Source organism: Billgrantia saliphila, assembly GCF_002930105.1.
Classification (GTDB): domain Bacteria; phylum Pseudomonadota; class Gammaproteobacteria; order Pseudomonadales; family Halomonadaceae; genus Halomonas; species Halomonas saliphila.
Map to the genome: position 1 here is coordinate 1 of NZ_PJRN01000001.1, position 54454 is coordinate 54454.

Annotated in this window: 56 protein-coding genes, 1 tRNA gene and 1 pseudogene; 32 read left to right on the forward strand and 26 right to left on the reverse strand. The window is 62.8% G+C overall.

All coding sequences use genetic code 11. The annotated features are described in order from the left end of the window. Window positions 1-246 precede the first annotated feature (246 nt). Complete coding sequence (gene rlmM, locus CYJ07_RS00005; protein WP_104201626.1) at window positions 247-1332, forward strand: 23S rRNA (cytidine(2498)-2'-O)-methyltransferase RlmM; 1086 nt, start codon at window positions 247-249, stop codon at window positions 1330-1332. Window positions 1333-1349: 17 nt separating this feature from the next. Here rlmM and CYJ07_RS00010 read toward each other — a convergent pair whose 3' ends face one another. Next, window positions 1350-1637, reverse strand: coding sequence for an antibiotic biosynthesis monooxygenase family protein (locus CYJ07_RS00010; RefSeq protein WP_104201627.1), 288 nt, complete (start codon window positions 1635-1637; stop codon window positions 1350-1352). Window positions 1638-1665: 28 nt separating this feature from the next. Here CYJ07_RS00010 and tusA point away from each other — a divergent pair, with 28 nt between their 5' ends. Next, entirely contained in the window at window positions 1666-1917 is a 252-nt protein-coding gene (gene tusA, locus CYJ07_RS00015) for a sulfurtransferase TusA (RefSeq protein ID WP_104201628.1), read from the forward strand. 24 nt (window positions 1918-1941) lie between these two features. Here tusA and CYJ07_RS00020 read toward each other — a convergent pair whose 3' ends face one another. From CYJ07_RS00020 to CYJ07_RS00030, 3 genes are all read right to left on the reverse strand, one after another. Continuing rightward, the gene (locus CYJ07_RS00020; protein ID WP_104201629.1) at window positions 1942-2646 is read right to left on the reverse strand and encodes a hypothetical protein; all 705 of its coding nucleotides are present in this window, start codon (window positions 2644-2646) and stop codon (window positions 1942-1944) included. 127 nt (window positions 2647-2773) lie between these two features. Next, complete coding sequence (locus CYJ07_RS00025; RefSeq protein WP_104201630.1) at window positions 2774-3826, reverse strand: DUF3080 family protein; 1053 nt, start codon at window positions 3824-3826, stop codon at window positions 2774-2776. Next, window positions 3798-5246: an MATE family efflux transporter gene (locus tag CYJ07_RS00030; RefSeq protein WP_104201631.1), complete on the reverse strand. Its 1449-nt coding sequence runs from the start codon at window positions 5244-5246 to the stop codon at window positions 3798-3800. Before CYJ07_RS00030 ends, CYJ07_RS00025 begins: the two co-directional genes overlap by 29 nt. A gap of 128 nt (window positions 5247-5374) precedes the next feature. On the opposite strand from CYJ07_RS00030, the gene CYJ07_RS00035 reads away from it, so the two are divergent. Continuing rightward, on the forward strand, window positions 5375-5965 hold the full coding sequence (locus CYJ07_RS00035; protein ID WP_104201632.1) for an elongation factor P hydroxylase: 591 nt from the start codon (window positions 5375-5377) through the stop codon (window positions 5963-5965). Here CYJ07_RS00035 and CYJ07_RS00040 read toward each other — a convergent pair. Continuing rightward, window positions 5923-6774, reverse strand: a complete 852-nt coding sequence (locus tag CYJ07_RS00040) for a LysR family transcriptional regulator (RefSeq protein ID WP_104201633.1) — start codon at window positions 6772-6774, stop codon at window positions 5923-5925. The genes CYJ07_RS00035 and CYJ07_RS00040 overlap by 43 nt on opposite strands. Window positions 6775-6872: 98 nt before the next feature. On the opposite strand from CYJ07_RS00040, the gene CYJ07_RS00045 reads away from it, so the two are divergent. Together CYJ07_RS00045 and CYJ07_RS00050 are read left to right on the forward strand one after the other, a co-directional pair. Beyond that, window positions 6873-9101: a thiamine pyrophosphate-dependent enzyme gene (locus CYJ07_RS00045; protein WP_231489488.1), complete on the forward strand. Its 2229-nt coding sequence runs from the start codon at window positions 6873-6875 to the stop codon at window positions 9099-9101. Beyond that, window positions 9098-10192 carry an ACP S-malonyltransferase gene (locus tag CYJ07_RS00050; protein WP_104201635.1) on the forward strand — a complete coding sequence of 365 codons (1095 nt, stop codon included), beginning with the start codon at window positions 9098-9100 and terminating at the stop codon, window positions 10190-10192. The genes CYJ07_RS00045 and CYJ07_RS00050 overlap by 4 nt, the downstream gene beginning before the upstream one ends. A 35-nt stretch (window positions 10193-10227) precedes the next feature. Here CYJ07_RS00050 and CYJ07_RS00055 read toward each other — a convergent pair whose 3' ends face one another. After that, window positions 10228-10704, reverse strand: a complete 477-nt coding sequence (locus tag CYJ07_RS00055; protein WP_104201636.1) for a hypothetical protein — start codon at window positions 10702-10704, stop codon at window positions 10228-10230. 1 nt (window position 10705) lies between these two features. Further along, window positions 10706-11602 carry a TatD family hydrolase gene (locus CYJ07_RS00060; RefSeq protein WP_231489489.1) on the reverse strand — a complete coding sequence of 299 codons (897 nt, stop codon included), beginning with the start codon at window positions 11600-11602 and terminating at the stop codon, window positions 10706-10708. 100 nt (window positions 11603-11702) lie between these two features. On the opposite strand from CYJ07_RS00060, the gene CYJ07_RS00065 reads away from it, so the two are divergent. Then, window positions 11703-13625, forward strand: coding sequence for an ATP-binding cassette domain-containing protein (locus CYJ07_RS00065; protein WP_104201638.1), 1923 nt, complete (start codon window positions 11703-11705; stop codon window positions 13623-13625). Between the two features lie 96 nt (window positions 13626-13721). Here CYJ07_RS00065 and CYJ07_RS00070 read toward each other — a convergent pair whose 3' ends face one another. After that, window positions 13722-14177 carry a universal stress protein gene (locus CYJ07_RS00070; RefSeq protein WP_104201639.1) on the reverse strand — a complete coding sequence of 152 codons (456 nt, stop codon included), beginning with the start codon at window positions 14175-14177 and terminating at the stop codon, window positions 13722-13724. A 101-nt stretch (window positions 14178-14278) separates the two neighbouring features. On the opposite strand from CYJ07_RS00070, the gene CYJ07_RS00075 reads away from it, so the two are divergent. Next, a complete protein-coding gene (locus CYJ07_RS00075; RefSeq protein WP_104201640.1) occupies window positions 14279-14833 on the forward strand; it encodes a preprotein translocase subunit YajC in 555 nt (184 codons plus the stop codon). 7 nt (window positions 14834-14840) lie between these two features. On the opposite strand, the gene slyA is transcribed toward CYJ07_RS00075, so the two are convergent. Then, window positions 14841-15284, reverse strand: a complete 444-nt coding sequence (slyA, locus tag CYJ07_RS00080; RefSeq protein WP_104201641.1) for a transcriptional regulator SlyA — start codon at window positions 15282-15284, stop codon at window positions 14841-14843. Between the two features lie 353 nt (window positions 15285-15637). Here slyA and fadB point away from each other — a divergent pair, with 353 nt between their 5' ends. Continuing rightward, a complete protein-coding gene (fadB, locus tag CYJ07_RS00085) occupies window positions 15638-17815 on the forward strand; it encodes a fatty acid oxidation complex subunit alpha FadB (protein ID WP_104201642.1) in 2178 nt (725 codons plus the stop codon). Between the two features lie 28 nt (window positions 17816-17843). Continuing rightward, window positions 17844-19022, forward strand: coding sequence for an acetyl-CoA C-acyltransferase FadA (gene fadA / locus CYJ07_RS00090; protein ID WP_104201643.1), 1179 nt, complete (start codon window positions 17844-17846; stop codon window positions 19020-19022). 146 nt (window positions 19023-19168) lie between these two features. Here fadA and CYJ07_RS00095 read toward each other — a convergent pair whose 3' ends face one another. Further along, window positions 19169-19630: a flavodoxin family protein gene (locus CYJ07_RS00095; protein ID WP_104201644.1), complete on the reverse strand. Its 462-nt coding sequence runs from the start codon at window positions 19628-19630 to the stop codon at window positions 19169-19171. 82 nt (window positions 19631-19712) lie between these two features. Between CYJ07_RS00095 and CYJ07_RS00100 the strand changes: the two genes are divergently transcribed. The 3 genes from CYJ07_RS00100 (at window position 19713) to thpD (ending at window position 21989) form a co-directional block, all read left to right on the forward strand. Then, window positions 19713-20189 carry a YbhB/YbcL family Raf kinase inhibitor-like protein gene (locus CYJ07_RS00100; RefSeq protein ID WP_104201645.1) on the forward strand — a complete coding sequence of 159 codons (477 nt, stop codon included), beginning with the start codon at window positions 19713-19715 and terminating at the stop codon, window positions 20187-20189. 31 nt (window positions 20190-20220) lie between these two features. Continuing rightward, complete coding sequence (locus CYJ07_RS00105) at window positions 20221-20937, forward strand: hypothetical protein (protein WP_104201646.1); 717 nt, start codon at window positions 20221-20223, stop codon at window positions 20935-20937. Between the two features lie 143 nt (window positions 20938-21080). Beyond that, a complete protein-coding gene (thpD, locus tag CYJ07_RS00110; protein WP_104201647.1) occupies window positions 21081-21989 on the forward strand; it encodes an ectoine hydroxylase in 909 nt (302 codons plus the stop codon). A 106-nt stretch (window positions 21990-22095) separates the two neighbouring features. Here thpD and CYJ07_RS00115 read toward each other — a convergent pair whose 3' ends face one another. Together CYJ07_RS00115 and CYJ07_RS00120 are read right to left on the reverse strand one after the other, a co-directional pair. Beyond that, window positions 22096-22866, reverse strand: coding sequence for a class I SAM-dependent methyltransferase (locus CYJ07_RS00115; protein ID WP_104201648.1), 771 nt, complete (start codon window positions 22864-22866; stop codon window positions 22096-22098). Between the two features lie 94 nt (window positions 22867-22960). Then, window positions 22961-23905 (reverse strand): 2-dehydropantoate 2-reductase, encoded by a 945-nt coding sequence (locus CYJ07_RS00120; protein WP_104201649.1) that lies wholly within the window; start codon window positions 23903-23905, stop codon window positions 22961-22963. A gap of 253 nt (window positions 23906-24158) precedes the next feature. On the opposite strand from CYJ07_RS00120, the gene CYJ07_RS00125 reads away from it, so the two are divergent. Next, window positions 24159-25061, forward strand: a complete 903-nt coding sequence (locus CYJ07_RS00125; protein ID WP_104201650.1) for a ribose-phosphate diphosphokinase — start codon at window positions 24159-24161, stop codon at window positions 25059-25061. 126 nt (window positions 25062-25187) lie between these two features. Beyond that, window positions 25188-25727 (forward strand): hypothetical protein, encoded by a 540-nt coding sequence (locus CYJ07_RS00130; protein WP_104201651.1) that lies wholly within the window; start codon window positions 25188-25190, stop codon window positions 25725-25727. Between the two features lie 53 nt (window positions 25728-25780). Here CYJ07_RS00130 and CYJ07_RS00135 read toward each other — a convergent pair whose 3' ends face one another. After that, complete coding sequence (locus tag CYJ07_RS00135) at window positions 25781-26173, reverse strand: helix-turn-helix domain-containing protein (protein WP_104201652.1); 393 nt, start codon at window positions 26171-26173, stop codon at window positions 25781-25783. A 264-nt stretch (window positions 26174-26437) separates the two neighbouring features. Between CYJ07_RS00135 and CYJ07_RS00140 the strand changes: the two genes are divergently transcribed. Then, the gene (locus tag CYJ07_RS00140; protein WP_104201653.1) at window positions 26438-26875 is read left to right on the forward strand and encodes a nucleoside deaminase; all 438 of its coding nucleotides are present in this window, start codon (window positions 26438-26440) and stop codon (window positions 26873-26875) included. Window positions 26876-26911: 36 nt separating this feature from the next. Here the strand turns inward: CYJ07_RS00140 and CYJ07_RS00145 are convergent, their stop codons facing one another. Together CYJ07_RS00145 and CYJ07_RS00150 are read right to left on the reverse strand one after the other, a co-directional pair. Beyond that, on the reverse strand, window positions 26912-27817 hold the full coding sequence (locus CYJ07_RS00145) for a complex I NDUFA9 subunit family protein (RefSeq protein WP_104201654.1): 906 nt from the start codon (window positions 27815-27817) through the stop codon (window positions 26912-26914). 27 nt (window positions 27818-27844) lie between these two features. Further along, window positions 27845-28327 carry an Lrp/AsnC family transcriptional regulator gene (locus CYJ07_RS00150; protein WP_104201655.1) on the reverse strand — a complete coding sequence of 161 codons (483 nt, stop codon included), beginning with the start codon at window positions 28325-28327 and terminating at the stop codon, window positions 27845-27847. Between the two features lie 294 nt (window positions 28328-28621). Between CYJ07_RS00150 and CYJ07_RS00155 the strand changes: the two genes are divergently transcribed. From CYJ07_RS00155 to CYJ07_RS00190, 8 genes are all read left to right on the forward strand, one after another. Continuing rightward, window positions 28622-30352, forward strand: coding sequence for a putative bifunctional diguanylate cyclase/phosphodiesterase (locus CYJ07_RS00155; protein ID WP_197038210.1), 1731 nt, complete (start codon window positions 28622-28624; stop codon window positions 30350-30352). A gap of 265 nt (window positions 30353-30617) precedes the next feature. Then, window positions 30618-31082 carry an SUF system Fe-S cluster assembly regulator gene (locus CYJ07_RS00160; protein WP_104201657.1) on the forward strand — a complete coding sequence of 155 codons (465 nt, stop codon included), beginning with the start codon at window positions 30618-30620 and terminating at the stop codon, window positions 31080-31082. 70 nt (window positions 31083-31152) lie between these two features. Next, window positions 31153-32595 (forward strand): Fe-S cluster assembly protein SufB, encoded by a 1443-nt coding sequence (gene sufB / locus CYJ07_RS00165; RefSeq protein ID WP_104201658.1) that lies wholly within the window; start codon window positions 31153-31155, stop codon window positions 32593-32595. Window positions 32596-32783: 188 nt separating this feature from the next. Further along, on the forward strand, window positions 32784-33536 hold the full coding sequence (gene sufC, locus CYJ07_RS00170) for a Fe-S cluster assembly ATPase SufC (RefSeq protein WP_104202007.1): 753 nt from the start codon (window positions 32784-32786) through the stop codon (window positions 33534-33536). After that, window positions 33533-34912, forward strand: coding sequence for a Fe-S cluster assembly protein SufD (gene sufD / locus CYJ07_RS00175; protein ID WP_104201659.1), 1380 nt, complete (start codon window positions 33533-33535; stop codon window positions 34910-34912). The genes sufC and sufD overlap by 4 nt, the downstream gene beginning before the upstream one ends. Before the next feature lie 14 nt (window positions 34913-34926). Then, window positions 34927-36186 (forward strand): aminotransferase class V-fold PLP-dependent enzyme, encoded by a 1260-nt coding sequence (locus CYJ07_RS00180; RefSeq protein WP_104201660.1) that lies wholly within the window; start codon window positions 34927-34929, stop codon window positions 36184-36186. Between the two features lie 2 nt (window positions 36187-36188). Next, window positions 36189-36761, forward strand: a complete 573-nt coding sequence (gene sufT / locus CYJ07_RS00185; RefSeq protein ID WP_104201661.1) for a putative Fe-S cluster assembly protein SufT — start codon at window positions 36189-36191, stop codon at window positions 36759-36761. 159 nt (window positions 36762-36920) lie between these two features. Continuing rightward, window positions 36921-37640, forward strand: coding sequence for a SanA/YdcF family protein (locus CYJ07_RS00190; protein ID WP_104201662.1), 720 nt, complete (start codon window positions 36921-36923; stop codon window positions 37638-37640). A 15-nt stretch (window positions 37641-37655) separates the two neighbouring features. Here CYJ07_RS00190 and CYJ07_RS00195 read toward each other — a convergent pair whose 3' ends face one another. The 4 genes from CYJ07_RS00195 to CYJ07_RS00210 all read right to left on the reverse strand — a co-directional run bounded on the left by CYJ07_RS00195 (window position 37656) and on the right by CYJ07_RS00210 (window position 40655). After that, window positions 37656-38099 (reverse strand): hypothetical protein, encoded by a 444-nt coding sequence (locus tag CYJ07_RS00195; RefSeq protein ID WP_104201663.1) that lies wholly within the window; start codon window positions 38097-38099, stop codon window positions 37656-37658. Between the two features lie 110 nt (window positions 38100-38209). Beyond that, on the reverse strand, window positions 38210-39124 hold the full coding sequence (gene rimK, locus CYJ07_RS00200) for a 30S ribosomal protein S6--L-glutamate ligase (protein WP_104201664.1): 915 nt from the start codon (window positions 39122-39124) through the stop codon (window positions 38210-38212). A 30-nt stretch (window positions 39125-39154) separates the two neighbouring features. Then, complete coding sequence (locus CYJ07_RS00205) at window positions 39155-39592, reverse strand: ATP-dependent zinc protease family protein (RefSeq protein WP_104201665.1); 438 nt, start codon at window positions 39590-39592, stop codon at window positions 39155-39157. A gap of 25 nt (window positions 39593-39617) precedes the next feature. After that, window positions 39618-40655 (reverse strand): DUF3549 family protein, encoded by a 1038-nt coding sequence (locus CYJ07_RS00210; RefSeq protein WP_104201666.1) that lies wholly within the window; start codon window positions 40653-40655, stop codon window positions 39618-39620. A gap of 317 nt (window positions 40656-40972) precedes the next feature. On the opposite strand from CYJ07_RS00210, the gene CYJ07_RS00215 reads away from it, so the two are divergent. The 5 genes from CYJ07_RS00215 to CYJ07_RS00235 all read left to right on the forward strand — a co-directional run bounded on the left by CYJ07_RS00215 (window position 40973) and on the right by CYJ07_RS00235 (window position 44108). Then, window positions 40973-41731: an amino acid ABC transporter substrate-binding protein gene (locus CYJ07_RS00215; RefSeq protein ID WP_104201667.1), complete on the forward strand. Its 759-nt coding sequence runs from the start codon at window positions 40973-40975 to the stop codon at window positions 41729-41731. A 15-nt stretch (window positions 41732-41746) separates the two neighbouring features. Continuing rightward, complete coding sequence (locus CYJ07_RS00220; protein WP_104201668.1) at window positions 41747-42421, forward strand: amino acid ABC transporter permease; 675 nt, start codon at window positions 41747-41749, stop codon at window positions 42419-42421. Further along, complete coding sequence (locus CYJ07_RS00225) at window positions 42418-43176, forward strand: amino acid ABC transporter ATP-binding protein (RefSeq protein WP_104201669.1); 759 nt, start codon at window positions 42418-42420, stop codon at window positions 43174-43176. The genes CYJ07_RS00220 and CYJ07_RS00225 overlap by 4 nt, the downstream gene beginning before the upstream one ends. 75 nt (window positions 43177-43251) lie before the next feature. Then, on the forward strand, window positions 43252-43584 hold the full coding sequence (locus CYJ07_RS00230; RefSeq protein ID WP_104201670.1) for a YqcC family protein: 333 nt from the start codon (window positions 43252-43254) through the stop codon (window positions 43582-43584). A 23-nt stretch (window positions 43585-43607) separates the two neighbouring features. Beyond that, complete coding sequence (locus CYJ07_RS00235; RefSeq protein ID WP_104201671.1) at window positions 43608-44108, forward strand: gamma-glutamylcyclotransferase family protein; 501 nt, start codon at window positions 43608-43610, stop codon at window positions 44106-44108. Window positions 44109-44287: 179 nt separating this feature from the next. Here the strand turns inward: CYJ07_RS00235 and CYJ07_RS00240 are convergent, their stop codons facing one another. Further along, complete coding sequence (locus tag CYJ07_RS00240) at window positions 44288-44890, reverse strand: OmpW/AlkL family protein (RefSeq protein ID WP_104201672.1); 603 nt, start codon at window positions 44888-44890, stop codon at window positions 44288-44290. 351 nt (window positions 44891-45241) lie between these two features. Here CYJ07_RS00240 and CYJ07_RS00245 point away from each other — a divergent pair, with 351 nt between their 5' ends. Beyond that, window positions 45242-45538, forward strand: coding sequence for a hypothetical protein (locus CYJ07_RS00245; RefSeq protein ID WP_104201673.1), 297 nt, complete (start codon window positions 45242-45244; stop codon window positions 45536-45538). Window positions 45539-45613: 75 nt separating this feature from the next. Here the strand turns inward: CYJ07_RS00245 and putP are convergent, their stop codons facing one another. From putP to CYJ07_RS00270, 5 genes are all read right to left on the reverse strand, one after another. Beyond that, window positions 45614-47092, reverse strand: a complete 1479-nt coding sequence (gene putP / locus CYJ07_RS00250; protein ID WP_104201674.1) for a sodium/proline symporter PutP — start codon at window positions 47090-47092, stop codon at window positions 45614-45616. Between the two features lie 42 nt (window positions 47093-47134). Beyond that, entirely contained in the window at window positions 47135-50326 is a 3192-nt protein-coding gene (putA, locus tag CYJ07_RS00255; protein ID WP_104202008.1) for a bifunctional proline dehydrogenase/L-glutamate gamma-semialdehyde dehydrogenase PutA, read from the reverse strand. A gap of 191 nt (window positions 50327-50517) precedes the next feature. Further along, complete coding sequence (locus CYJ07_RS00260) at window positions 50518-51306, reverse strand: AraC family transcriptional regulator (protein WP_104201675.1); 789 nt, start codon at window positions 51304-51306, stop codon at window positions 50518-50520. A 55-nt stretch (window positions 51307-51361) separates the two neighbouring features. Continuing rightward, window positions 51362-51742: a hypothetical protein gene (locus tag CYJ07_RS00265; protein ID WP_104201676.1), complete on the reverse strand. Its 381-nt coding sequence runs from the start codon at window positions 51740-51742 to the stop codon at window positions 51362-51364. Between the two features lie 62 nt (window positions 51743-51804). Further along, window positions 51805-51878, reverse strand: a tRNA-Gly gene (locus CYJ07_RS00270). Between the two features lie 166 nt (window positions 51879-52044). Here CYJ07_RS00270 and CYJ07_RS20225 point away from each other — a divergent pair. Further along, on the forward strand, window positions 52045-52245 hold the full coding sequence (locus CYJ07_RS20225; RefSeq protein ID WP_156085454.1) for a hypothetical protein: 201 nt from the start codon (window positions 52045-52047) through the stop codon (window positions 52243-52245). 67 nt (window positions 52246-52312) lie between these two features. On the opposite strand, the gene CYJ07_RS00275 is transcribed toward CYJ07_RS20225, so the two are convergent. Further along, window positions 52313-52723, reverse strand: a complete 411-nt coding sequence (locus CYJ07_RS00275) for a CBS domain-containing protein (protein ID WP_104201677.1) — start codon at window positions 52721-52723, stop codon at window positions 52313-52315. Window positions 52724-52945: 222 nt separating this feature from the next. Here CYJ07_RS00275 and CYJ07_RS00280 point away from each other — a divergent pair, with 222 nt between their 5' ends. Further along, window positions 52946-53485, forward strand: coding sequence for a YqaE/Pmp3 family membrane protein (locus CYJ07_RS00280; protein ID WP_104201678.1), 540 nt, complete (start codon window positions 52946-52948; stop codon window positions 53483-53485). A gap of 493 nt (window positions 53486-53978) precedes the next feature. Continuing rightward, window positions 53979-54419: pseudogene (locus CYJ07_RS00285) on the forward strand (FGGY-family carbohydrate kinase); the annotation flags it as partial. Window positions 54420-54454: the final 35 nt, after the last annotated feature.

The window sequence follows — 54454 nt, forward strand, 5'->3', positions numbered from 1 at the left end:
TTCGCCGTTTTAGGGCCTCCAGGGAGCATCGCGGAGCGCCGCCCGTCGAAGGCCGGCCAACGGCCCCGGCCCTTCCTCCAAGAAAGCCCCGTGTTCGAAGGAACGCGGGGCTTTTCTTTGCCGGGACCATGCGTTTCAGTAGTTGCGGCATCAAGGGTGAGCCTCGGAGCCACCGTGCCTGCCGACAGCCGTTGTCCGGCCTGGTAACATTCGCGGGCATCCAACATCTGGCATAAAGAGGTTTGAATGTCCCGCTTGGCGAAGCATATTACGCCCGACCAACTGCTCTTCTACTGCCGTCCCGGGTTCGAGCACGATGCCTCTGCGGAGGTGGCGGCCTACGTTGACCAGCTGGGTTGGCAGGGCAATGCGGAGTTCACGCCTCAAGGGGGGTATGTGCGCCTCGTCGTGGATGATGAGCGGCCGGCCAATGAGCTTCACCGCGAACTTGATTTCAAGCGGCTCGTCTTTGCTCGGCAGAGCCTGGTAGCGCTGCCGCCATTGAAACTGTCCCGAGATGACAGGCTATCCCCCATCGTGGAGCAGATAGTCGCGAGTGGCTGGAGCTTCGATGCGATCTGGCATGAAACGCCCGATACCAACGAGGGCAAGGCGTTGGCAGGTCTGATCAAGGCGCTGACGCGTCCCCTCGAGTCGACGCTGCGCAAGCGTGACGCCCTGCGCCGCAAGGCCGGCGGCCGTCGTCTGCATCTGTTCTGGACGGATGGTGACCGGGTGCAGCTTGGCATGAGTTTCCCCGGCAACCGCAGCGAGCTCCCTGGAGGCATCAGACGCCTACGCTCTCCCCAGGCGGCACCCAGCCGTTCGACGTTGAAGCTGGAGGAGGCCTGGCACGAGTTCGTGCCGCGGGACGAATGGGATGCTCGGCTGGCGGAAGGGATGCAAGCCGCCGATCTGGGTGCGGCTCCGGGTGGCTGGACTTGGCAACTGGTCCAGCGCGGCATGCATGTCTTCGCCATCGACAATGGCCCGATGGAACGAAGCCTGATGGCATCGGGCATGGTCGATCACTTGCGTGAGGACGGCTTTGTCTGGGAGCCGCCGTATCGCCTGGACTGGCTGGTTTGCGACATCGTGGACAAACCGGCGCGTGTGACGGCAATGGTTCAGCGCTGGCTGACGCGGCGCTGGTGTCGAGAAGCGGTCTTCAATCTCAAGCTACCGATGAGGCGCCGCTGGGAGGAGGTACAGCGTTGCCTCAATGGCCTCGAAACGGCGTTGCTTGAAGCCGGCGTTCGGAGCGAACTGCATTGCCGCCACCTCTACCACGATCGCGAAGAGGTCACGGTGCACGTGCGGCTGCTCGATTAAGGGCAGTCGAAGGGTATTCAGTAAGAGGGTTCGTAGATGCGAATCGACTCTTCCTCGGTCAGCAGAGGGAGGATGCGCTGCATGACACGGGCACGTTCCTCGCTGGTGTACCATTCGTTCCATGCGCTCAGATCACGCCACTTCACGATCATCAGGCGGCGGTCGCTATGGCCCAGTTCGGCGAGAGTCTCGCCGCCGAAAAAGCCCCTGGCGCCGAGGGACCAGCGCATCGCTTCGCGTGCCGCCTCCTCGTATTCCTCCTCCAGGCCAGGCATGATACGACGTTCGATAATGATCTTGATCATCTAGCAGCTTCCTACGCCGAGGTCATCGATGACGAATAGCGCCGACTCGCTGCCCGACTTTCAGGCCGAACTGGACACTCGCGGCCTCTATTGTCCGGAGCCCATCATGCTCATGCATAACAAAGTGCGTGACATGAGCGCCGGCGAAATCCTCAAAGTGGTGGCGACCGATCCGGCCACCACTCGCGACGTGCCCAAGTTTTGCAGCTTCCTGGGGCACGAGTTGCTATCCCAGCAGGAGTCGGACGGACAATATCTCTACTTTATCCGTTTAGGCTGATGTAATGCCAGTCGACCTGAAATGTCAGTCGCTGGACCCATCGGGAACGACCATCAAGGCCAGCGCTTCCAGGGTGCAAGGGTCCTGCTCGCGAATGCGATTGGCAATGCTGCGCTGGAAGAAATAGACCACGCGATGGCGGCTACGGCCAGGGTAGAGACAAGGATCACCAGGAAGAATCGGTGTCGACTCGACGAGCGCTTCATCCGCCAGAAGGGCCTCGATGTTGCCGTCGCTGTAGAGGCGCCAGCCGAAGACCTGCTTCAACTGCCAAGGGCAATCTTCGTCGTCGATGCACAGGGCGTGGGTGCCCTGGGTGTCGGGGATCTGCTGGATAAGGGTGATTTCCCGCGTCTCCTCGTAATCGAAGTAGGCGGCGGCATGCTCAAGCTCGCAGGCCTTGTGAGGGGGCGCGACATCGAGCAGTTCCTCAGTCTCGGGGTCACGATAGCCGACGAAGCAGCCATGTTCGGAGTCGTCCAGCCGATGGCAGGCGGTTAGCGCCTCCATCCACGGAACCAGGCCAACCACTTCGCCATCCTCGCGCAGCCCCCAGGCGAGGATGGGCATGCCGTAGAGGGAGTCGGGGTCCGAGGCCAGGCTGTAGACCATCTCGAGGCCATCGAGCTCGGGGGAAAGGCGAACCAGGCGCTGCTTGGCCTGGAGCTTTCGGCGCATCGTTTCCAGGTCGATGACCCGGGCAGGGCGGGGTGACGGTGTCATACCCATGATCCTCCCTCCAGATTCTGCATGGCCGAGCGGTTGTCACGGCTGCGGCACGGCTGACGGGATCGACTCCTACCTTTCACACACCAATATCATAGAGTCGATGTGCAAGTTAAGCCTGCCGTCGTTTTTACTCGCACCGATCGCGTAACACCTGCCACTGGCGACGATGTTCCTCGCGCGCCCGGCGCAAGGCGGGCAGAGGGGCTTCAGGGTTCTCCAAGGAGAGCCAGCGCCGCCGATAGGCGGCAACCGCATCGGGTGGCGGGACGTGGCTGTCGAACAGAGCATCGACAGCTTGCAGCCAGCGCTCGGCGGCCGCTTCGAGCCGATCCAGCCAATCAAAGGCCGGCAGTTCGGACAATTCGCGTGCCAGATCGGGAGAGGACGTAGCCTGTATCGGGCAGCTCGTGCCTTTGGCGAGGGTATCGTTCAACAGCGTGTTGGCCTCACTCAATCGCTGCTCGGCAAGAAGCAGGGCACGCAGGAGTTCGGCAGTGAATGGACGATTGCGCAGCGTACCGAGATGGCCCTCGAGCGTGGCGGAGTCGGGGGACCAGTGGGGATTGAACTGGTTAAGCGTAGCTTCGCGCAGCCAGGCGACGGCTTCGAGCTGCGCGTCGAGCGCTTGGGTCTCGCCTGGCGACAGAGGCGAGCTCGCCCGAGAGAAACTGCCTACCCATTCCTCAGAGTCGAACTGACTGTTCCAGCTGACTCGCGGTAGCTGCTCGGTCTTGGTCTGGATGAGCCGCTCGAGCCGCTCGCGATGTGGCTCGGAGAGGGTGTTGGGGACTTCGCTGTTACTGCAGGCATGCAGGCGGCGCCAAAGTTTGAGTTCGTAGATCCAACGTTGGCTGGGTGGGGCCACGCGACCAAGCTGGTTGTTACGAGCGGCGATCAGCGAGGTGATACGACACTCGCGCAGTGCATAGACGTTGAGAAGGCTTTCGCGGGTCTCGGGGATGGGGAAAAGACGCTCCTTTCGCTCGGGGAAAGCCCCGATATTGCCCGGCTCGCCCCTTTCGGGGATCGGTAGATCCAGCGCCATGGCCAGTTCATGCTGATAGTCGTTCAACCTGGCTTCGCCTTCGTTGACATCGCTGCAACCCGTGAAAAGGACCAGGAACAGCACGAGGGCGAAGCCTCGAAGCGTTTCAGCTCTGGGATGCGTCCCGTGTGTCATAGGCGACTCCCTTGGCCCTGCGCCGAAGGCGTTCGCTGAGTAGCACGGCCGCCACGGTGAGGCCGCCGATCAGACCGATCCAGTATCCATGCACCCCCATCGGCGCGCTCAGCCCGGCCAGCCCCTGTGTGCCCAGCCAGTGTCCACCGCCCAGGCCGACCAGCCAATAGGCGAACATGGTGATTATCATGATGATCCGGGTATCCTTGTAGCCTCGCAGGGCACCCGCCAGGTTGACCTGCAGCGAATCCGAGACTTGATAGAGCATTGCCAGCAGCACCAGCGAGAGCGCCAGCCGCTGGACATCCGCATTGTGCGTGTAGAGGCCGATGACCGGCTCGGCGGTCAGCCAGAGCAGGGCGCTGTTGAACAGAGCGATGACAAGCGAGAGCAGGATGCCGTTCCATGCCACCAATCGTGCCCGTGCCGTGTGGCCCTGGCCCAGCGTGTTGCCGACCCGTACGGTCAGCGCCATGCTCAGGGCCAGCGGCAGCATGAACAGGATCGAGGTGTAGTTCAGGGCGACCTGGTGCGCCGCCACCGTCACCTCGCCGAGGCTGGCGATGAACAGCGAGATCAGGGTGAAGAGGGTGACCTCGACGAAGATTGCCACGCCGATCGGTACGCCGACATAGAGCAGCTCACCGATGATGCGCCAGCGGGGCGGCGTGGGAGAGCGCCATAGAATCACGTCGCCGTAGGCTCGGGAGCGGCGGGTATAGAGGGCCATGGCCAGACACATGGACCACATGGAGAGCGCAGTGGCGATGCCACAGCCAAAGGCTCCCAGGGCCGGAAGGGACTGCGCCCAGGTCGGCAACGAGTCACCGAACACCCCGCTCAATCCCGCACCTCCATAGATCAGTACGAAATTGCTGGGAATGTTTACCCCAAGCCCCACCAGGCTGATCCATAGCGCCGGTCGAGTGTGATTCATGCCGTCGGAAAAGGCGCGTAGCGCCTGGAACAAGGCCACGCCCGGCATGCCGAAGGCCACTGTCGAGAGGTAGGCGGCGGAGCGTGTTGCGACCTCGGCGGGTACCTCCATCAAGCGAAAGATGGGCGCCACCAGCACCCACAGCAGCAAGGCGGCGACGACTCCGAGCGCCAAGGCCACCCATAGCGCCTGATGCACGTTGGGACGAATTCGCTCGGTCGCGCCTGCGCCCAGCAAGTGGGCCACGATGGGCGTGAGCCCCATCAAGGTGCCGGTCATGAAGAGCATCAGCGGCAACCACAGGCTGGAGCCCACCGAGACGGCGGCCAGGTCGGTGGCGCTGACTCGCCCGGTCATCATGATGTCGACGACGCTCATGCCGGCCTGGGCCAGCTGGGCGCCACAGATCGGCAGCGTCAGACGAATCAATGGCCGCGTTTCCGTGCGGCTGACGCTCAGCAGGTCGGTAAGGAACGATGCCAAGGGTTATGCTCCATAAGACAGGACACCTCAGCGAAGCGCCGAGAGGAACCGGTTATGTTAGCAATATCCGGTGAATTTCGCCGCGCGAGTGACTTCCTTATACTGGGCGCATGTCAGCTAACCATGGGATGTCCGTGAGCCATCGACTCGAAGACGTGATTGCCCTGTTCGACAGGCTCTTCCAGGCGCGCTTCAACACGCATCTCGTGCGTGGCGGCGACGAGCCGCTGTATCGTCCGGCCGATGCCGGCTGCCCTTACCATCGGGTCATTTTTGCGCGGGGTTACTATGCCAGTGCACTGCACGAGATCAGCCACTGGTGCATTGCCGGCGAGCGTCGCCGCCAGCTCGAGGACTATGGCTACTGGTATCTACCCGACGGTCGAGATGCCGAGCAACAACGTCGCTTCGAGGCCGCCGAAGTGGCGCCACAGGCGCTCGAACTGCTGTTCTCCCGGGCCTGCGGGCTGCGCTTCCATGTCAGTGTCGATAACCTGGGCGGCAATGTCGAGGTGGACCGTGAGGCCTTCAGCGCTCGCGTCGAAGAGCGTGCCGCCCGTTACGAGCGAGAGGGGCTACCGCTCAGGGCCGCCGCCTTCCGTGCCGCCCTCCTGGCCTTCTACGCGGAGGGCGAGCCACTCTCCCGTGCCGTGAGCATCGGCCTGCGACACCTGGATCAGGCATATCCCTCGGCGGCCCAGGCCTCGCTGCCAAGCTGAAGCAGCGGGGCCAGCGCCGGCATGGCTTGTCGAGCCGGGTAGGCCACGCCGATCGTCTGATGTATATCGAGCCCTTCCAGCGACCGACACTGCACGTCGGGGCGGTCCAGGATATCCGGCCAGGCCGGCACCAGCGAGGCGCCTACCCCGGCGGCCACCAGTCCCAGGGTGTATTCGATAGTGCGCAGACGCGCACGCACCTGGCAGCGCAAGCCGGCGGCATTCAGTGCGGTGGCCAACTGCTCCATGGCAGCACAAGGCTGGCGCCAGATGAACGGGAGCCCCTCGAGATCGACCAAGGCCACGGTACTCTTCAGGCCCAACGGATGTCCGCTGGGCAGTGCCAGGCAATAGTTGTCATGCCAGATCGGCTGAAAGGCCTCACCCGGTGACAGATCCTGCTCGCCGATAATGCGTGCGTCACAGCGCTCCTCTGGGTTGACCAAGGTCAATGCCAGGTTGTCGCCCTGTCCGATGAACTCCTTGAGCAGAGAGGTCATGCGGTTTGCGCCCAGCGAGCGCATCAATCCCAGCCGCACCGGAGTCGGCGGCGCGGGCGTGCGGAAAAGCCGCGTGATGGCACTGAGGCCCTCACTGACCCGGCGGGCCAGCGGATAGAGACGATGTCCCTCCTCGGTGGGGGTAATGCCACGGCGATGGCGCTCGAAGAGGGGGGTGCCCAGCCGCTCCTCGAGTTGGACTAGCGCCGTGGAGATCGACGGTTGGGCCACGTGGCAGCGCCGGGAAGCGGCACTGATCGAGCCGCACTCGTAGGCAGCGATGAAATAGCGCAGGCTTCGCACATCCATAAGATTGGCCTATAGCTGGGGCAGGATATCGATATTATCTCTTTGGCTTTAGGGCGCGCTAGGCTGTAACCCAAGTCATGGCAGCCTTGGAGTTCCACGTGCTCGAACCCTTATCCCAGGAGCAGCGCTTTCTTTCCGCGTTGCGTACCGGTGATTGGCCCGCGTCGGAACGGGCTTGGCGAATCGACGAGGTCGACCTCACTCCGGCTGAATTGATTGAGCTGTTTGAGACACAGTTGATGAGCCGACATCTCGATCTTCACGCACGGCGCTTGCAGGCGAGGGGCGAGGCCTTCTACACCATCGGTAGTGCCGGTCACGAGGGTAATGCTGCCATTGCGCGCGCTTTTCGCCACACGGATCCCGCCTTTCTGCACTATCGCGATGCCGCCTTCTTGCTGCAGCGTAGCCGTAGCGTGCCGGGCCAGACTCCGCTATGGGATCTGCTGCTGAGTTTCGCCGCCTCGGCGGAAGATCCCATTTCCGGCGGTCGACACAAGGTGCTGGGCTCGAAGGCTCTGCACGTACCGCCACAGACGAGCACCATCGCTTCCCACCTGCCTAAGGCCATGGGGGCTAGCTACGGGATCGGGCTGTGGCGGCGATTGGGTGGCGGCGGGGAGTGGCCGGCCGACAGCGTGGTGATCTGCAGCTTCGGCGATGCCTCGTTCAATCACTCTACCGCCCAGGGGGCACTCAATGCCGCCGGCTGGGCGGCCTATCAAGGCATCCCCATGCCGCTGGTGATGGTTTGCGAGGACAATGGCATCGGCATCTCCACGCCAACCCCGAAGGGCTGGATCGAGGCCAGTATGCGTGCCCGTCCCGGCTTTCACTACCTGAGCTGCGACGGCCTCGATCTGCTCGACACTTGGCACGCCGCTCGCGAGGCGGAGCGCATCGCGCGGCGTCATCGGCAGCCGGTGTTCCTGCACATGCGCTGCGTACGTCTCTTCGGGCATGCCGGCTCCGATGCCCAGCAGGCCTACCTGGCCCCCGCGCGCATCAAGGCCGACGAGGCTCGCGATCCGCTACTGGTCAGTGCCGGCCTGCTGCAGCGTCACGGCGTGCTCGACACAGACGCCATCGGCGCGCTTTATCACTCGGTGGCCGAGCGGGTGGCCTATGTCGCCGAAGAGGCCATCCGTCGTCCCAAGCTGGAAACGGCCGAGCAGGTCATGACCAGCATCGTTCCGCCGATTCGCGCAAGTCGTGCACGTTCCTGGCAGGGCGAAGTGGATGCCACCCCCGCGCCCATGGCCAAGCTGCTCAACCAGGCCCTCATACGCTTGATGGCTCGATATCCCCACCTGGTGATGGCCGGCGAGGACATCGGACGCAAGGGTGGGGTGTACGGCGTCACTCAGCGTCTGCAGGCCCAGTTCGGGCCGCATCGAGTGATCGACACCCTGCTCGACGAGCAGAGCATTCTCGGTCTCGGTATCGGACTGGGGCAGAACGGCCTGGTGCCGATTCTGGAGATCCAGTTCCTGGCCTATCTGCACAACGCCGAGGACCAGTTGCGCGGTGAAGCGGCGACCTTAAGTTTCTTCTCCAATGGGCAGTACACGAATCCCATGGTGGTTCGCATCGCCGGGCTCGGCTACCAGAAGGGCTTCGGGGGCCATTTTCATAACGACAACGCCATCGCCGTGCTGCGCGACATTCCCGGCTTGCTGGTGGCCTGTCCCTCGAACGCCGCCGACGCGGTGGGGTTGCTGCAGGAGGCGGTGCGCCTCGCCGAGGAGGAGCAGCGCGTGGTGGTGGTGCTCGAGCCGATCGCGCTCTACCACGCTCGCGACCTGCACGAGGAGGGGGATCAGCAGTGGTGCTTCGCCGATCCCGGGCCGGAGCATCGTCTGCCGATGGGCGAGCCCGGCCAGTGGGGCGAGGGGCGACAGCTGGCCATTCTCACCTACGGCAATGGTGTCTATCTCTCCCGCCAAGCCGCGGCACGACTCGAAGCCGAGGGGGTGGAAGCGAGAATCGTCGACTTGCGCTGGCTGACCGGCATCGATCACGACGAGGTGTATCGTCGAGTCGAAGGCTGCGAACAGATCCTGGTGGTGGACGAATGCCGCCGCAGCGGCTCGCCCAGCGAGGAGCTTGTCACCGCGCTGGTGGAGCGCGGCGTGGCCGGCGAGCGCCTGCATCGGCTGACCGCCGAGGACAGCTTCATTCCACTGGGACGGGCGGCCACGGTCACGCTGCCTTCGGTTGCCGCCATCGTCGAGCAGGGTTTACGCCTCGCGTCACCCAGCATGAAGCGCAACGAAGCAGCCGTGAAGACGGCCGACAAGGTATCGGCAGGGAGCAACGAAGCATGAATCCGATCCGTGATGTTTCCCGTTCCTCCTCGGTCCGCGAGCGTCTGTTGATCGTATGTCCCGGTCGCGGAACCTACAACGCCGCCGAGTGGGGCACGCTGGGCCGCCATGCCGGTGGCTGCGACTGGCTGGCGCGCTTCGACGGCCAGCGTCGCGAAGCCGACCTGCCGAGTCTGACCGAGTTGGACGGTGAGATTCCCTTCCGCCAGAGTCTTCACGGTCGAGGTGAGCATGCGTCGCCGCTGATCTACGCCTGTGCCTGGGCCGATTTACTCGCCATCGACCGCGAGCGCTACGAGATCGCCGCGGTGACGGGCAATTCCATGGGCTGGTACATTGCCCTGGCGGCGTCGGGCGCCCTGGATCCCGACGAGACGCTGCAGCTGATCGGTACCATGGGGCGATTGATGCAGGAGACGCTGGCAGGCGGTCAGGTGATCTACCCCTGGGTCGACGAAGCGTGGCGGCCGGACTGGCTGCTACGGCGGGAGTTGCTCGGACTGATCGAGCGCATTCACGGCAACGAGGATGCCGAGCTGTACCTGTCCATCGACCTTGGGGGGATGCTGGTGTTCGGCGGCAATGAGGCCGGCCTGGCGCGGCTGACGAAGGCGCTGGCGCCGCGCGACCGCTTTCCCCTGCGGCTGCATCAGCATGCCGCTTTCCACACGCCCCTGCAGTTCGGTGTCAGGCAGACGGCGCGCAGACAGCTTTCCGCCGAGCCGTTCCGTGCCCCCGAAGTGCCCTTGATCGACGGTCGCGGTCATGTCTGGACGCCCTGGAGCAGCGATCCTGAGCGTCTTTGGGACTACACATTGGGCGAGCAACTGGTGGCGCCATACGACTTCACCGCGGCAATCAAGGTTGGAGTGCGCGAATTTGCACCGGATCGCATCGTGATACCCGGCCCGGGAGCGACGCTGGGTGGTGCCACGGCTCAAGCCTTGATCCAGCTCGGCTGGCGGGGGCTGGACAGCAAGGCGAGTTTCCAGGCGCAGCAGGCGCGGGATCCGGTATTGCTGTGCATGGGCATTCCCGAGCAGCGCGAGCGACTCGTCCGCGACACCGAGCCGATGCCGCTCGACGTCTGAGTGCGGCCGGGCAGGGCCAGGTGGCGCTGTTGAGGTCAGATATCCCCCAGACGCTCGTGAAGACGGAGCATGACCTCCACCTCGTGCTCGGGCCGCAGTGGCTCGAGCCCCATCTCGCCGAACAGCTCGTTGCGTGCGCGGCTCCATTCGCCGACGGTGAGGTCGGGATACAGACTGTCGGCCGGGGCCAGCTCGACGAAGGGATCGATGCCGTAAGTATCGAAGAGTCGCCCCAGCGCCGCTTCGTCCGCGCTGACGCCGGCGGTGAACAGGGTGGCGTTGAAGTGATCGCTCTCCAGTTCTCGGATCACGTCCAGAGGGCTGGCCCCGAAGCTGTGCAGCTCCTCCATGCTGTAGCCGTTGAGTTCATTGAACTCATCGTCGAGCCAGTCGTCGTCCGGCTGGATCAGCGTGTGCTTGATGCGACCATCGGGCAGTACCCAGGCGATCGCCAGAGGCAGGTCGTTATCGTTACCGGTCTCCACGGCGATGAATCCGGGAATGTCGGCCATATCAGGACTCCTTCTGCTGGGCATGGCCAGGGTTAATCGCGCCGTCGCCTGCCGGCAGGCGAAAGAAGGCCCGGGCGGTGTCGTGGGTGGCGCGGGCAAGGGTGGCGTCGTCATCGCCGCGCCAGTGGGCGATCTCGCGTACGATCCAGGGCAGGAGCGACGGCTCGTTGCGTCTGCCCTTGAGTTTGGCAGGCAAATTGCGCGGCAGCAGGTAGGGGGAGTCGGTTTCCACCATCATCCGCTCAAGCGGAATCTCCCCGACCAGCTCGCGCAGGTGATGTCCGCGCCGTTCGTCGCAGATCCAGCCGGTCAGACCGATGTGCAGGTCCATGTCGAGATAGCTGAAGAGCGTCTCGCGGTCGGCGGTGAAGCAATGGATGACCGCGTCGACGATATCGTCGCGCCAGGCGCGCAGCATCTCGTTCATGCGTCGACCGGCATCGCGTTCATGCAGGAACAGGGGCTTGCCGCTCTCGGCCGCGAGCCCCAGTTGAGCTTCGAAGGCACGCTCCTGCTCGGCCGGAGTCGAGAAGTTGCGGTTGAAGTCGAGACCGCATTCGCCCACGGCCACCACCTCGGGGAGTCGATGCAATTCGCGCATGGCCGAGGCCAGCGCGCTATCCCAGCCGCTGGCATCGTGCGGATGCACGCCGGCGGTGGCGTAGAGTCCCGTAACGCGACGCGCCAGCTCAACCGCCTGCTCGGCATGGGCGAGGTCGGTGCCGGTAACGATCAGCGTGGTGACATTGGCGGCTCGTGCGCGACCCAGCACGGCATCGAAATCCCGGTCGAAGCTGGCATGAGTCAGGTTGGCGCCGATATCCGCCAGCGGGGCGGGAGAGCGAAACTGCAGCGCCTCGGGGAGAAAATCATCGAAGGGCGCGGTCGGGTCGGCCAAAACGGAGCTCCTTTGTCTGTCTGATGCGCATTGTAGCCGCCACCACGCCGGCTCGGCCATGCGTTACACTAGGCGCCTGTATGACTAACGAGGTGAACGCGTGACCCTGCTACGTCTGGAACGGTTGCAACTGGCCTATGGCAACCATGTTTTGCTCAATGGGGCCGACCTGGTGCTGGAAAAAGGGGAACGGCTGGCGCTGGTGGGGCGCAACGGCACCGGCAAGTCGACCTTGCTCAAGCTGGTGGCTGGCGAGATCCTCCCCGACGATGGCAGCATCTGGCGCGCCCCTGGGTTGAAGATCGGGGTGCTGGAGCAGGACCTGCCCACCGCCTCCGGCGAGACCATCTTCGACGTGGTTGCCCAAGGGTTGCCCCAGGCCGGCGAGCTGCTCGCCGAATATCACCATCTCGTCCAGTCCACCGATCCCGATATGAAGCGCATGGCAACGCTGCAGAGTCGACTCGAGGCTATCGACGGCTGGTCCTTCCATCAGCGCATCGACGTGGTGCTGACCCGCTTGGGATTGCCGGCCGACGATCTGATGAGTTCGCTGTCCGGCGGCTGGCGGCGGCGAGTGGCGCTGGCTCGGGCGCTGGTGGCCGAGCCCGACCTGCTGCTGCTCGACGAGCCCACCAACCATCTGGATCTGGATACCATTGCCTGGCTGGAGGAGCAGCTGCTCGACTTCAACGGGGCGGTGCTGTTCATCACCCATGACCGTGCCTTCCTGTCGAAGCTGGCGACGACGATCCTCGAGCTCGACCGCGGTCGGCTGGGACGTTACCCCGGCGACTATGCGGCGTACCAGCGGCAGAAAACCCACGAATTGGAAATCGAAGCGCGTGAAAGCGCGGAATTCGACAAGAAGCTCGCCCAGGAAGAGGCGTGGATACGCCAAGGCATCAAGGCCCGGCGAACCCGCAACGAAGGCCGCGTTCGCGCACTGGAGCAGCTGCGACGCGAACGCAGTCAGCGGCGCGAGGTCCAGGGGCGGGCCAGCTTCGGTGTCGACAGCGGCGAGCGCAGCGGCAAACGCGTGGTCGAGCTGATCGATGTGACCCATCGTTTCGGCGACGAGACGATTATTCGCGACCTCTCGCTGGAGATTCAGCGCGGCGACCGCATCGGCCTGATCGGGCGCAACGGTGCCGGCAAGACCACGCTGCTCAAGATCCTGCTGGGTGAGCTGGAGCCCAGCGAGGGCAAGGTGCGCCTGGGCACCAATATCAAGGTGGCCTACTTCGACCAGCTGCGAGCGGGTCTCGAGCCGGAGAAGAGCGTCTACGACAACGTTGCCCAGGGCAGTGACCGAATCACCGTCGGCGGCAAGGATCGGCACGTCATCAGCTATCTGCAGGACTTCCTGTTCACTCCCGAGCGGGCGCGTCAACCGGTCAAGGCACTCTCCGGTGGCGAGTCGAACCGGCTTTTGCTGGCGCGGTTGTTCACCCAGCCCGCCAACGTGCTGGTGCTCGACGAGCCCACCAACGATCTCGACGTCGAGACGCTGGAGCTGCTCGAGGAGCTGTTGCTCGACTTCGATGGCACGCTGCTGCTGGTTTCCCACGATCGCGCTTTCATGGACAACGTGGTCACCGGAGTTCTCGCCTTCGAGGGCGACGGCGTGGTGCGCGAATACGTCGGCGGCTACAGCGACTGGGTGCGCCAGGGCGGCAAGCTGCCGCCGGCGCCTTGGGAGGGGGCGGCGCGTCAGCAGGTGGAACCGACCGCTGAGCCTCAAGCAACGGCCAAGGCGTCCGTATCGGTATCGTCGTCGGCGAAAAAGCCCGCCAAACTCTCCTACAAGCTGCAGCGTGAGCTGGACGCGCTGCCGACCGAGATCGAAAGGCTCGAAGCCGAGGTGGCGGCACTTGAAGCGAGGGTCGCCGATCCGGCGTTCTACCAACAGGATGCCGACAGCGTGGCGGAGACGCTTCAAGCCATGAGCGACAGACAGACGGAGCTCGACGCCGCCATGGAACGCTGGATGGAGCTCGAGGCACTGGCGGCGGGAGAGTAACGCCGCAAGCCGAGAAGCAAGCTTGCTTTGCGCGGGCTCTAGTTGGGATACGCTGGCCGCCGGGTACCTCGGCGGCCAGTGTGATATCGGCAGGGATTATTCGGCGCTCTGTTCGCCTTTCTTGCCCACCCGCACCGCGAGCACGTCGCACTGGGCGCCGTGCAGCACGCCGGTGGAGGTGGAGCCGAGCAGCAGGGCGAAGCCATGGCGGCCATGGGAGCCTACCACGATTAAATCGACATCGTTCTCGTCGGCGAAACGATGGATCTCGGTATCGGGCATGCCCACGACAACGTGCTGGTTCTCCTTCGCCACGTGAGGATCGGCGATCTCGGCCAGGCGCTGCTTGGCATGCTCGTCGAGTTGATCCTGGATACTGGTCAGATCCATGGGGATGTCACCGCCGTAGGCGAAGCCCAGCGGCTCCAGCGTGTGCATGATCGACAGCTTCGCCTGGTTGCGCTCGGCGATCTGCATGGCGCGCTCAAGGATTCTGTGAGAATCCTTGGTCAGGTCGACGGCGACCAGGATATGGCGATACTCATTGCTCATGGCAGACTCCTGCGAAACGGCACGATGTATTTGTCATGTCTTCACTCTAGGACGCCTGTCGTGTCAAGACAACGACTTGCGTCAAGAATCAGGAGATACTGATGGTCTGGTTGATGATACTGCTGGTGCTGATGCTGATGGTGGGGCCGGTCATGTGGTTGCGGCCCGGTCCGCGTCAGCGACGCATCGTGCCGCTGCGCAATGCGGCGAACAAGGCGGGAGTCAAGGTGGCGCTGGAGAAGCCGCCGCTGCATGACACGAACACGGCCATGCCGGCTTATCGCTGGTACTTTCCGGCCGAGGCGCCCGGACCACGGTTCGTGCTGGTCCGCGATAGCGAGGCCAGTGAAGTATTGAAGTTCTACCAAGGTGACTGGCGCTGGCGCATCGAGCCATTGAGGCTGCTGCCCGCAGAAGCCCGGGAGACGCTCGCATCGCTGCTGAGTCGACTGCCTCAGGACGCCTTGGTAGTGGAATCCAGCGAGGCGGCCCTTACTCTCTGGTGGTGGGAGTCGCAGGGTGCCGAACGTTTTCTGACCTACGAAGCCGATTTCCGACGGTTGCGCGATGCCTTGGCGGGGCATGCCGACCGCCCTCAGCCGAGCCGCTTTTTATCTCAAGAGCCCGGCGAGACTCCGAAGCCTGACGAGGAATAAGTTGCGCTCATGCCTCGCTCTCCCTGGCTTGAATCTCCAAGCCGTTGTTCTCGATATGGGCCAGCAGAGCGTCTAGCTGCCGGACATCATCCTCGCTGAGGCCGGCCAGCATTTCGCGTCTCGCCTGGGTCACTACCTCGTCGATCCGCTCGAGCAGTGGGGTTGCCTCGGGAGTCAGGAAGACCCGCTTGGTACGGCGATCCTGCTCGCAGGGGCGCCGCTCGATAAGGCCCTGCTCCGAAAGCTGGTCCAGGGTTCGCACCAGTGAAGGAGCCTCCACGCCGATGGCGCGCGCCAAGTCGCACTGGGGCTGGCCGTCGCCGAGCCGCCACAGGTGATAAAGCGTGATCCAGCGAGTCTGGGTCAGGCCCAGAGGGGCCAGCCGCCGGTCGATCACGGCCCGCCATAGACGTGGCAGACGGGAGAGACGAAATCCGATGTTCTGGTGCATGGGGCTCCGCAAGGAAAGCGTTGAATTAGCCGAATTGTCCGGACCCCTTGCGTGTAATGCAACACGTGCGGCTCGCCGTCTTGACCTGCCTCAGACGTGTTCCCGGTAACACGGTGAGTCTGGGGATGCGCTGGGGCCGAGAGGTTCGCTCGAGGGTCTATGCTTCGGCGAGAGTCTGACGCACATGTCGATCCACTCCGATTGCCATGCCCTTGATTGCCTTTATCCGTCGCGGTAAGTCGCATCTTGGGCTTGACGTGCTGCCCGGAGTGCACCAAGCTTTCCGAAATCAAACGGCCGTATGAATCTTGGGCACTCCTCCAACGCCAACTTCTCTGTGTGGAGATTCGTGGATGATCTATCAAGGCAACGCCATCACGGTGGCACGCAACGGCGATGACGTCGCCATGCTCACCTTCGACCTCAAGGACGAATCCATCAACAAGCTATCCAGCGCGGTGGTGGCCGAGCTGGATGAGGCCGTGCAGGCGATTCGGGCCGAGAGTGGCCTCAAGGGGCTCGTCATCGGCAGCGGCAAGGATGTCTTCATCGTCGGCGCCGACATCACGGAGTTTCATGGGCTGTTCGAGAAGGGTGAAGAGTACCTGGTCGAGATGAACCTCAAGGTTCACGATATCTTCAATGCTATCGAGGATCTGCCGTTCCCCACCGTGACGGCGATCAATGGTCTGGCACTGGGTGGCGGCTGCGAAGTGACGCTGACCACCGATTTCCGCATCATGAGCGACAACGCCAAGATCGGTCTGCCCGAGACCAAGCTCGGTATTCTTCCCGGCTGGGGGGGCTGTGTGCGTTTGCCACGCTTGATCGGCTCCGACAACGCCGTCGAATGGATCGCGGGCGGTACCGAGAATCGCGCCGACGCAGCACTCAAGGTGGGAGCCGTGGACGCCGTGGTGTCGCGTGAGCAGCTCGAGGCAGCAGCGCTGGACATCCTGGCGCGGGCCAGCGCCGGCGAACTCGACTATCAGGCGCGGCGCGCCGAGAAGACCGGGCCGCTCAAGCTCAATGCCATCGAGCAGATGATGGCCTTCGAGACCGCCAAGGGCTACGTGGCCGGCAAAGCGGGGCCGCACTACCCGGCGCCGATCGAGGCGATCAAGGTGATACAGAAGGGCGCCGGCGAAGAGCGAGCCCGCGCCCAGGCCATCGAGGCCAAGGCCTTCGCCAAGCTGGCGCTGACCGATGTCTGCTACAACCTGGTGGGGCTGTTCCTCAACGACCAGGTCGTCAAGAAGAAGGCTGGCAAGTACGAGAAGCAGGCCAAGGCAGTGAAGCAGACGGCGGTGCTGGGTGCCGGCATCATGGGTGGCGGCATCGCCTACCAGAGCGCCTCCAAGGGCACGCCGATCCTGATGAAGGACATCAAGGAAGAAGCCATCGAGCTGGGCCTGAAGGAGTCGCGCAAGCTGTTCGCCAAGCAGGTGGAACGCGGCAAGCTCTCCACCGAGCAGATGGCCGAGAAGCTGACCCATATCCGTCCCACCCTCTCCTACGGCGATTTCGGCCATGTCGACCTGGTGGTCGAGGCGGTGGTCGAGAACCCCAAGGTCAAGGACGCAGTGCTGAGCGAGGTGGAAGGGCTGGTTGGCGAGGACACCATCCTCACTTCCAACACCTCCACCATCTCGATCACGCGCCTGGCCCAGAACCTCAAGCGTCCCGAAAACTTCTGCGGCATGCATTTCTTCAACCCCGTGCACCGCATGCCGCTGGTGGAGGTCATCCGCGGCGAGAAGACCGGTGACGCCGCCGTGGCCGCCACCGTGGCCTACGCCCGCGCCATGGGCAAGACGCCGATCGTGGTCAACGACTGTCCCGGCTTTTTGGTCAATCGCGTGCTGTTTCCCTATTTCGGCGGCTTCAGCCTGCTGGTCGAGCAGGGCGCCGACTTTCAGCGCGTCGACAAGGTAATGGAGAAGTTCGGCTGGCCCATGGGGCCCGCTTACCTGCTCGACGTGGTGGGAATGGACACCGCCGTGCACGCCAACGAGGTGATGGCCGAAGGTTTCCCCGATCGCATGGCCCAGGGGGGTAAGAGTGGCGGCAAGACGGCGATCCAGGCGATGTACGAGAACGACCGCCTGGGGCAGAAGAACGCAAAAGGTTTCTACGCCTACGAAGAAGACAAGAAAGGCAAGCCGAAGAAGGTCAGCGACGAGGCGGCTCATGCGCTGGTCAAGCAGGTCATGAAGGAAGAAAAGGAATTTTCCGACGAGGACATCGTCGCGCGCATGATGGTGCCGCTGTGCCTGGAGACCGTGCGCTGCCTGGAGGATGGTATCGTCGCCACGCCCGCCGAGGCCGACATGGCGCTGATCTACGGCATCGGCTTTCCGCCGTTCCGGGGCGGCGCGCTGCGCTACATCGATGCCATGGGCGTGGCCGAGTTCGTCAAATTGGCTGACGGCCTCGCCGAAGAACTGGGGCCGCTGTATGCGCCCACCGACAAGCTGCGCCAGATGGCCGATTCCGGCGAGCGTTTCTATTCCAACCAGGCCCGGGGCTGAACCCACCACGATCAGGAGGTGAGTTGATATGAGTTTGAATCCGAGAGATATCGTGGTGGTCGACGGCGTCCGCACCGCCATGGCCAAGGCCAAGAACGGCGCCTTCCGTCACGTGCGTGCCGAGAACCTTTCCGCCTCGGTGATGCAGGCACTGTTCGACCGCAACGCGGGGCTTGATCCGGCGGAAGTCGACGACGTGATCTGGGGTTGCGTGAACCAGACCCTGGAGCAGGCGATGAACATTGCCCGAAACGCGGCAATCATGACCGGTATCCCCCGCAGCGTGCCGGCACAGACGGTCAATCGCCTGTGCGGTTCCTCCATGACCGCGTTGCATATCGCCGCCGCCAACATCAAGGCCGGGATGGGCGACTTCTATGTCATCGGCGGCGTGGAGCACATGGAGCACGTGCCCATGGCACACGGTGTCGACGTCAACCCGGCGGCCAGCAAGTACGCCGCGAAGGCGGCCATGATGATGGGCCTGACCGCCGAGCTACTGGGCAAGATGCACGGCGTCACCCGCGAGGAGCAGGACAAGTTCGGCGTGCGTTCGCACCAGCGCGCCTATGCCGCGAATCAGCAGGGTTATTTCGATAACGAGATCGTCGGCGTCGAGGGGCATGACGAGCGTGGGTTCCGCACGCTGTTCAAGCATGACGAGGTGGTGCGCATCGATGCCAGCCTGGAGGAGATGGCCAAGCTCAAGCCGGTCTTCGACCCGCGCGGTGGCACCGTATCGGCGGGGACTTCCTCGGCATTGTCGGTGGGTGCCTCGGCCATGGCGGTGATGAGCTACGAGCGTGCCAAGGCGCTGGGCCTCACGCCGATGGCCCGCGTACTCTCTACCGGCGTAGCCGGCTGCGATGCCTCGATCATGGGCTACGGTCCGGTGCCCGCCTCGAAGAAGGCACTCAAGGCGGCCGGTCTGTCATCCGCCGATATCGAGACCGTAGAGCTCAACGAGGCCTTCGCCGCGCAGGCGATCCCGGTGCTCAAGGACCTTGGCTTTCTCGACGCCATGGACGAGAAGGTCAACCTGAACGGTGGCGCCATTGCCCTGGGGCATCCTCTGGGCTGCTCGGGGGCGCGTATCTGCACCACGCTGCTCAACGTGATGCAGCAGCAGGACACCACACTGGGGCTCGCCACCATGTGCATTGGCATGGGGCAGGGGGTGGCGACGGTCTTCGAACGGCTGAAGTAAGCACTTTCGTCGCCGGCGGCCTCGTACTTACGTGCGGGGCCGTTTTCATTTGTGGCGTTAACGTTCTGGTAGACGAACAATAAGATTCATTGCGGGTAAGTCATACTCGGCATACCCGGGGATGCTTCCAAGGCCTGGCCGGCGCGCTAGAGCACGCCCGCTTCGAGCCCTGCTGCCAGATAGAGGCCGAGCTCCTCAACCTGATCAACGAAGCCATCCTGCCATTCCCCGCGCAGCACTAACGGTTCCTGTGCCCAGCGCCAGCGCAGCCCGGTGACGATGCTTTCCACCGCCCGGCGCGTGCCGGTACCGTCGTGTCCGGCGCGGACATACAGGGCGCATGGCAGCCCCTGCTTCTCCTCCAGTACCGCGTAGTAGCTGCGGTCGAAGAAGTCCTTCAGCGCTCCGCTCATATAGCCGAGATTCTCGGTGGTGCCCAGGAGGATGGCGTCACACCTCAGCACGTCCTCCGGCCCGGCGTCGAGAGGAGGCTTGGTCACCACTTCAATATCTTCGATGTCAGGGTGGCTGGCGCCGCGCTTGGCAGCGTCACGCAGGGCCTGGGTATTGGACGAGGGCGCATGGGCCACGATCAACAGTCGCTTCATGTTTGACAGTCTAACGGCTTTTTCCGACGCTGTTTCGGCACCTTCCGCCTTTTTCGTTCGCTACGACAGGAGGAGACCACCCATGGCCTTTGCCCTTTCGAACATGCAGTTGGAGAGTTCCGCCTTCCAGGCACATGGCGCCATTCCCACCCGCCACGCCGGCGATGGCGACGATGTCTCACCAGCATTGAGCTGGAGCGACGCACCGGAGGGGACCAAGGGGTACGCCGTGATCTGCCACGATCCCGATGCGCCGCTGGTGCAGAAAGGTGGCTACGGCTTCGTTCACTGGCTGCTTTACAACCTGCCGGGCTCCACCACGTCGCTGACCGAGGGTTGCGCTGAAGGAACGGCAGGCAAGAACGACTTCGGAAAGCTCGGCTATGGCGGCCCGATGCCGCCGGAGGGGCACGGCGTGCACCACTACTATTTCTGGGTGCTGGCGCTCGACAAGCCGACCGACCTGCCCGAGGGCCTGGATATCGTGGAGCTGCTGAAGCAGCTCGAACCTCATCTCCTGGGTATGAACCGGCTCGTGGGGACCTACAAGCGGGGCTAGTTTCGCTACGGTGCAATCAGGGAGGATTGCAATGTTCGAGTGGCTGTCCCAGCACGTCGACCCGATCACCGTGCTGACCAATATCGGCACGTTGTTGATCTGGTTGGTCTATGCGCAGCTGCTCTATCTCGGCTTTCGCCGTCAGCGGCGACCTCGCCTGCTCATCAACCGCGGCAGGAAAAGCGGCATCGATGCGCTTTGCATCATCAGCAACATGAGTGCGGAGCCTATTTTCCTCCAACATATCATCGCTGAACTGAGGACCTCACGCGGCGTGATTACCGTCGATGTGACGGATCGCAAGGATACCTATGATGAACAGGCCGAAGGGGAGGCGAGGCAACGCCAGGGAGCGACCCAACGCCCCGATCACGCGCCGATCGTCAAGGACGGCTCACACCAGGGCCCCCTGGAACCAGGGGGCTTCGTGCATATCGACAGCTTTGGCGAGCTGACGTTGCGGCTGGCTCATGAAGGCGGCATCGAGATGCAGGCGTTAAGGCCGGTCGGTGATGTGGTATTCCACTCCATCACCGTACGCTTGATTTGCATCTACGGCTCCGAGGATTTGCCGATTGGAGCGGAGCGTCGTTTCGACTACATCGAACACGAGCCGAGTCACGGCTTGGTTCCGGCGACTTGGGATACCAAGCGGTTGGCATCGCGACGTCAGCGTCGCTGGTTGTGTCGCCAGGTCGATTTGCTGAATCGGTCCGATGTCCTGGATCCGCTCACGCGTGGCCGGTGAAAAGGGAGCGGCAGCAGATCATCGCCATCCACGGCTGCAATATCGAGATACAAAATCGTTTTGCAGCCGGAGTATACAAAAGCTAGGGTGATGAACTACCTGCCAACGAATGGCAAGTTCTGTATCGAATCAAGGAGGATGGCATGAACGACACCCAAGATCTCTTTCCTACCCGGTTGGAGCGAAAGTTGGGAATGTTCGAGCGCTTCGACCCGGTCGTGTACAGCGAAGGTGCTCAGCGTCGAGATGGGCCGCTAAGCGAAGAGCAACTGCGCGAGTACGAGGAGAAAGGGTTTCTCTCGTTCGAGAATTACTTCGACAAGGATGAAATGGATGCTTTCATTCAGGAGCTGCGTGACTACGAGGAAGATGAGGATCTCAAGCTCTCCGAAGGCACCATTCTGGAGCCGGGGCGCGAAGAGATCCGCTCGATCTTCGGCATCCATGAGATATCGGAGCGCTTCAGCCGTCTGACCCGCGACCCAAAGCTACTGGCAATGGTCCAGCAACTGCTGGGCAGCGATGTCTACATTCATCAGTCGCGTATCAATTACAAGCCCGGTTTCAAGGGCAAGGGTTTCGACTGGCATTCCGATTTCGAGACCTGGCACAGTGAGGACGGCATGCCGCGCATGCGCTCGTTGAGCTGTTCCATCATCCTGACCGACAACGGCGAATTCAACGGTCCGCTGATGCTGATCCCGGGGTCGCATAAGATGTTCGTGCCCTGCGTGGGCCGGACGCCAACGGACAACTACAAGGAGTCGCTCAAGAGCCAGGAAGTGGGTGTGCCCGACAATGCCAGCCTGCGTGAGCTGATGATCAGAGGAGATATCGAGGCGCCCAAGGGGCAAGCCGGCTCGCTGGTGATGTTCGAGTGCAACACCATGCACGGCTCGAACATAAACATGTCATGCTGGCCACGCAGCAACCTGTTCTTCGTTTACAACAGCGTCGAGAATGGCTTGGTCAATCCTTTTTGCGGCAATCGCCCACGGCCTGAATTTCTCGCCAATAGAAAGGACTGGAGCCCGCTGAAGCCGGTGCGCTGAGCGGTATCGATTTTCGTGACGAACATGGAGGCGCCGTATTCGGCGCCTCATTTCATTCCCGCCCCACGAAAGCGCAGTTGGCTATGCCCTCGTGGAAGACAGGACTTCACAGACGATGGGCGACAACCCGCAAGCGTACGTAATCGGCCGTCCAGTTGCCGTGACTGTCGCTCAGGCTATAGGCGAGCAGGGAGACCGCATCGTTTAGTACCGCTTCACGAACTTCCTCCTCGAGACCGTGCAGGAAAGGACTGGCGAAGGTTGCCAACCAGCCGGCCATGCCGGTGGGCAGCGGCGTTGGTCGAGGAAACAGTTCGATCGAATCGATCCTGAAGTCGGCTGCCTCGAGGGCTTCGCGGTACTCTCCCGGAGTAGGAAAATACCAAGGAAAGCGGGCCTTGCCACTGATCCCGCGCGCCTGCAGCGCCGCCAGCAGGGCGGTGCAGATGGCAGCCACGTTGCCGTGTCCGCCGAATTCGGCGACGAAGCGACCACCCGGTTTGAGTGAACGATGGATACCGGCGATCACCGCTTCGTGATTCAGCATCCAGTGCAAGGCGGCGTTGCTGAAGACAGCATCGAATTCATGTTCGAAGGAGAGGTGGTGAGCATCCATGGTTCTGGCATCGAGCCCACGCTTACGCGCGGCCTCGACCATGTCGGCGGAAGCGTCCACGCCAATCACGTTGGCGCCGGATTTGGCGATTTTCTCGGTCAGCGCGCCGTCGCCGCAACCCAGGTCGAGGATGCGCTCGCCCGGCTGGGGAGCGAGCAGGCGGGCCACGTCTTCACCTAGCTCGGCCACGAAGTCGGCATGATGGGCATAGCTCGTGGCATTCCAGCGCTGGCCAGGGGCGGTGTGAGGCAACTGGGTCATGATGAACGGGCTCCGGCGGTTCAAGGGGCAGGGCAACCGGTACCAGAATATCGCATTCCTGGCCTCCGACCACTGGGCCAGGTAAGACATTTTTTCAGGCGACGCTGGGGCCCTCTCCCCGGGCTGCCAGTTCCTGCGGCATCAACGCCGCGTATATCACCGCATGGGTAGGGGTTGCCACGCCGATTGTGCGCCCCAGCCGTACCACTGCGCCGTTTTGAGACTCCAGTTCGGAGGGCTCTCCTGCCATGATGTTGCGCTGCATGGAGGAGATACTGTCGGCCGGCATGGCATCGATGAATTGCATGGCGCGGGCGACGGCGTCGTCGGGGAAGGCGACTCCGAGCCCGCGTGCGACGGCATCGATCTCTTCGAGCATCGCCTCGATCATGGCGCGGGTTTCAGGAAGCTGACGCGTAATGCCGATGGGCGCCCGGGTGATGCTGCCGATACCGCTCATGGCGCAGATGAACAGGAACTTGCTCCACAGGGCGACCTGGATGTCGTCGGGGATCTCGGCGCTGACCCCATGGGCGTGGTCGAAGGCGGCCTTGAGCCGGGCAGTGCGCTCGCTGCTCCGACTGTCTCGCTCGCCGAGGCGCACGAAGGGATCCACGCCGGCATGACGTATGTGGCCGGGCGCCTCGCGCCAGGCCAGGATGCCGCACAGGCCCTCGAGCACCGGGCCTGGACCCAGCACTTCGGCAAGGATGTCGGCGGCCTCCACGCCATTTTCCAGTGGCAAGACCATGGTATCGGGGCCGACCATGGGCCGAATCGCTTCCGCCGCTTCACGCACCTGCCAGGCCTTGACGGCCACTATCACGCAGTCCGCCACGCCCACCGAAGCCGGATCATCCGTGGCTTTTACGGATGCCAAGTGGACATCGCCCTTGATGCTCGAGACTCTCAGACCGTCGCGCTGCATCGTTGTCAGATGTTCACCACGTGCGACGAAGGTTACATCCTCGCCAGCCTCGGCAAGGCGTGCGCCGAAATACCCGCCCACGCCACCGCTACCCATGATGACGAATTTCATATTACCTCCTTCGGATCTTGCTCTATTGGAAGCAATAGTGGCAGAAATGGAGGCGAGACGCTCTGATGAGGCGGATCAATCCGGGAGGCGTCGGGGCGGCGACTACCGAGCTCGAAGCCGTCGCCCGTGGGTCGTGTTACGCCGCCTTACGTAACGAGAGTGGCATCGGAAGGGCAGCGAGCGTAAGAACGGTTACAGTATCGGTGAAGAGATCACCTCAAGGATGAAAACTGGAGTTGTGACGGGAGCTGTGATGAGGGCAGGCCTGCTTTATTTCGAAGACGAACACACCCCCGCCTTGCACCTGGCTGCGGCGACGTCCATGACGGACCACTGCGTGGCACGTCACCGCTTCCCCGACAAGGAGCTGTGTCTGCGGTTACCGTTCGGCGAGGATGTCGATCTGCCGGATCCGCTGGTCATCTACCGTAGCCTCGATCATCCCAACGAGAAGCTCGTCGAGCTGATGTTGCTTGCTCGTCATGCTCGCCAGCGTGGGGTGAGACGTCTGATTCTGGTGGCGCCCTATCTGGCTTACATGCGCCAGGACATCGCCTTTCACCCCGGCGAGTTGGTCAGTCAGCGGCTCGTGGGCGGTTTTCTGAGTGAACTGTTCGATGCCGTGTTGACCGTCGATCCGCACTTGCATCGCATCGAGCGACTCGATCAAGCCATTCCCTTGCAACACGCTCTTGTACTTTCCGGCGCCCCGCGCCTGGCCGAGCTGATCGCCGAGAAGCGGCCCGAGGCGTTGCTGCTGGGGCCCGACAGCGAATCGGCCCAGTGGGTCGAAAGCGCTGCCCGGGTCTCCGGTCTCGATCACGGCGTCTGCACCAAGACGCGCCGTGGTGATCGCCAGGTCGATATCACCCTGCCCGATATCGACGTCTATGGGCGGCGAATCGTGCTCATGGATGACATCGCCAGTTCGGGACATACTCTGGCCGAGGCCGCCCGGCGAGTAGTGGCCGCGGGTGCCGTTTCCGTGGATGTCGCCGTTACCCACGCCTTGTTCGCCGGGGATGCACTCGAGGTCATTCGGCGTGCCGGGGTGGGCGAGGTCTGGAGTACGGATTGCATCGTTCATGCCAGTAATGCGGTCGGCATGGCACCGGCTCTGGCGGACGCGCTGTCTCCCCTGCTCGAATCCGACTGACCACTGTGGAGATAACCGGCGCCTTGTGCCGCGATGAAAGCCCCGGTGGGCCCGGGACTGGCCAGAGCGTGTGCGAAAGCGTACAACACGCAGCATAAAAGAGTCGTCGGACAGGAGCGAAGAGCAATGACATTGACGCGAATTGCCGGTGGGTTGCTGCTTGTCATATTCGTTGGCGCTTGCAGCGGCCGGCCGTCAGCGCCGCCGAGCGACGCGCCTGCAACACCGCCAGCCGTAAGCGAGACGACACGGCAGGATGTGACGCCGATCGCCACCTCGAGGGAAGATCGTTTCTGGACACCGCCGCTCTTCGTTACGGAAGCGGACGAGGCGCACTACTATCTAAGCCGTCTGGCCGATCGTCGCTTCGTCGATGTGTACGGGGGCGAAGAGCACCCGCGAGTCTGGTATATCGCGGCGGAACGCCTAGGGCAGATCGGGGAACCGGCCATTCCGCTCCTCTTCGGCCTCATCGACAGTCAGGACCCCTACGAGCTGATGCTGGTGCTCTATGCGTTGCAGCTGGCCACGCAGGATCCCCGTGTCCTGGCCCAGACCGGCGGTGACTATGTACGCCTTGGCGCGGTGCTGGACGAGAGTGCCAACGAGGAGAACCGGGATATAGCCTTGGCTTGGTGGCAGCGACATGGCTGGCACTGGGAATAGCCCGAGTTCGAAGAGAAGCAAGGACGGTGCGGATCGCCTGGCGCTACTTGGCACTAGGTCTCGACGACGGAAACCTTTCCTGGAGTGCTGCATGGTGGCTCACCCGATAGGCTCGGCAGCGGTCGCCGCCGCACGGCACGGGTTTTCAGCAAGCGGGCGAATTCCAGCAGGAGGTGCTGGTCCTCTTCGGGCAGGCCCAGGAACGTCATGTTGAGTGTCGCTTGGCGGGCATCGACGAAGTGCTGCTCATCGCCCAGCGAAAAGATATCCGCAAGATGGTAGTCAAGTGCCGCGGCGATTCGGTACAACAACTCCAGGCTAGGCTTGGCCGCACCACGTTCGATGCGCGAAAGATTACCCACATGAGACCCCACCTGTCTGGCCAGTTGGGCAAGGGTCATGCCCCGCTCGAGCCTGAGTTGCTTGAGCGTTCCGCCAAGATTCATATGTTCCCATGCTCCTGCGCTCGCTAGGGAGAGCTTCATTCTAACCGTAAAAAGCCAAGTCACAAAAAAACCGATATTGACAGCTTGAAGTGCATTATTTGGCCTAGACCAAGTGTATTTAAGGCATATAAGCATTAATTAAATTAAATATATTCCTTTGCTAACGAGGAGTGCCAAAGTCCAGGGTGCCGAGAATAGAGGTAACTGTGCTGTGGAGTTGCTAAGTTCATGACGACCGACACCCCACCAGGACAAGGAGAGGAAATGGACATTCATATGCAGGCGGCGCTGGAGGAAGCCCGTGATGGCTTGGCGGAAGGGGGGATTCCCATCGGTTCGGTGCTGGTGCACCGTGACCGCATTCTGGGACGGGGCCATAACCGCCGAGTGCAGGCCGGCAGTACGGTACTGCACGGCGAAATGGACGCGCTGGAGCGTGCAGGGCGCCAGCCGGCATCGGTCTATCGCGAATGCACGCTCTACACAACGCTGTCGCCGTGCGCCATGTGCAGCGGGGCAATTCTGCTTTATGGCATTCCCCGGGTGGTGGTGGGAGAAAACCGGACCTTTCGCGGCGAGGAGGCATTGCTCAGGACGAGGGGTGTCACGGTCGAGGTACTGCAGCTGCCGGAGTGCATCGAGCTGATGAGAAACTTCATCGAAAGCGCACCGCAACTATGGCACGAGGATATCGGCGAGTGAGCCATGGCCGACTATGGTGCTCCCGGGGTGCCTCGTTCAGCCTGCAGGCCCGAGGCATGCAGGCAAACTGTCTCGTAGTGAGCGGGGAAGGATATCGAGATCATCGAAGCCGCCCACGCCAGGTGCGACCACGTTGTCCTCGGCCATCATGATGACCTGGTCGCGAGTCAACGGCGGTCCGGGCAATGGCGAGGCGAGCAGGGCGATGGCATGCCACAGGGCAAACGGAACCGGCAGCAGCGGTCGTTCGCGTTCCAGGTAAGCCATGACCTGCTCCAGTACTTCCCGGTAGGCGAGGATGTCGGGCCCTCCGAGTTCGAATAGACGACGCTCGAAGGGCACTGAGCCCAGCAGCCGCGAGATCGATCGTGCGACGTCGATAACGTGTACCGGCTGCAGTCGTGTCTCGCCGCGCCCGAACAGCGGGACGAGCGGTAACCGGGTCAGTTCCGCCAGGCGGTTGAGAAAGGCGTCGTGGGGACCGAACATGACGCTCGGTCGCAGGATGATCGCCTTGGAGTAGGCGTCGATGACAGCCGCCTCCCCACGTCCCCTGGCACTGACGTAGCGGGAACGCGAGGCGGGGTCGGCACCGATGCCCGAGAGCTGTATCAGTGAGCGTATTCCGGCCTGCTGGGCGAGCCTGGCGAGCCGTGCGGCACCCTGGACATGGATATCCTCGAAGCGCAGTTGCTTGTGCTCCACGTAGAGGCTGACGGCGTTGACCACGCCATCGGCTCCCTCGAGCGCTTTCGCCACATCCTCCTCGCAGCGAATGTCGACCGTTACCCTCTCGAGCGGATCGGTGGTCTCGGCCCATGCGGGCAGGCGTGGGTTCCGCGCTGCGATGCGCACCGCATGGCCCGCTTCCACCAGCTCCTTCACCACATGGCCACCGAGAAAGCCGGTCCCACCGAATACGGCGATAAGCGCCTGCGACATGCTGCCTCCGTCCGTTGTCGTTTCAGGCTAAGGTGTCGTGCCAAGCCCTGACAGCGGCAGGGGGCCATTCTCCTTGACCGTGCGAAGTGCAAAACTGCTGTCAACCGAGACCACCATGGAAAGCTGCTGGAGCCAGCGCAGCCAGGCCTCGAAGCTGCGGAAATCCCCCGTGATCACCTGTAGCTGGTAGTCGAAGGCGCCGGACAAGGCATGACAGTGAATCACTTCCGGCTGGTCGCGTATGGCCGACTCGAACGCTTCGCTTGCGTGAGCCTGATGGTCGAGCCGCACCCGGACGAAGGCTGTCAGCGACAGTTCCAGCATGTCCTTGTCCAACTCGGCGCGGTAGCGGGTGATCAAGCCGGCTTGCTCGAGTCGGCGTATGCGGCGTGCGCAGGGGGAGGGCGACAGGTTGACCAGCTCGGCCAACTCGGCGGTCGTCAGACGGGCATCTTGCTGCAGAGCTTCAAGCAGCATGCGGTCGATGCGGTCGAGTTTCAGATTGCGCATGGCGGTGCCTCGTCAATGTGGCGTTTCGATATTCCTTGGCTGATACCGCTAAACCTTCCCTCAAGTCTGGCGAATGCGAGCCGCACTCGCCAGTCAATCCATCGCTACGCATGCCAGAGAAGGTTGACGTACGACGAGCCTCGCGCCGTTCGGGCAGATGGCTCCGATTTCGCCGCGTCCCTCTGCACCGCTTAGGGAAGCGTTGAGGCCCGGATAGGTGGGGCGAGGCATTCTTGTATAATCTTCAGGATGATAAAAACCATAACGAAACCTGTCATCAGGGATGGGGGGAGCATGATACGCAAGGGAACGAGTTCTGGGGTCTGGCTGGCCCTGGAGAGCCGGTGGCAGGCTTGCCCCGCTGCGCTGCGCCACTTGCTGCGAGGCCTGATGCTGGCAGCACTGCTGGCGCTGGGCACGGCCCTTGTCTATGTCACGGGGGGGACGCGTTATGCCTACCCTTACCTGATGCTGATCCCGGTGCTGCTGGCCGGGGCCTGGTATACCTGGAAGGGCTCCCTGGCGGTCGCGTTCGCTGCGGGATTGCTGATGGCGATGATGCCGCTCTCGGCGGCAACCGGCGAAGCGCAGACGGTGCTCAACTGGTTGATCCGACTGGGTCTGTATCTGATTATCGGCGGCTTTGCCGGAGGTCTGTTCGAACGCCTGCAGCAGAGCCGAATCAACATGGAACTGGCGGCACGCACCGACCCGCGCGCCGGGCTGCCCAACGATATCGCCCTTGAATCGGACCTGGCCTGCTGGTTGCGGCGCCATCCCCGACAGGACGGTCGCAAGGTCGGTCTGGTGCTGGTACGCCTCGACGATCTCGATGACGTTATCGAGGCGCTGGGCGCCGACGCTTCCGACGCGCTGGCGGTGGCGATGAGCGAACGCTTTTCGCGCCTCGGCCCTAATCTGGCCGGTTGCTATCGTCTCAGCGACGGCGAACTGATGTTGCTGTTCTGGCCAGTCGAGCGCGAGGAACTCGAACGCCTTGCCCTGCGTGTGGTGGAGCTGGGGGAGGACAACCTGGTGGTGCTTGGCGTGCCGCTACGAGTTCAACTGGTGCTCGGCAGCACCCTTCAGCAGCGCGAGCAGGATACGCCGGGGAGTCTGATCCGCGAGGCGCGGATTGCCATGCTGGCGGCCTCGGAGAAGCATCGCTCGCATTGCCATTTTCAACCCTCCTTCGCGCGGCGCAGCGTGCAAAACGTGAAGTTGATCGCCCGGGTACGGCGCGGGCTCGAACAAGGCGAATTCGAACTGCATTACCAGCCCAAGGTGCGTCTGGGGGATGGCCGGATCAACGGCTGCGAAGGGCTGATTCGCTGGCGCGACGAAAGCGGGTCCCTGGTGTCGCCCGGGCTGTTCATGCCCAAGGTCGAGAACACCACATTGATTGCCCCGGTGACGCGTTTCGTATTGAACGAAGCCTGCGATTTTGCCTTGCGCTACGGTAACCGCGTCAGTATCAACTTCTCGGTGCGCAACCTGATGGACGACGTGCTGGTGGAGGAACTCAGACAGCGCGTTCAAGAGTCCGGGCTGGATCCCTCCCTGCTCGAGATCGAGATTACCGAAAGCGCGTTGATGCACGATCTGTTTGCCGCCAAGCTGGCGCTGGAGCGAATGTGCGGCTTTGGCATTCATGTTAGCGTCGATGACTTCGGCACCGGCTTTTCCTCCTTCGAGTACCTGCGTCACTTGCCGATCACCGGGCTCAAGATCGATCGCGCCTTCGTCAGCGGGCTCGAGCAAGATGCCCGGGCGCGCAAGTTAATGGCGTGCCTGATCGAAGTGGGACACGCCCTGGACCTGGAAGTCACCGCCGAAGGCGTCGAGACGGAACCGCAGCATCACATTTTGCGCGAACTGGGCTGCGATCAGGCCCAGGGGTTTCTCTACGCCAAGGCCATGCCGGCCGATGACCTGCTCCATTGGTGCCGCGAGCGCGAACGGCGCTTGCGCCAGGGTGATCCGCTGGTACCCGCTCGACATCAGCGGCCCGCCTCATTTCGTTGAGGCGGGTAGCTAGGCGTTCCGTTTTCTCCCTCTCCATCACTCACGTGCCGTCGTCGCGCTATCGGCGCGCCATCTGCCGTGGGCAGAGGCAACGATGATTCCTATTTATGAGAATGATTGTCGTTTTTGATGGAAACGGCAGCGAACGTGCCTGCAACGTGCCGCATTTCTGTCTGGGTCTTCACATCGAATTCATACAGGACTAAAATGGTCCGAAATGGAGATCAGGGTATCGGCTCTCGCCGCGGAACCCCAGGAGACAGGCATGCTGAAGCTTTCCCGCCTGACCGACTATGCCGCCGTGATCATGGCGCAGATTGCTCGCCATCCGGAGCAGTCCCATGCTGCGGCGGAGCTGGCCGAGGCCGTGCAACTGCCGCATCCAACGGTCAGCAAGACACTGAAGATGCTGGTTCGGGCGGGGCTGCTTGAATCGCGCCGCGGGGCACAAGGTGGCTATTCCCTGGCTCGGCCGGCATCGAGGATAACGGCGATCGACATCATCACAGCGATCGAAGGGCCGGTGGCGATGACCGAATGTAGCCACGCCGAGGGGGACTGCGACCTGCTGGCCACTTGCGGCGTTTCCGACAACTGGCAGCGCGTGTCGCTGGCCGTTCGCACCCTGCTCGACAGCGTGACCCTGGCCCACTTGGCCGATACTGCGCCGATCAAGCTGCCGGTGCAGCTACCCATACAGAGCGTGAGCCTGGCCGTCGACACGGCCTGAGCCACCGAACCGGATTCATTACCCGAGGCGAGTTCGCTCGCCGGCCCAACCGCCCGGGAGGGGAGAGACCATGGCAAGTCAGGAAATGGAACAGCTGGTTCGTCGCGAATACAAAGAAGGGTTCGTGACGGACATCGAGAGCGATACGGTCCCGCCGGGGCTCGATGAGAGCGTCATCGCCTTCATCTCCAACAAGAAGGGCGAACCCGAGTGGATGCTCGAATGGCGTCTCAAGGCCTACCACCAGTGGCTCAAGATGACGCCACCCTCGTGGGCGCACCTGGACTATCCGCCTATCGACTACCAGGGGATCTCCTACTACAGCGCGCCCAAGCGGCCCGAGGACCGTCCCCAGAGCCTCGACGAGGTCGACCCCAAGCTGCTCGAGACCTATGAGAAGCTGGGCATTCCGCTGCACGAGCGTGCCGCGCTGGCTGGCGTGGCGGTGGATGCGGTGTTCGATTCCGTTTCGGTGACCACCACCTTCAAGGAGAAGCTGCACGAGGCGGGCGTGATCTTCAGCTCGATCTCCGAGGCGATCCGCGACTACCCGGAGCTGATCAAGCAATACCTGGGCACGGTGGTGCCGGTGGCGGACAACTTCTTCGCCGCGCTCAACTCGGCGGTGTTTACCGACGGTTCCTTCGTCTTCGTGCCCAAGGGCGTGACCTGCCCAATGGAGCTTTCCACCTACTTCCGTATCAACGCCGCCAACACCGGTCAGTTCGAGCGCACCCTGATCATCTGCGAAGAGGGTGCCCAGGTATCGTACCTGGAGGGCTGCACCGCGCCGATGCGCGACGAGAACCAGCTCCACGCCGCTGTGGTCGAGCTGGTGGCATTGGACGACGCCTATATCAAGTACTCCACGGTGCAGAACTGGTATCCCGGCGATGAAGACGGCAAGGGCGGCATCTACAACTTCGTCACCAAGCGTGGCGACTGCCGCGGCGACCGTTCGCGCATCAGCTGGACCCAGGTCGAGACCGGCTCCGCCATCACCTGGAAGTACCCCTCCTGCGTGCTGCGCGGGAAGGACAGCATCGGCGAGTTCTACTCGGTGGCGGTGACCAACGGTCGCCAGCAGGCCGATACCGGTACCAAGATGATTCACATCGGCGAGGGGTCGCGCTCCTATATCGTTTCCAAAGGCATCTCCGCCGGCCGCAGCAACCAGTCCTACCGGGGATTGGTCAAGATCGGCCCGCGGGCCAAGGGAGCGCGCAACTTCACCCAGTGCGACTCGCTGCTGATCGGCGACCAGTGCGGCGCACACACCTTTCCGTACCAGGAGATCGGCAACAGCACCGCGACCATCGAGCACGAGGCGACCACCTCCAAGATCGGCGAGGACCAGCTGTTCTACTGCCAAAGCCGCGGTATTTCGGAGGAGGATGCGGTGAGCATGATCGTCAACGGCTTCTGCAAGGACGTGTTCCAGGAGTTGCCGATGGAGTTCGCGGTGGAGGCGGAAGCCCTGCTGAACGTCACCCTCGAAGGAGCTGTGGGCTAAGGAAACGGCTGCGCGACCTGTACGGCGTTGAGCGCGGATTCGGGAGTGCAAGTTTACAGTCGTAAACTCCGCTTTTCTTTACCGCGCTCGCCTTGTCCAGGCGCCGCTCGCCCGTTTCGCTGGGTTCGCTGAAGGACATCATTTACCGAGTCGCGATGACGGCTCGCAGAATCGAAAAGGTATTCAAGATGCTCGAAGTCAAGGATCTGCACGTCACGGTGGAAGGCAAGGAAATCCTCAAGGGTCTCAACCTGACCATCAACGCCGGGGAAGTGCACGCCATCATGGGGCCCAACGGGGCCGGCAAGTCGACCCTGTCGGCGGTGATCGCGGGCAAGGAGGGCTACGAGGTCACCGGAGGCACGATCACCTTCGAGGGTCAGGACGTGCTGGAAATGGAAATCGAGGAGCGTGCCCAGGCCGGGCTGCTGCTGGGCTTCCAGTATCCCGTGGAGATCCCGGGGGTCAAGAACATCTACCTGCTCAAGGCGGCGCTCAATGCCCAGCGCGAGGCGCGCGGCGAGGACGAGATCCCCGCTCCCGAGTTCCTGAAACTGGTCAAGGAGAAGCTGGCGCAGATGAAGATGGACGCCAGCTTTCTGCAACGCGCCGTCAACGAGGGTTTCTCCGGCGGTGAGAAGAAGCGCAACGAGATCCTGCAGATGCTGGTATTGCAGCCCAGGCTCGCCATGCTCGACGAAATCGACTCCGGGTTGGATATCGACGCCATGCGCGTGGTGGCCGATGGCGTCAACAGTCTGCGCGCCGAGGATCGCGGCATTCTACTGGTGACCCATTACCAGCGCCTGCTCGATTACATCGTACCCGACCGGGTCCATGTGCTGGTCGAAGGCCGTATCGCCAAGAGCGGTGATGCCGAACTGGCGCGCGAACTCGAAGCCCGCGGTTACGACTGGGTAGTGGAGGAAACTGCCGCATGAGCGATGTCGAACAGCAGTCAAGCGAGGTGAAGACCTTTCTCGACCGTCTCGTCGAGCGCAACGCGAGCCGTGCCGAATCGCAAGGGCCAGAGCCGACCTGGATCGCCGCACGGCGCCAGGCGGGGGCTGCACGCTTCGAGGCGCTCGGCTTTCCCACCCGTCGCAACGAGGCGTGGAAGTATACCGACGTGCGCGCCATTGCTCGCGGCGACTTCGAGCTGACCGATAGCGCCGAGTTCTCGCCCGCGTCGGCGGCGGCGATCACGCTGCCCGTCGAGGCCTATCGTCTTACCTTCGTCGACGGCGTGTATTCGGGGGCGCTCTCCGATCTGGGCGATTTGCCGAGCGGAGTGGCGGTACTGCCGCTGTCCCAGGCGCTGGCCGAGAACCACGAGGCCGTCGGTGGCCCGCTGGGGCGGCTCACCGGGGTCGAGTTCTCGCCCTTCTCGGCGCTCAATACCGCCTTCATGGAGGAAGGCGCCGTGGTGCGCCTGGCACCGGGTAGCGTGGTGGAGAAGCCCATCGTGCTGCAGTTTCTGTCGCGGGCCAACGCCAAGCCGGTGATGAGCCATCCGCGCATACTGGTCGAGGCCGGCGCACGCAGTCAGGCGACGCTGATCGAACACCACGTCGGTGAGAGCGAGGCGGCCAACTTCACCAACCTGGTGGCTGAGCTGCTGCTCGACCGGGGTGCCATCCTGACCCACTACAAGCTGCAGGAGGCACCGCTCGGCGATTTGCACGTGGCCAGCATTCACGTTGAGCAGGGCCGCGACAGTCGCTACACCTCGTTCAACCTGAACCTGGGCGGTGGCCTGGTGCGCAACGACCTGATAAGCGAACTCAACGGCGAGGGGGCCGAGGCCAACTTCTACGGACTGTTCTATGGTCAGGGACGTCAGCATATCGACAACCATACCCTGGCCAATCACAACGCTCCGCGCACCTTCTCCAACGAGAACTACAAGGGCATTCTCGACGACCGCGCCCGCGGTGTGTTCAACGGCAAGGTGGTGGTCAAGCGCGACAGCCAGAAGATCGAAGGCTTCCAGAGCAACGCCAACCTGCTGCTCTCCGACCGTGCCGAGATCGACGCCAAGCCGGAACTCGAGATCTATGCCGATGACGTCAAGTGCTCCCACGGCACTACCACGGGGCAGCTCGACGAGGAAGCCGTGTTCGCCCTGCGTACCCGCGGTATCGATGAGCAGACCGCTCGCGGCCTGCTGACCCTGGCCTTCGCCGGCGAGGTGATGGAGCAGGTGAGCCTGGATGCCATCGCCGAGCGCGTGGAGCTGGCCGTGGCCGGCAAGCTGCCGGAGCGCTTCAACCTGGCCGGGCTGGTGGAAGCCGCCATGGCCCTGCACGACGAGTGAGCGAGGAGAACGCGATGAACCACCTGGCCACCGAGCGCGCGCTCGACGTCCCGGCCCTCGACGTGGCCGGGATTCGCGCCCAGTTTCCGATCCTCGAACGGCAGGTGCACGGCCGTCCGCTGGTCTACCTGGACAACGCGGCGACCAGCCAGACGCCGCTGGCGGTAATCGACGCCTTTCGCGATTACTACAGCCGTTACAACGCCAACATTCATCGCGGCCTGCATACCCTGGCCGATGAGGCGACTGCGGCATACGAGGCGACTCGCGAAACGGTTCGTGGCTTTGTCAATGCCGCGGACCGGCGCGAGATCGTCTTCACCCGCGGCACCACCGAGGCAATCAACCTGGTGGCCAATAGCTGGGGGCGCGCCAATCTGAAGGCGGGAGACGAGGTGCTGGTCTCACTGCTCGAGCACCATTCCAATATCGTGCCGTGGCAGCTGCTGGCCGACCAGCTCGGCATCGTGGTCAAGGTGATCCCGGTGGACGAGCGTGGTGTGCTCGACCTCGATACCTACCGTCGGCTTTTCACCGAGCGCACCCGGCTGGTGGCGGTGAATCACGTCTCCAACGCCTTCGGCACCGTCAATCCGGTGCGCGAGCTGGCGGCCATTGCGCACCAGAACGGTGCCCGAATCCTGGTCGACGGCGCCCAGGCAGTGCCGCACCAGAAGGTCGACGTGCGTGAGGTCGATGCCGACTTCTACGCCTTCTCGGGTCACAAGGTCTACGGACCCACCGGCGCCGGGGTGCTCTACGGCAAGGCCGAGCTGCTCGAGGCGATGCCGCCGTGGCAGGGTGGCGGCGAGATGATCAAGAGCGTCTCGTTCGACGTGCCTACCACCTTCGCCGACGTTCCGCACAAGTTCGAGGCGGGTACGCCGGCCATCGCCGAGGTAATTGCCTTGGGCGTGGCGCTCGACTGGGTCAGCGGTGTGGGAATCGAGCGCATCGGCGCCTGGGAAGCGACGCTGCTGGAGCGTGCCACCACAGCCGTATCGCATATCGACGGGCTGCGCCTGCTGGGAACGGCGCCGGACAAGGCCGGCGTGCTCTCCTTCGTGGTCGAGGGGGCGCACTCGCAGGACATCGCCCTGCTGATCGACCAGCTGGGCGTGGCGATTCGCACCGGCAACCATTGCGCCCAGCCATTGCTGGCGCACTTCGGCGTGACGGCGACCTGCCGAGCATCATTCGCCGTCTACAACACCCTGGAAGAGGTCGAGGTCTTCGCCGAGTCCCTCGAACGTGTCATTGGAATGGTGCGCTAAGCATGTCGACCATCGAACAGATCGCCAGCCTCGAGAAAGGGCAGACGTTACCGCTGCAGCGCGATGTCGATGCCATTTCCATTCCCTTCGGCAAGACGGTGACCCTGCCGGAAGACAGCGTGGTCAGCGTAATGCAGGCCAAGGGCAGCTCGGTCAGCGTCGGCTACGAGGGGCGCCTCTATCTCATCGAGGGCAGCAATCTGGACGCCCTGGGGCTTGAACCGCTGCCCCGGCCGACCCTGCCCGAGGATGCCGGCGACGAGGAGATCGAGCAGTTCGTCTGGGACCAGCTTCGCACCTGTTTCGATCCCGAGATACCGGTCAATATCGTGGACCTGGGGCTGGTCTATGGCTGCCGTATCGAGCGCCTGATCAGCGGCGAGCGCATCGTCACCATCCGCATGACGCTCACGGCGCCGGGCTGCGGCATGGGCGACGTTATCGCCGCCGATGCGCGCAACAAGATTCTGGGGGCTCCTCAGATCAGCCGTGTGCACACCGAAATCGTCTTCGATCCGCCCTGGAGCCGTGAGATGATGAGCGACGAGGCGAAGCTCGAGCTCGGCATGTTCTGACTGCAAGCCAGAACCGCGGCTGCGCTCACAATCCGCTGCGAGGCGCCGCCACCCATCGAGTCGGCTGGCATGTGGCCCCGCTCCGTGATGGCTAGGCTTGGAGCTTCGCTTTCGATACGAGTCTGTGCTTGCGGTACCTTTTCCTGGTTCGGGACATCGATGCGCGCGGTGGTATGGAACTCCTTCAAATTAGTACTGATGTCGCTGGGGAGCGTGCTGCTGCTGGCGGCGCTGCTGTTTGTCGGCGCCAATCTCTGGGTGCTGGGCCAGACCCACTCGCGGATCGAGCTTGAGCTGCCGCTGTGCGGCCCCGATCGGGTCGGCATCGTGTTCGGCACCTCGCACTGGACTCGCAGCGGGCGTCGCAACCCCCATTTCGACGCGCGTATCCATGCCGCCTCGCGCTTGATTCGCCTCGGTCGAATCGAGCATCTGCTACTCTCCGGCGACAATCGGACGCGTTACTACAACGAGCCCATTACCATGTGGCGTGACCTGCGTGCCCAATCCGTACGCGACCAGGACATGACCCTCGATTACGCCGGTTTCAGTACTTTCGATACCTTGGCGCGGGCGCGGGACGTGTTCGGTGTCGAGCGGGCACTCTTGGTGACCCAGGCTTGGCACCTGCCACGGGCCTTGTTCATTGCCGATGCGCTCGGTCTCGAGGTGAATGGATGCGCCGCGCCGGAGCGTCCGGTGACCGGGCTATGGCGGCTGAGAGCGAGGGAATGGGTGGCACGGGCAGCCACGGTGGGGGATCTTTACTTGTGGGGACGGGAACCCTACTTCCTGGGACCGCTGGAGCCGCTGCAGATCGCCCCGCCCACTTGGCAGCAGTGGCTGGAGCTTGAGTTGGAGCCGGAGTACGCCAACTAGCCGATACCGAACGAATTAGCGGCGACGCTGCTTCTGCAGGCGGTAGAGCTCACGGATCAAGGCGCGGCAATCCTTCCAGCACTGTTCCACGACCGGCTCCAGGGGAGCGGGAAGGGGATGGGTGTAAAGGGTGGACAGCGCTTGCATCAGCACGCGCTCCTGCTCGAGCAGTTCGCCAATGACGACCTGGCTCTCGTTGCCTACGAAGCTTTTCAGACGGCTCCATAGCCACATGTAATCGTCGCGTTCGACGTCGGCATCCCGGGGTAGCAGGTCGAGGTGACGGCGGGCCAGTTCCTGCAGCTTGCGCATTGCCTTGGCCCTGGCTTCGTAATGGGGCTTCAGGGCCTCGCGCAGCGAGGGACGCAGGCGCTCGAGATTGTCCTGAAAGTAATCGATGCTGTCAGCCAGCGCTTCCAACACGCCGTCCATCGCCACTTGGCGATTATCGAGAAACATGAGCGGTCACCTCCTCCGGTGACGCAGATTGTGGCGGGGGAAACACTGTTTTGCTACCCCCCGCAGCCAAAATATGTCCCTTTCTACAAATTCGGGCGCTTTTCTCGCAATTACCCCTTGGGCTTAGGCGGCGCCTTGACCTTGCGCTCGGAAGAAGCATTCTTTTCGATATGCTCGATGATCAGGCCGGCAATGTCCTTGCCGGTCGCGGTTTCGATGCCTTGCAGCCCCGGCGAGGAATTGACTTCCATGATCACCGGACCGTGGTTGGCACGCAGCAGATCGACCCCCGCGACCCGCAGGCCCATCGCCTTGGCGGCACGAATCGCCGTGGAGCGTTCCTCGGGTGTGATGCGAATGAGGCTGGCCGTCCCGCCGCGATGCAGGTTGGAGCGGAACTCGCCCTCGGCGGCCTGTCGTTTCATCGAGGCCACCACCTTGTCACCGACCACCAGGCAGCGGATATCGGCGCCGCGGGCCTCCTTGATGTACTCCTGCACCATGATATTGGCCTTCATGCCCATGAAGGCCTGAATTACCGATTCCGCCGCCTGATTGGTCTCGGCCAGTACCACACCGATGCCCTGAGTGCCTTCCAGCAGCTTGATCACCAGTGGGGCGCCCTTGACCATGGTGATCAGGTCGGGAATGTCATCCGGCGAGTGGGCGAAACCGGTGATCGGCAGCCCCAATCCCTTGCGCGACAGCAACTGCAGTGAGCGCAGCTTGTCGCGAGAGCGGGTAATCGACACCGAGTCGTTGAGCACGTAGGTGCCCATCATCTCGAACTGACGCAATACGGCGCAGCCGTAGAACGTCACTGAGGCACCGATGCGCGGAATCACGGCATCGAAGGGTTCGAGTTCCACGCCCTTGAGATGAATCGAAGGGTGATGGGCGGCGATGCTCATGTAGCAGCGCAGGGTGTCGACCACCCGTATGGTGTGGCCACGCTGCTCGGCGGCCTCCATCAGGCGGCGAGTGGAGTAGAGATTGCGGTTGCGGGACAACAGCGCGATATGCATCGGAGGCTCCGGAGCGGAAAAGCCGGTGGATCAGGGTTCGCCATGCAGGAAAGTGGCCCCTGGGGCCACGAGTAGGCGGCGTAAGGCACGGCGGCCGAGCAGCATGGGATGGCTCATGTCGCGACGATCGGCCAGCGTCAGCTCGACCATCATTTCCAGTTTGCCCATCTGCAGCGGGGTGCGAATGACATAGCGCCACTCTCTTTGACCGTTGGAACTGGTAACGCGTCGACGATCGTGGAGGTGGGTGCGGAATACGTGAGGCGGTGTTTCCCTGCCGCCGCTGCGAGTCGTGAAGCTGACCCAAAGGTGGCCTTCATCCTCGAAGATTTCGATGTCCTCGGCGTGCAAGGCGGAGGTGCGCGCGCCGGTATCCGCCTTGGCGCACACCGTCATGCCGATTTCGGGCAGCGTGACCATCTCACGGCGACCGATGACAGCCTTGGGCGTGTAGGGAAGTTCCTTCATTGCATTCCTTTCCAACTGCTCATGCTTATTGGCCGAGGCCGACGAGACGCCGACCGATGGCGGAGTCCCGCGACGCTTCACGCAGGATCATAAGCACCGGCAGGCGCAGGCGGGGAATCAGTGCCAGGTCGCGAGCGGCAGAGGCGAAATTGGCTCGAGGCTGTTCCGCCAGCCGCAACAGGAATCGCGGCAGGCGTTCGGCGTCTTCGAGATGCATCCAGCCGCGCCCGGCGATGGCAGCCAGCAGGTCGGGGCCGCAGGCTGCGTTGTCGTCGAGCAGCGTGTCGAACCAGGCGCCGGCGACCGTCTCGGAAGCACCACCGACTGCCCGCACGCAGGCGCACAGAACTTCCAGGTCGCCCTGGGTTGCAGCCCGTTCCCCGCGCTCGCGCAGTGTCCGCGCAAGCGCATCCGGTGCCGCCACATGCTCCAGACAGTAGCATAGCGAGACCAGTACTTCGCGCGGCAGCGTCGGCAGCCTTGCAGCCAGCTCACGGGCGCCGTCGTCGTCCAGACGCACGATGAAATCGGCTAGGCCCTGCAGTCCCAGAAACTGCCAGTCGACTTCCTGCTGGCCGCTGAGATAGGCCTCCACCGGTTCCAGGTGGGGGCTGGCCGGCTTGCCCATGCTCTGCGTTGCACGAGCGTGCAGCATGGCCTGGAAAGGCAGCGAGGGGGTGAAGGCAAGCGGATTGTCCTGCATCAGGTTGTCCACCGCCTCCGCCTCGTCATTCTCTGCAGTGCTCCCGATGCGCGTTACATTGCGACCCAAGGTGACCAGCAGCCGCTCCAGGAAGGCATCCCGGGGAGCCGGTACCAGCTGGCCCTGTTCATCGAGGGGAAGGGCGAGGAACCAGATCAACGGATCGACCAGGTCGCCCAGACGGAAGACGATGCCAAGGCGTGCCTGACCCTGCCAGGGAAGCGGCCAGGGGATTGTGCCTTCCTCGAAGCGCGACAGGGTGTCCAGGGCGCACGGCTCTACTCGACGGCCCATATGGTAGAGGCTGACCTCGGCGCCGGTGCGTGCAAAGAAATCGTGAAGCGTGTGGATTGGCTGCATGTCGGCTCCCATTTGAGCGTGAACTCTACCGTGCCGGCCGGGGGCTTGTCAGCCACCCTGCGGGGCTGGCCGCCTGGATTGATCAAGAAATGATCATGCCTGGCGATCCCCCGGTTTCTCTGCTACTGCGACGAGTTTCCATAGCTTATCCACAGCCTCTTGCAGCGAATCTGTGCATTACCCTCCCGCGCAGCTACGCTATGGCTGACATAACCAAGGGCTATTGGAGTTGCGCAGTGTTATTTTCTACTGTAACTGCTTGGATGGAATAAATTTCAGCTTTAATATTCCAAATAAATATTGTGGAGGTGGGTCATATGAAGCGCTCTTTTGCCGCGGTGATGCTATCCGGTGTTCTGGGCCTGGTTGGCGGTCTCGCTCAGGCTGCCGATGACGTGCTCAAGGTGGGCATGTCGGGCAGCTACTTTCCTTTCACTTTCGTCGAGCAGGACACGCTCAAGGGCTTCGAAGTGGATGTCATGCGTGCCGTAGGCGAGGAGTTGGGCGTGGAGGTTCAGTTCGAGACCGCCAACTTCTCCGGCCTGTTCGGCATGCTCGAGTCCGGCCGTATCGATACCATCGCCAACCAGATCACGATCACCGAGGAGCGTCAGGCCAAGTATCTCTTCACTGAACCGTACGTCTATGACGGCGCGCAAGTGGTGGTCAGGGCCGGTAACGACGAGATCTCCGGGGTCGAGGATCTCAGGGGCAAGCGTGTCGCCGTCAACCTCGGCTCGAACTACGAGCAATTGCTGCGCGAGCTGCCTTTCGCCGATGAGATCGATATCCGCACTTATGACAGCAATATAGAACAGGACACCGCCCTGGGGCGTGTCGATGCGTTTGTCATGGACCGAGTGAGCGCCAGCCAGGTGATTCAGGAGAAGCCGCTGCCTCTGCAGCTTGCCGGCGAACCGTTCTCGAGCATACGCAATGCCTTGCCGTTCCGTGACACCGAAGCGGATCGCGCACTGCGTGACCGGGTCGACGAGGCGCTCGCTGCACTGCGCGAGGACGGCACGCTGACGGCGATCTCCGAGCGCTGGTTCGGTACCGATATCACACGTCCGTGATCCGAGCGTCCCAACGTGCGAATCCTCGATTTCGATTACATGCTGGGGCTGGTGCCCATTCTGCTGCGCTATCTGCCGCTGACGCTGCAGATGGCCGCGGCGGGCATGGCCCTGGCCCTCGTCCTGTCCTGCGGTCTGGCCGTGATCCGCGTGTTGAGAATACCGGGATTGAACGCCGCCACGATGCTGTTCATCTCTTTCTTTCGTGGCACACCGCTGCTGGTGCAGCTGTTCCTGTTCTACTATGGTCTGCCGCAAGTGCTGGCCTTCCTGACCCAGATAAACGGCATCACCGCGACCATCATGGGGCTCACGCTGCATTTCTCTGCCTACATGGCGGAGTCGATTCGCGCCGCCATCGTTGGCGTCGACCGTAGCCAGACCGAGGCTGCCCTGTCGATCGGCATGACCAACAGTCAGCTGATGCGACGCATCGTGCTGCCTCAGGCGACACGCGTCGCCGTTCCGACTCTGATGAATTACTTCATCGACATGATCAAGGCGACGTCGTTGGCCTTTACGCTGGGCGTCACGGAGTTGATGGGGGCGACACAGAAAGAGGCGGCCGGAAGCTTTCTCTATTTCGAAGCCTTCATCACGGTGGCGGTCATGTACTGGATCATTGTCGAGCTGCTGGCCTGGTTCCAGAGATGGCTGGAGGGGCGACTCAACAGGGCATATCGCAGATGATCAGGATCGCCAACCTCGTCAAACGCTTCGGCGACAATACCGTGCTCGATGGCATCGATCTGGAAATCGAGCAGGGCGAGATCATCGTGGTCATCGGTCCTTCGGGGACCGGCAAATCTACGCTGCTGCGCTGTATCAATTTCCTCGAGCGCCCGGACGCAGGCCGCCTGGTCATCGGCGATCTCGACGTCGACGTCACGCGAGCCAGCCGTGCCGATATCCTGGCGGCGCGACGGCGCACGGCTTTCGTCTTCCAGAACTATGCTCTGTTCGCTCACAAGACGGCTCTCGAAAACATCGCCGAGGGATTGATCGTGGTGAATCGCTGGTCCAAAGCCAAGGCTCATGCGCGAGCCAGGGAGATCCTTCAGCGCATCGGCTTGGCCGATCGCGCGGATGCCTATCCGGCTTCGCTCTCCGGCGGTCAGCAGCAGCGCGTCGGCATCGGCCGTGCCATGGCAGCCCAGGCCGAGGTGATACTGTTCGACGAGCCGACCTCGTCGTTGGATCCCGAATGGGTGGAAGAGGTGCTGGCGTTGATGAAGCAGCTGGCGCGCGAGCGCCAGACCATGCTGGTGGTTACCCACGAAATGAGCTTCGCGCGGGACGTGGCGGATCGAGTGGTGTTCATGGAGGGGGGGCGCATCGTCGAGCAGGGGCCGCCCTCGCAGCTGTTCAACGCGCCGCGCGATCCACGTACGCAGGATTTCCTGCGCAAGATACTTGGAGGCCAGCCGTCTGCGGCGGTGTCTTGAGACACGAGGAGGGTCACGGGGACGATGGGGGGCTGTGTTATGCGATAATGGTCGCCTCAACGACCAGGAGATCCCATGACAGTCCACGAGGAACTCGACGTAGCGCTTCGCCGCCTCGAGGCCACCATGAAGGCCACCAACATGTGGCGCATGTCAGCGCCCGACACCGAGGCGTTCGAGAGTCAGCAGCCCTTCTGCATCGATACCATGGCGTTGCCCCAGTGGCTGCGATTCGTCTTCATTGCCCGGTTGGATGCACTGATCGAGGCCGAAGCCCCGATGCCGGAAAAATGCGACGTGGCGCCGGCCGTGGCGGCTTATCTGATTCAGGAAGGAGCTCGCACTCAGGATCGTCTGTTGATGTGCAAGGCCGTGGAGGAGATCGACCGTCTGGTGACCGAGAACTGACTGGCGGGAGGTGGCAGGACCGCATGCCGTATTATTTCGCCTATGGCAGCAACATGAACGTGGCTCGGGTCGAGGCGCGCATCGGTGTCGTTCGGCGTGCCCTGGCCGGTGTGCTGCACGGTCATGCACTGCGCTTCGACAAGGCCTCGCGTATCGCCGGCCTGGCTCATGCCAACGTAGTACCCGCTTCGGGTGAGCGGGTCGAGGGCGCGCTGTTCGAACTGTTGCATCCTGAGCAGATCGAACGGATGGATCCTTACGAAGGCTACCCTCACGACTACCAGAGGCAGCGTCGTGCGATCGTCACCGCCGAGGGGGCGATCGAGGCTTGGGTCTATATCGCGGCTCCCGGCACCACCGCTGATGCGTTGAGGCCCGCCAGCGAATACCTGGCGCACCTATTGGCGGGCAAGCCCTTCCTCAGTGCCGATTATCACCGTCGGCTGACCAGGGTGGACGCGGTTAGCGGCCTCGATGACGGCGCTCTGGAACAGCTCGGCCTGTCCCGACACAGCCCACGTTGATCCGGCCGGAGCATGACGAACGAGGCCGCCAACCGGCGGGCCTCGTCGTGCTGGTTGCCTGGCCTGTCAGAAGCGATAGCTGACGCCGGCCATGAAGACCCAGGGATCGATGCTCACCGAGCCCAGAACGAAAAAAACGCCGGGCATAAGCCCGGCGTGATATGGCAACTGCTTTCTAATCAGAAGCGGAAGGTCACCCCGCCGCCGATGGTTACCGGGTCCACTTTAACTTCAACTTCGCTGCCACCCGCGGAGACATCAGAGTGGACTTCGGCATAATTGGCGAAGCCGTTGAGCATGAGATTGTCGGTGATGGCAAGGTCGATTCCGACCTGGCCGGCAGCACCGTAGCTATTATCTGCGTTGATGCCATCCGGCTCGCCGGAGAAGCGGGTGTAGTTGACCCCTGCGCCGACGTACGGCTGTACCTTGGAGTCCAGCCCGCCCAGCGGATAGTAGTTCACCAGCAGATTGACTGGCATGCGGTCAATGGAGCCAATGCCGGTGCCACCGAGGGCGAGATCGTGCTCGATCTTCTCCGAGCTGTTCAGCTCGACGCCGACCTTGTCGTGAAAAAGGTAACCGGCACCGAAGGTAAAGCCGCGAGCATCGTCGATTGAAAGATCCTGGCCGGCCACCTGGCCATTATCGGAACTCGGTTCGGACTGGGCGAAACCGCCGCGTACGAAGGCATCACCAGCGCCATAAGCCAGGGCCGCCTGGCTCGCGAGGGTGAAGCCGGCAGCGATGGCCACCACAGATAGCAGACGAGTCGTTTTCATCACAGCGTCCTCCTGGTTTTGCTAGCGCCGGGTGATTCCGGTGACTTGGATGTAGAGAGTATAGGAACACTGTTTCTAAAAGTCCTGTTTAATTTTGTTATTGCCGCATCGTGCTGTTCAGTGGGAATAATTTCGCTCGTGGCTAATTTTTTTGCCTTGCATATGCGGAGCGTAAGGCTACAAGGTGTACAACTATTTCCGTTATGCAGCATTGGCATGGGACGAAGGGAAGCGCTAAGTCTTGTCTAAGCGACAGGCGACAGGCGACAGGCGACAGGCGACAGGCGACAGGCGACAGGCGACAGGCGACAGGCGACAGGCGACAGGCGACAGGCGACAGGAGACGAGACGATGATGGCAGAGTTGCGCAGAGAGCCGGTGTGGCTGACTTTGGCGGCCATGCTGCTGGCAGCGGCGCTGGCGTTATGGCTGTTGGCAAAACCCGGGTTGATCAGTGGATTGCCGTTACCGTTGCGCCTGCCGGCGATCGCATTGGGGGTCTGGGCGCTGGGAGCCGCTTTTATGCAGCCGCTGGGGCTCGAGCTGCGACGTCGCTGGCAGCGACGTCTCACCACACCGCCTTTCAGCTTGATGGCGCTGGGCGCGTTCACGCTATTGCTGATAGTTCGTGCGCTCTGGCTGGCCTGAGTCCGTAATGCAGAAGCCGCCCGAATGGGCGGCTTCTGTGGCAGGCTGCCGTATGGCAGGTAAGGGGGCGTCGGGTTACGCCTCTTCGAAAGTATCGAAGTCGGCGGTCACCTTGAGGTCGGGTTCCTCGGTAGCCAGGCTTGCCACGACGATGGCGATGTAGGCCAGGATGACGCCCGGGACGATCTCGTAGAGATCGAAGATGCCACCGGACAGCTCTGCCCAGACCACCACGGTCACGCCGCCCACCACGATACCGGCCAGGGCGCCCCACTTGTTCATGCGACGCCAGTAGAGCGACATGATCAGCGCCGGGCCAAAGGCGGCACCGAAGCCGGCCCACGCATAGGCGACCAGGTCGAGTACGGTGGAATCGGGATTGAGCGCCAGTAGATAGGCAAAGATGGCAATGGCTATGACGGCGAAACGGCCGACCCAAACCAGCTCGGTCTGGCTGGCATCCTTGCGGAAGATCGCCTTGTAGAAGTCGTCGGTCAGCGCCGAGGATGAGACCAGCAGCTGTGAATCCGCAGTGGACATGATAGCCGCCAGGATCGCAGCGAGCAGAATGCCGGCGATCACCGGATGGAAGATCAGGTTGACCATGACCATGAACACGGTCTCGCCGTCGGCCAAGTCGCGCTGTACGAAGCCTACCCCGAGCAGACCCACTGCCACCGAGCAGACCAGTGCGAGGGCGGTCCAGCTAACCGCGATGCGGCGGGCGGCGGGAATGTCGCGATCGCTGCGGATGGCAGCGAAACGCGCCAGGATGTGCGGCTGGCCGAAGTAGCCCAGGCCCCATGCCAGTGAACTGATGATGCCGATGGCGGTCAGCGCCTCACCGGTGGAGGCGTCGCGGAACCAGGAGAGCATGTATTCGCTCTCGGCAGCCAGTGCCGCAGTCGTACCGTCCATGCCCCCCAGGTCGCCGAAGGCGACGATCGGCACGATAGCCAGCGCCGCCGCCATCATCAGACCCTGGATCAGGTCGGTCCAGGAAACGGCCAGGAAGCCACCGAAGAAGGTGTAGGAGATGACTGCGATGGTGCCGATGGTCACCGCTACACTGTAGTCGTAGCCGAACACCGTCTCGAACAGCCGGCCGCCCGCGACCAGGCCGGAACTGGTATAGAAAAGGAAGAAGAGCAGGATGAAAACTGCCGAGATCACTCGCAGCAACTGCGACTTGTCGCGGAAGCGGTTGGCGAAGTATTCCGGCAGCGTCAGGGCGTCACTCACCTTGAAGCTGTAGAGTCGCAGGCGGCGTGCCACGACCAGCCAGTTGAGCCAGGTCCCGATCAGCAGGCCCACGGCGATCCAACTTGCCGAGATACCGCTGACATAGGCGGCGCCTGGCAGGCCCAGCAGCAGCCAGCCCGACATATCCGACGCCCCGGCGGAAATCGCCGAAGTCCACGGGCCAAGCGTGCGCCCGCCGAGGATGTAGTCGGACAGGTTGGTGGTGCGCTTGTAGGCAACGATACCGATGCCCAGCATCACTATGAGATACACCACAAAGGTGAAGCCGATAGCCATGTTATTTTGAACCATTGGGGGTTCCTTCAATGTTGTTGTGGTAACAGACGAGCCCTATCACTCGTCTCCCAGCGCAAGCAGTGACGCATTGCCGCCCAGTGCGGCGGTATTGACGGTCACCGTTTTTTCCGTGGCGAAGCGCAGCAGGTAATGCGGCCCGCCAGCCTTGGGGCCGGTACCGGATAGTCCCTGCCCGCCGAACGGCTGTACGCCCACGACGGCGCCGATGATATTCCGGTTTATATACACATTACCAACTCGAATCTTCTGTGCGACCAGTTGGGCAAAGGATTCATTGCGGCTGTGGACGCCGAATGTCAGCCCGTAGCCCTTGGCATTGATGGATTCTAAGACTCGCTCGATCTCGCTGGCCTTGTAGCGCACGATATGCAGCACGGGGCCGAACTGCTCCCGTTCCAGGGCATCGATCCCATCGATACGGAAGGCCACCGGTGGCACGAAGGTACCCGACGCGGTATGCGCCGGATCCAGACTTGCTTCGGCAAGCAGTCGCCCTTCGCCCTTGAGTCGTTCGATGTGGGCCATCAGGCTCTGGCGCGCGTCTTCGTCGATCACCGGGCCGACGTCGGTGCCGAGGTCGCGGGGATCACCCACGTGCAGCTCATCCATGGCGCCACGCAGTATTTCGATGACCCGGTCGGCCACGTCGTCCTGCAGATAGAGCACGCGCAGGGCACTGCAGCGCTGGCCGGCGCTCTGGAATGCCGATTGGATCACATCGGCGACCACCTGCTCGGGCAAGGCGGTGGAGTCGACGATCAACGCATTCATGCCGCCCGTTTCGGCGATCAGAGCGGGGAGCGGAGCGTTGTCGCGTGCCGCCAGGGCGCGGTTGATGATCTGGGCGGTATCGGTGCCGCCGGTGAAGGCGACCCCGGTGATGCGCGGATCGGAGCTGAGCACGCTGCCCACGGTGGGTCCGTCGCCCGGCAACAGCTGGACCACGTCACGGGGCATGCCGGCTTCATGCAACAGCTCGACCACCCGATGGGCGACGATGGAAGTCTGCTCGGCGGGCTTGGCCAGCACGGTATTGCCCGCGACCGCGGCCGCCACCATCTGACCGCAGAAGATCGCGACCGGGAAGTTCCATGGGCTGATCGCCGCGAACACGCCCTTGCCGTTGTGCATCAGTTGGTTCGACTCGCCGGTGGGGCCGGGCAACTGGGTCGGCTCACCGAAGATCTCCTCGGCGCGCATGGCATAGTAGCGGCAGAAATCCACCGCCTCGCGGATCTCATCGACGCCGTCGGTGAGCAGTTTGCCGCCTTCGCGCGAGCAGAGCGTCATCAGCTCCGCCATGTTCTCTTCCATCAGGTCGCCCAGGCGGCGCAGTATGGCGGCGCGCTCGGCCACGGGCGTGGCTTCCCAGCGGGGGAAGGCGGCCCAGGCGGCATCCAGCGCGCGTGAGGCCTGGTCGCGGGTGGTCCACTGGACGCTGCCGACACGCTGCCGACGGTCGTAGGGGTTGAACACTTCATGGATGTTCGCCGTGTCACGCTCCACCTCGAAGGCGAGCAGCGGGCCGACGTCGTAGCTGCGTTCCATGAAGCCCGCCATGGCTTTCATCAACGGGTCGTAGTGGCTGCGCACGTTGAGGTTAACGCCCTTGGAGTTGAGGCGTTTCTCGCCGTAGATATCGCGAGGCAGGGGAATGCGCGGGTTGGAGAAGGTGCGGTACTGCGCCAGTGTCTCGACCGGATGCACGCAGAGCGACTCCACCGGCACCTTGGGGTCCACCAGCTGGTGCACGAATGAAGAGTTGGCACCATTCTCCAGCAGGCGGCGTACAAGATAGGGGAGCAGGTCCTTGTGGGCCCCCACGGGGGCATAAATGCGGCAGTACGTCCCATTGGGGGCCCGCTTCAGTGCCGCATCGTAGAGCGCCTCGCCCATGCCGTGCAGACGCTGGAATTCGAACGGCCGCGTCGCTTCGTTGGCCATCTCGAGGATGGTAGTGATGGTGTGCGCGTTGTGAGTGGCGAACTGAGGAAAGATGCGGCCACGCGTCTGGTCCGAGAGCAGGAAGCGTGCGCAGACCAGGTAGGCGACGTCGGTGCAGGCCTTGCGGGTAAAAACCGGGTAGCCCTCGACGCCGAGCTGCTGCGACTCTTTGATCTCGCTGTCCCAATAGGCGCCCTTGACCAGGCGCAGGGGAATCTCGTCGCCCTGACGCTCGGCCAAGCGATTGAGATAGTGCAGCACCGGCAGCGCGCGCTTGGAGTAGGCCTGCACCACCAGGCCGAAATGGCCCCAGCCCTTGCAGGTGTCGCTTTCGTAGATGGCGCGGAAGACCTCGATCGACAGCTCCAGGCGATCGACCTCCTCGGCGTCGATGGTCAGCGCCACGCCGCGCTCGCGCGCCATGGCGGCTAGCTCGCGCACGCTGCCGACCAGCTCACGCAGCACCTGCTCGCGACGGCCGAATTCGTAGCGCGGATGCAGGGCCGAGAGCTTGATCGATACGGAAGGGGCTGGCGTCCGCTCGGTCAACGTGCGGCTGGTGTTGCCCACCCGCTCGATGGCGCGGGCATAGTCGTCGAAATAGCGCTTGGCATCGTCGCGGGTGCGCGCCGCTTCGCCGAGCATGTCGTAGGAGTACGTATAGCCCTTGTCGAACAGCGGCCTGGAGCGCTTCAGCGCCTCGTCGATGTCGCGGCCAAGCACGAACTGCCTGCCCATGATCTTCATCGCCTCGTACATGGCGCGGCGGATAACCGGCTCACCCATACGGTTGACCAGGCGATTGATGAAGGTGGTGGGCTTGCCGTCGCGCGGCTTGTCGAGAGTGACGACGCGACCGGTCATCAGCAGGCCCCAGGTCGAGGCGTTGACCAGCCAGGATTCGCTCTGGCCCATGTGGGCCTTCCAGTCAGCGGGGCCCAACTTGTCCTCGATCAGCGCGTCGGCGGTGGCCTTGTCGGGGATGCGTAGCATCGCCTCGGCCAGGCACATCAGCATCAGGCCCTCGTGGGTATCGAGGCTGTACTGCTGCAGCAACTCATCGATGGTATCGACTGCGGTATCCATCTCGCGCACTTCGCGCACCAGCTCGGCGGTCTTGTCCGCGATGCGGCGGAAGTCGCCGGGGTCGGCGCTCAGCACGTTGACCAGCTCTTGGACAAAGGCATCTTCCTCGACCACATAGTGCTCGCTGATACGCGCGAAGAGCGTATCGAGATCCTGCTGCCAGGTAGCAGCATCCAGCATTGTATTGGCGTTGAGCATGGGAGTCCCCCGGATGTCACACGTCCCGAAACGGCGAATCGCCATGCTCAGGGCGGGCTGCCTGAGCATGGATATGTTCCTAAACTGTAGGGCGGGATAATGGGGGGTGCTTGCGAAAACCGAGGTTTGCCTTGTCGATTTCGCGGTAGATGGCAGTGAAAGCCTTGAAGATTAGACTTAAGTCGTATGCTCTAATCGGTTTGACAAAGACGTGGAGCGCTCAGTGCCGCGCGGCGCAGTTGGCTGGGTGGGCAGCCGAAGGCGCTGCGGAAGGCATGCGACAGCGCGCTCTGGTGAGCGAAGCCGGTCGTCACAGCGATCTGCGAGAGAGGCAGGTGGCTCTCCTCGAGCAGGCGCCGAGCCGCCTCCAGGCGACGTCGTCGAACGTACTGCCAGGGCGAGAGACCGGTTTGGTGGCGAAAGCGGCTGCGGAAATGCGCTTCGCTGAGGCAGGCCTGTCGTGCCAGGTCGGCTACCGCGATCGGGCTGGCCAGGTGTTGGTCGATGAAGCGGTCGAGTCGGGTCAGGTCAAGCCGGCGCGTCGGGGGCGGGGTAGGGCCGCCGAGCCTGGCATGCAGGCAGCCCAGGAAAGTGGCGGCCAGGCGGTCGCTCTGGGCGGCGCTGAGGCTCTGCTGGCTATCCGCTTCGAGCAGCAGGAAGTCGAGATACTGCTCGAGAGGCTTGTCCAGGGCGAAGAAGCGGGGAGCATCGAAGAGACGCGACAACTCGTGGTGATAGCCGGTGAGGGAAGGCGCATCGGAAGGTAGGTCGAGAATGAGCTGGCGATTCTCACCTTGGCCGACGTAGTAGTGCACGTGGTTGGCCGGCACGATGCAGCCCGAGAGAGCGGAAATGGCACCTCCCAGACCCTCTATCTCGAACTCCGCCTGTCCCTGCAGGCCGATCACGATCTGATGGAAGTCGTGGGCGTGATGCTGGGTGGCAGTGTCGAGGGGAATCTGACGTATGACGCTGGGCATGGGCCTCTCCCGCCTGGCTATCCGACTCGGCGAGGATATCATATTCGCCGCGTCGTCAGGGGTCGCCCGAGCCGCGCCGACGCTGGCGCAGGCGATGGTGCGCATCCAGATGATCGCGCAGTGCCGTTAGTTCCTTGCGTCCGGTGTCGTTGAGCAGCGGTTTGCCCTGGGCAATCTGCCAATGGCGTCCATACTCCTGCATCACATGCTGGGCGCGGCGTCTCACGCCTTCCAGATAGTCGTCGTGGCGGATCGGGTAGTTCATGACGATGTTCCACTCGGTCGGAGTGACCTCGTTTCTCAACGCCTTGTCGAACAGCGCCAGCAGTTGCTCAGGCTCGGTGCGATAGCGCGGCGTGCGTGAGAACAGCAGGATGAGCACCGTTCCGCCGACGACGAGCAGGCAGACAGCGAAGATGAGCAGATAGAGCGCCATGCGAAAGCCTGGGAGGTGGGCGCGAAGGCGTTGCCGAATGCCGGATCGTGCCGACCGCGAAGTGGAGCGGGTGAAGGGAATCGAACCCTCGTCTTAAGCTTGGGAAGCTTCTGCTCTACCATTGAGCTACACCCGCGAGGCGGTTTCGATAGTAAAACCAAGGGTTTGGGCTTTGCAAGCCGGCTTGAGCATTTTCCGTCCGAATGCTCATAACACCTTGTTTCTTCGGCCTTGGCCATGTTTTTCTTCGGCCTTGGCCATGATGTGATGGCGCGTCGGCAAGCCTCGCCGGCGCGCCATCCGTGACGTTCAATGCTGTGGCGGTGCGCCACCATGGCGATGCGAAAAAATTTCTGAAGTACTGGCGAACTTTTTTGCTTGATGCTGTCTTATCTGATACAGGCAACAGCGCGATGGCAGTCGCTAACACTGTTGTTCTGGCTCGCAGTTTCGATCTTGCCGCCCATGCCCTGCATGTGGCGGCTTCTTTTCGTCCGCGGTAGAGCAGCAGGTGCTGCACCCGGCGCGGACCGGGTGCTATCGGTTGCCGTTCGAAAGCTTCGGAGAGGCTCAGAGATAGCGCATGCGCAGGATGGCGGTGAGCACATCCCGGCGCGTGACGATGCCGCAAAGGCACCCCTGCTCGGTAACCGGATACACCTTTGGCTTGTTGCCGCTGAGCATCTCCTGGGCCAGGTCGGTGATGCTCTTGGTCGGGGAAACCGACAGCACTTCGTTGCGCATGAGTTCCTTGACCAGAGGCGCCTCGTCGTTGAGGTAGGCGCTCTGCAGCAACTTGCCCATCACGTCCTGCTCGGAAATGAAGCCGATCAACCGGTCGTGATGGTCGACGACCGGGACGCCGGGCAGGCGATGCAGTGCCAACCCCTCGGCCAGGGTGATGATCGAAGTGGTACCGGTCACTCGATAGCAGTCGCGGGACATGATTTCACGAACGACGGTCGGGGCCCTATTGAGCATGGCGCATCTCCTTGTTCGATCGCCTTGGCGGGACAATTCCAGCATAGTCGAGCCGTCAGCGATGCAGCGGATGACGCTAAACTGGCAACTAACGCTATGAACTGGCGCCGCCGGTCGGAACCTGGCCTGGTTCCGCTGGTTCCAAAGACAAAGCGTTGCATCGAGGGGCAGGTAGCGGTTTTCGTCTCGAAGCGATTTTCGTCACGCAGCAAAGGAGAACGTATGGACGCGCGCGAGTATTTGGCGAGAAAAGGGCTCGACGGCAAGCGCGATGAAGAGCGCCCCAACACGCTTGAGGAGAAAGCCTGGGAGCGAGCTCGCCAATCGGGGGAACACCGACCGCATGCCGGCACGCCCTACGACTGGGAGGATTGGGAGCGCTACCACGACGAGCTGGCCGAAGATGCCGAAACCATCGAGCAGAAAATCGATCGCGAGGCGCATCGTCACGAACTGGAGCGCACCGAGCAGGAGCGGGCAGCGGACAAGCCGGTTCAGCACTACGAACCGGCCGCCGAACCCGCCGTGCAAGCATCCCAAGCGCCTCCCGCGGTGGGGAGGAGCACGGCCGAAGAGGCTTGGGCCGCGTCGCCGTCGCTGCGGCTGTCTCTCAAGGCACTGGCCGTCCTTATGCCACCCTTGGCCGTGGGACTCTCACGGGGTGGCGGGCAACGTGTCGCCCTCAATCTCCTTCTTACGCTACTGGGTTGGGTGCCCGGTATCGTGCACGCCTGGCGGTGGCTCGGGCGTGCTCTACGCTGAGTATCTTCCCTTGATTCCTTCTTTCTGCTTGTCCGGGTCGGTCATCTCGCCGGCCTCTACCTGGGGCAATACCTCCCCCCGACCTGTAGCGAAACATATTCGCAACCGAAAAATTAGCGGTGAAGCGTAAGCGGACCTCGCCGAAGAGTCGCTATGCTGATGGAAGGCCGTCAGTTGACGTGACGGGGCTTGCTTATACCAAGGTATAGGGTTCGTTTCGAACATTGGCGTTGCTCATCGGCGCAGGCTTGGGCTAGTCTCGCTATCGGAAACGAACATTTGGTGTGTGAAATGATTGCAAACGAACATTCGGGAGTTCCAGTTCGTTGCTTGCGGCGCCGCTTCACTCACCGACAACAACAATCCGGGCGAGGCGCATGTCTTACCTCTTTTCAATCGATCAGGGCACGACCAGTTCCCGAGCCATCGTATTCGACCGCTCGCTGCGGTCGGTGGCTGTCACGCAGCGTGAGCTCGCCCAGCCCTTTCCCGGCGCGATGGGCTCAAGCTGTTTGCCGACGCCGCCGAGACGGAGCGCCTGGCCGATCAGGCCCGGGCGGGGCATAGCGTCTATCCGGTTCCCGCCTTCACCGGCCTGGGAGCATCCCACTGGGACCCGCGAGCTCGCGGTGCCATCTTCGGCTTCACGCGTGATACCGGTATTGCCGAACTCGTGGCGGGGGGGCTGCAGTCGGTATGTTTCCGGTCCCGCGACCTCTACCGCTGCATGGTCGAGGACGTCGGGGTGAGCAATGGTCGGCTGCGGGTCGATGGCGGCATGGTGGGCAGTGGCTGGCTGATGCCGTTTCCGGCAGACATGCTCGGTCAGGAGGTCGACCGACCCACCGTGCTCGAAACGACGGCGCTGGGCGCCGCCTACCTGGAGGCGTTGGGAGTGGGCTGGTATCGCTCACTCGGCGAGCTGGCCGCGCTGTGACAGGGCGCGACGCCATGCATGCCGATGGTTCC

Excerpts from the sequence above, each read along its gene's own strand:
- rlmM (WP_104201626.1), top strand. The coding sequence starts at position 247 with ATGTCCCGCTTGGCGAAGCATATTACGCCCGACCAACTGCTCTTCTAC.
- CYJ07_RS00010 (WP_104201627.1), bottom strand. The coding sequence starts at position 1,637 with ATGATCAAGATCATTATCGAACGTCGTATCATGCCTGGCCTGGAGGAG.
- tusA (WP_104201628.1), top strand. The coding sequence starts at position 1,666 with ATGACGAATAGCGCCGACTCGCTGCCCGACTTTCAGGCCGAACTGGAC.
- CYJ07_RS00020 (WP_104201629.1), bottom strand. The coding sequence starts at position 2,646 with ATGGGTATGACACCGTCACCCCGCCCTGCCCGGGTCATCGACCTGGAA.
- CYJ07_RS00025 (WP_104201630.1), bottom strand. The coding sequence starts at position 3,826 with ATGACACACGGGACGCATCCCAGAGCTGAAACGCTTCGAGGCTTCGCC.
- CYJ07_RS00035 (WP_104201632.1), top strand. The coding sequence starts at position 5,375 with ATGTCCGTGAGCCATCGACTCGAAGACGTGATTGCCCTGTTCGACAGG.
- CYJ07_RS00040 (WP_104201633.1), bottom strand. The coding sequence starts at position 6,774 with ATGGATGTGCGAAGCCTGCGCTATTTCATCGCTGCCTACGAGTGCGGC.
- CYJ07_RS00050 (WP_104201635.1), top strand. The coding sequence starts at position 9,098 with ATGAATCCGATCCGTGATGTTTCCCGTTCCTCCTCGGTCCGCGAGCGT.
- CYJ07_RS00055 (WP_104201636.1), bottom strand. The coding sequence starts at position 10,704 with ATGGCCGACATTCCCGGATTCATCGCCGTGGAGACCGGTAACGATAAC.
- CYJ07_RS00070 (WP_104201639.1), bottom strand. The coding sequence starts at position 14,177 with ATGAGCAATGAGTATCGCCATATCCTGGTCGCCGTCGACCTGACCAAG.
- CYJ07_RS00075 (WP_104201640.1), top strand. The coding sequence starts at position 14,279 with ATGGTCTGGTTGATGATACTGCTGGTGCTGATGCTGATGGTGGGGCCG.
- slyA (WP_104201641.1), bottom strand. The coding sequence starts at position 15,284 with ATGCACCAGAACATCGGATTTCGTCTCTCCCGTCTGCCACGTCTATGG.
- fadB (WP_104201642.1), top strand. The coding sequence starts at position 15,638 with ATGATCTATCAAGGCAACGCCATCACGGTGGCACGCAACGGCGATGAC.
- fadA (WP_104201643.1), top strand. The coding sequence starts at position 17,844 with ATGAGTTTGAATCCGAGAGATATCGTGGTGGTCGACGGCGTCCGCACC.
- CYJ07_RS00095 (WP_104201644.1), bottom strand. The coding sequence starts at position 19,630 with ATGAAGCGACTGTTGATCGTGGCCCATGCGCCCTCGTCCAATACCCAG.
- CYJ07_RS00100 (WP_104201645.1), top strand. The coding sequence starts at position 19,713 with ATGGCCTTTGCCCTTTCGAACATGCAGTTGGAGAGTTCCGCCTTCCAG.
- CYJ07_RS00105 (WP_104201646.1), top strand. The coding sequence starts at position 20,221 with ATGTTCGAGTGGCTGTCCCAGCACGTCGACCCGATCACCGTGCTGACC.
- thpD (WP_104201647.1), top strand. The coding sequence starts at position 21,081 with ATGAACGACACCCAAGATCTCTTTCCTACCCGGTTGGAGCGAAAGTTG.
- CYJ07_RS00115 (WP_104201648.1), bottom strand. The coding sequence starts at position 22,866 with ATGACCCAGTTGCCTCACACCGCCCCTGGCCAGCGCTGGAATGCCACG.
- CYJ07_RS00120 (WP_104201649.1), bottom strand. The coding sequence starts at position 23,905 with ATGAAATTCGTCATCATGGGTAGCGGTGGCGTGGGCGGGTATTTCGGC.
- CYJ07_RS00125 (WP_104201650.1), top strand. The coding sequence starts at position 24,159 with ATGAGGGCAGGCCTGCTTTATTTCGAAGACGAACACACCCCCGCCTTG.
- CYJ07_RS00130 (WP_104201651.1), top strand. The coding sequence starts at position 25,188 with ATGACATTGACGCGAATTGCCGGTGGGTTGCTGCTTGTCATATTCGTT.
- CYJ07_RS00135 (WP_104201652.1), bottom strand. The coding sequence starts at position 26,173 with ATGAATCTTGGCGGAACGCTCAAGCAACTCAGGCTCGAGCGGGGCATG.
- CYJ07_RS00140 (WP_104201653.1), top strand. The coding sequence starts at position 26,438 with ATGGACATTCATATGCAGGCGGCGCTGGAGGAAGCCCGTGATGGCTTG.
- CYJ07_RS00145 (WP_104201654.1), bottom strand. The coding sequence starts at position 27,817 with ATGTCGCAGGCGCTTATCGCCGTATTCGGTGGGACCGGCTTTCTCGGT.
- CYJ07_RS00150 (WP_104201655.1), bottom strand. The coding sequence starts at position 28,327 with ATGCGCAATCTGAAACTCGACCGCATCGACCGCATGCTGCTTGAAGCT.
- CYJ07_RS00155 (WP_197038210.1), top strand. The coding sequence starts at position 28,622 with ATGATACGCAAGGGAACGAGTTCTGGGGTCTGGCTGGCCCTGGAGAGC.
- CYJ07_RS00160 (WP_104201657.1), top strand. The coding sequence starts at position 30,618 with ATGCTGAAGCTTTCCCGCCTGACCGACTATGCCGCCGTGATCATGGCG.
- sufB (WP_104201658.1), top strand. The coding sequence starts at position 31,153 with ATGGCAAGTCAGGAAATGGAACAGCTGGTTCGTCGCGAATACAAAGAA.
- sufC (WP_104202007.1), top strand. The coding sequence starts at position 32,784 with ATGCTCGAAGTCAAGGATCTGCACGTCACGGTGGAAGGCAAGGAAATC.
- sufD (WP_104201659.1), top strand. The coding sequence starts at position 33,533 with ATGAGCGATGTCGAACAGCAGTCAAGCGAGGTGAAGACCTTTCTCGAC.
- CYJ07_RS00180 (WP_104201660.1), top strand. The coding sequence starts at position 34,927 with ATGAACCACCTGGCCACCGAGCGCGCGCTCGACGTCCCGGCCCTCGAC.
- sufT (WP_104201661.1), top strand. The coding sequence starts at position 36,189 with ATGTCGACCATCGAACAGATCGCCAGCCTCGAGAAAGGGCAGACGTTA.
- CYJ07_RS00190 (WP_104201662.1), top strand. The coding sequence starts at position 36,921 with ATGCGCGCGGTGGTATGGAACTCCTTCAAATTAGTACTGATGTCGCTG.
- CYJ07_RS00195 (WP_104201663.1), bottom strand. The coding sequence starts at position 38,099 with ATGTTTCTCGATAATCGCCAAGTGGCGATGGACGGCGTGTTGGAAGCG.
- rimK (WP_104201664.1), bottom strand. The coding sequence starts at position 39,124 with ATGCATATCGCGCTGTTGTCCCGCAACCGCAATCTCTACTCCACTCGC.
- CYJ07_RS00205 (WP_104201665.1), bottom strand. The coding sequence starts at position 39,592 with ATGAAGGAACTTCCCTACACGCCCAAGGCTGTCATCGGTCGCCGTGAG.
- CYJ07_RS00210 (WP_104201666.1), bottom strand. The coding sequence starts at position 40,655 with ATGCAGCCAATCCACACGCTTCACGATTTCTTTGCACGCACCGGCGCC.
- CYJ07_RS00215 (WP_104201667.1), top strand. The coding sequence starts at position 40,973 with ATGAAGCGCTCTTTTGCCGCGGTGATGCTATCCGGTGTTCTGGGCCTG.
- CYJ07_RS00225 (WP_104201669.1), top strand. The coding sequence starts at position 42,418 with ATGATCAGGATCGCCAACCTCGTCAAACGCTTCGGCGACAATACCGTG.
- CYJ07_RS00230 (WP_104201670.1), top strand. The coding sequence starts at position 43,252 with ATGACAGTCCACGAGGAACTCGACGTAGCGCTTCGCCGCCTCGAGGCC.
- CYJ07_RS00235 (WP_104201671.1), top strand. The coding sequence starts at position 43,608 with ATGCCGTATTATTTCGCCTATGGCAGCAACATGAACGTGGCTCGGGTC.
- CYJ07_RS00240 (WP_104201672.1), bottom strand. The coding sequence starts at position 44,890 with ATGAAAACGACTCGTCTGCTATCTGTGGTGGCCATCGCTGCCGGCTTC.
- CYJ07_RS00245 (WP_104201673.1), top strand. The coding sequence starts at position 45,242 with ATGATGGCAGAGTTGCGCAGAGAGCCGGTGTGGCTGACTTTGGCGGCC.
- putP (WP_104201674.1), bottom strand. The coding sequence starts at position 47,092 with ATGGTTCAAAATAACATGGCTATCGGCTTCACCTTTGTGGTGTATCTC.
- putA (WP_104202008.1), bottom strand. The coding sequence starts at position 50,326 with ATGCTCAACGCCAATACAATGCTGGATGCTGCTACCTGGCAGCAGGAT.
- CYJ07_RS00260 (WP_104201675.1), bottom strand. The coding sequence starts at position 51,306 with ATGCCCAGCGTCATACGTCAGATTCCCCTCGACACTGCCACCCAGCAT.
- CYJ07_RS00265 (WP_104201676.1), bottom strand. The coding sequence starts at position 51,742 with ATGGCGCTCTATCTGCTCATCTTCGCTGTCTGCCTGCTCGTCGTCGGC.
- CYJ07_RS00275 (WP_104201677.1), bottom strand. The coding sequence starts at position 52,723 with ATGCTCAATAGGGCCCCGACCGTCGTTCGTGAAATCATGTCCCGCGAC.
- CYJ07_RS00280 (WP_104201678.1), top strand. The coding sequence starts at position 52,946 with ATGGACGCGCGCGAGTATTTGGCGAGAAAAGGGCTCGACGGCAAGCGC.